The 57671-nt window shown below is 48.7% G+C and carries 54 protein-coding genes and 2 riboswitches (2 of these 56 running past the window's edge); of the genes, 42 read left to right on the top strand and 12 right to left on the bottom strand.

Features of this window, described 5'->3' with window-relative positions:
* A protein-coding gene (locus tag ADU23_RS00910) for a hypothetical protein (RefSeq protein WP_053372018.1) crosses the window boundary here: on the bottom strand, nucleotides 1-15 show its 5' portion. 225 nt of this gene lie to the left of the window's left edge; 15 of the gene's 240 nt are visible here — the first part of the coding sequence; it begins with the start codon at nucleotides 13-15; its stop codon lies off the left edge, out of view.
* A gap of 115 nt (nucleotides 16-130) precedes the next feature.
* Complete coding sequence (locus tag ADU23_RS00905; protein WP_269433051.1) at nucleotides 131-1132, bottom strand: NAD(P)/FAD-dependent oxidoreductase; 1002 nt, start codon at nucleotides 1130-1132, stop codon at nucleotides 131-133.
* Between the two features lie 332 nt (nucleotides 1133-1464).
* Here ADU23_RS00905 and ADU23_RS00900 point away from each other — a divergent pair, with 332 nt between their 5' ends.
* From ADU23_RS00900 to ADU23_RS00855, 10 genes are all read left to right on the top strand, one after another.
* Nucleotides 1465-2658: an NAD(P)/FAD-dependent oxidoreductase gene (locus ADU23_RS00900; protein ID WP_053372017.1), complete on the top strand. Its 1194-nt coding sequence runs from the start codon at nucleotides 1465-1467 to the stop codon at nucleotides 2656-2658.
* Entirely contained in the window at nucleotides 2658-2921 is a 264-nt protein-coding gene (locus ADU23_RS00895; protein ID WP_053372016.1) for a hypothetical protein, read from the top strand. The genes ADU23_RS00900 and ADU23_RS00895 overlap by 1 nt, the downstream gene beginning before the upstream one ends.
* A 93-nt stretch (nucleotides 2922-3014) precedes the next feature.
* Nucleotides 3015-5108 (top strand): BglG family transcription antiterminator, encoded by a 2094-nt coding sequence (locus tag ADU23_RS00890; RefSeq protein WP_053372015.1) that lies wholly within the window; start codon nucleotides 3015-3017, stop codon nucleotides 5106-5108.
* Nucleotides 5105-5404 carry a PTS sugar transporter subunit IIB gene (locus tag ADU23_RS00885; RefSeq protein WP_053372014.1) on the top strand — a complete coding sequence of 100 codons (300 nt, stop codon included), beginning with the start codon at nucleotides 5105-5107 and terminating at the stop codon, nucleotides 5402-5404. The genes ADU23_RS00890 and ADU23_RS00885 overlap by 4 nt, the downstream gene beginning before the upstream one ends.
* Nucleotides 5405-5415: 11 nt before the next feature.
* Nucleotides 5416-6681: a PTS ascorbate transporter subunit IIC gene (locus ADU23_RS00880; protein WP_053372013.1), complete on the top strand. Its 1266-nt coding sequence runs from the start codon at nucleotides 5416-5418 to the stop codon at nucleotides 6679-6681.
* A 148-nt stretch (nucleotides 6682-6829) separates the two neighbouring features.
* A complete protein-coding gene (locus ADU23_RS00875; RefSeq protein ID WP_053372012.1) occupies nucleotides 6830-7894 on the top strand; it encodes an ABC transporter substrate-binding protein in 1065 nt (354 codons plus the stop codon).
* A gap of 38 nt (nucleotides 7895-7932) precedes the next feature.
* Nucleotides 7933-9606: an ABC transporter permease gene (locus ADU23_RS00870; RefSeq protein ID WP_053372011.1), complete on the top strand. Its 1674-nt coding sequence runs from the start codon at nucleotides 7933-7935 to the stop codon at nucleotides 9604-9606.
* The gene (locus ADU23_RS00865; protein ID WP_053372010.1) at nucleotides 9590-10651 is read left to right on the top strand and encodes an ABC transporter ATP-binding protein; all 1062 of its coding nucleotides are present in this window, start codon (nucleotides 9590-9592) and stop codon (nucleotides 10649-10651) included. The genes ADU23_RS00870 and ADU23_RS00865 overlap by 17 nt, the downstream gene beginning before the upstream one ends.
* A 35-nt stretch (nucleotides 10652-10686) precedes the next feature.
* Nucleotides 10687-11700: an ABC transporter substrate-binding protein gene (locus ADU23_RS00860; RefSeq protein WP_063845922.1), complete on the top strand. Its 1014-nt coding sequence runs from the start codon at nucleotides 10687-10689 to the stop codon at nucleotides 11698-11700.
* A 228-nt stretch (nucleotides 11701-11928) separates the two neighbouring features.
* Complete coding sequence (locus ADU23_RS00855; protein WP_082310948.1) at nucleotides 11929-12912, top strand: phosphotransferase family protein; 984 nt, start codon at nucleotides 11929-11931, stop codon at nucleotides 12910-12912.
* Nucleotides 12913-12957: 45 nt separating this feature from the next.
* On the opposite strand, the gene hemQ is transcribed toward ADU23_RS00855, so the two are convergent.
* Nucleotides 12958-13704: a hydrogen peroxide-dependent heme synthase gene (gene hemQ, locus ADU23_RS00850; protein WP_053372009.1), complete on the bottom strand. Its 747-nt coding sequence runs from the start codon at nucleotides 13702-13704 to the stop codon at nucleotides 12958-12960.
* Nucleotides 13705-13867: 163 nt separating this feature from the next.
* Between hemQ and ADU23_RS00845 the strand changes: the two genes are divergently transcribed.
* The 7 genes from ADU23_RS00845 to ADU23_RS00815 all read left to right on the top strand — a co-directional run bounded on the left by ADU23_RS00845 (nucleotide 13868) and on the right by ADU23_RS00815 (nucleotide 20329).
* Nucleotides 13868-14158, top strand: coding sequence for a YuiB family protein (locus tag ADU23_RS00845; protein WP_053372008.1), 291 nt, complete (start codon nucleotides 13868-13870; stop codon nucleotides 14156-14158).
* Nucleotides 14159-14263: 105 nt separating this feature from the next.
* Nucleotides 14264-15799, top strand: a complete 1536-nt coding sequence (locus tag ADU23_RS00840) for a helicase DnaB (protein WP_053372007.1) — start codon at nucleotides 14264-14266, stop codon at nucleotides 15797-15799.
* A gap of 18 nt (nucleotides 15800-15817) precedes the next feature.
* On the top strand, nucleotides 15818-16774 hold the full coding sequence (dnaI, locus tag ADU23_RS00835; RefSeq protein WP_053377400.1) for a primosomal protein DnaI: 957 nt from the start codon (nucleotides 15818-15820) through the stop codon (nucleotides 16772-16774).
* 413 nt (nucleotides 16775-17187) lie between these two features.
* Entirely contained in the window at nucleotides 17188-18300 is a 1113-nt protein-coding gene (locus tag ADU23_RS00830) for a sulfate ABC transporter substrate-binding protein (protein WP_053377399.1), read from the top strand.
* 34 nt (nucleotides 18301-18334) lie between these two features.
* On the top strand, nucleotides 18335-19168 hold the full coding sequence (gene cysT, locus ADU23_RS00825; RefSeq protein ID WP_053372006.1) for a sulfate ABC transporter permease subunit CysT: 834 nt from the start codon (nucleotides 18335-18337) through the stop codon (nucleotides 19166-19168).
* Nucleotides 19169-19185: 17 nt separating this feature from the next.
* Entirely contained in the window at nucleotides 19186-20070 is an 885-nt protein-coding gene (gene cysW / locus ADU23_RS00820; protein WP_053372005.1) for a sulfate ABC transporter permease subunit CysW, read from the top strand.
* 25 nt (nucleotides 20071-20095) lie between these two features.
* Complete coding sequence (locus ADU23_RS00815) at nucleotides 20096-20329, top strand: YezD family protein (RefSeq protein ID WP_053372004.1); 234 nt, start codon at nucleotides 20096-20098, stop codon at nucleotides 20327-20329.
* Nucleotides 20330-20472: 143 nt separating this feature from the next.
* On the opposite strand, the gene ADU23_RS32585 is transcribed toward ADU23_RS00815, so the two are convergent.
* Nucleotides 20473-20619 (bottom strand): YqzM family protein, encoded by a 147-nt coding sequence (locus tag ADU23_RS32585; protein WP_141680441.1) that lies wholly within the window; start codon nucleotides 20617-20619, stop codon nucleotides 20473-20475.
* Between the two features lie 207 nt (nucleotides 20620-20826).
* Here ADU23_RS32585 and uvrC point away from each other — a divergent pair, with 207 nt between their 5' ends.
* Entirely contained in the window at nucleotides 20827-22734 is a 1908-nt protein-coding gene (gene uvrC, locus ADU23_RS00810) for an excinuclease ABC subunit UvrC (protein ID WP_053372003.1), read from the top strand.
* Here the strand turns inward: uvrC and ADU23_RS00805 are convergent.
* Complete coding sequence (locus ADU23_RS00805) at nucleotides 22703-24331, bottom strand: CPBP family intramembrane glutamic endopeptidase (protein ID WP_053372002.1); 1629 nt, start codon at nucleotides 24329-24331, stop codon at nucleotides 22703-22705. The two genes, uvrC and ADU23_RS00805, sit on opposite strands and share 32 nt — an antisense overlap.
* Before the next feature lie 246 nt (nucleotides 24332-24577).
* A riboswitch (cyclic di-AMP (ydaO/yuaA leader) is annotated at nucleotides 24578-24782 on the top strand.
* Nucleotides 24783-24868: 86 nt separating this feature from the next.
* Between ADU23_RS00805 and ADU23_RS00800 the strand changes: the two genes are divergently transcribed.
* The 3 genes from ADU23_RS00800 to ADU23_RS00790 are packed head-to-tail and all read left to right on the top strand — an operon-like array spanning nucleotide 24869 to nucleotide 28150.
* Nucleotides 24869-26209 carry a TrkH family potassium uptake protein gene (locus tag ADU23_RS00800; protein WP_053372001.1) on the top strand — a complete coding sequence of 447 codons (1341 nt, stop codon included), beginning with the start codon at nucleotides 24869-24871 and terminating at the stop codon, nucleotides 26207-26209.
* 18 nt (nucleotides 26210-26227) lie between these two features.
* A complete protein-coding gene (locus tag ADU23_RS00795) occupies nucleotides 26228-26890 on the top strand; it encodes a potassium channel family protein (RefSeq protein WP_053377398.1) in 663 nt (220 codons plus the stop codon).
* A gap of 24 nt (nucleotides 26891-26914) precedes the next feature.
* Entirely contained in the window at nucleotides 26915-28150 is a 1236-nt protein-coding gene (locus ADU23_RS00790) for a cation:proton antiporter (RefSeq protein WP_331459215.1), read from the top strand.
* Between the two features lie 31 nt (nucleotides 28151-28181).
* Here the strand turns inward: ADU23_RS00790 and ADU23_RS00785 are convergent, their stop codons facing one another.
* Nucleotides 28182-29090 (bottom strand): LysR family transcriptional regulator, encoded by a 909-nt coding sequence (locus tag ADU23_RS00785; protein ID WP_053372000.1) that lies wholly within the window; start codon nucleotides 29088-29090, stop codon nucleotides 28182-28184.
* Nucleotides 29091-29395: 305 nt separating this feature from the next.
* Between ADU23_RS00785 and ADU23_RS00780 the strand changes: the two genes are divergently transcribed.
* From ADU23_RS00780 to sdhB, 3 genes are read left to right on the top strand one after another with little or no spacing between them, the layout of a single operon-like run.
* Nucleotides 29396-30067, top strand: coding sequence for a succinate dehydrogenase cytochrome b558 subunit (locus ADU23_RS00780; protein WP_053371999.1), 672 nt, complete (start codon nucleotides 29396-29398; stop codon nucleotides 30065-30067).
* A gap of 24 nt (nucleotides 30068-30091) precedes the next feature.
* Entirely contained in the window at nucleotides 30092-31849 is a 1758-nt protein-coding gene (gene sdhA, locus ADU23_RS00775; RefSeq protein WP_053371998.1) for a succinate dehydrogenase flavoprotein subunit, read from the top strand.
* A gap of 2 nt (nucleotides 31850-31851) precedes the next feature.
* Nucleotides 31852-32616, top strand: coding sequence for a succinate dehydrogenase iron-sulfur subunit (gene sdhB, locus ADU23_RS00770; protein WP_053371997.1), 765 nt, complete (start codon nucleotides 31852-31854; stop codon nucleotides 32614-32616).
* Nucleotides 32617-32823: 207 nt separating this feature from the next.
* On the opposite strand, the gene ADU23_RS00765 is transcribed toward sdhB, so the two are convergent.
* From ADU23_RS00765 to corA, 5 genes are all read right to left on the bottom strand, one after another.
* Entirely contained in the window at nucleotides 32824-33132 is a 309-nt protein-coding gene (locus ADU23_RS00765; RefSeq protein ID WP_053371996.1) for a winged helix-turn-helix transcriptional regulator, read from the bottom strand.
* A 144-nt stretch (nucleotides 33133-33276) separates the two neighbouring features.
* Complete coding sequence (locus ADU23_RS00760; RefSeq protein WP_053371995.1) at nucleotides 33277-34122, bottom strand: DMT family transporter; 846 nt, start codon at nucleotides 34120-34122, stop codon at nucleotides 33277-33279.
* Nucleotides 34123-34278: 156 nt separating this feature from the next.
* On the bottom strand, nucleotides 34279-35088 hold the full coding sequence (locus ADU23_RS00755) for a histidinol-phosphatase (RefSeq protein ID WP_053371994.1): 810 nt from the start codon (nucleotides 35086-35088) through the stop codon (nucleotides 34279-34281).
* Between the two features lie 36 nt (nucleotides 35089-35124).
* Complete coding sequence (locus ADU23_RS00750) at nucleotides 35125-36027, bottom strand: LysR family transcriptional regulator (RefSeq protein ID WP_053371993.1); 903 nt, start codon at nucleotides 36025-36027, stop codon at nucleotides 35125-35127.
* A 151-nt stretch (nucleotides 36028-36178) separates the two neighbouring features.
* Nucleotides 36179-37114 carry a magnesium/cobalt transporter CorA gene (gene corA, locus ADU23_RS00745; protein WP_053371992.1) on the bottom strand — a complete coding sequence of 312 codons (936 nt, stop codon included), beginning with the start codon at nucleotides 37112-37114 and terminating at the stop codon, nucleotides 36179-36181.
* Between the two features lie 304 nt (nucleotides 37115-37418).
* A riboswitch (SAM riboswitch) is annotated at nucleotides 37419-37525 on the top strand.
* Nucleotides 37526-37625: 100 nt separating this feature from the next.
* Here corA and metA point away from each other — a divergent pair.
* The 10 genes from metA (at nucleotide 37626) to ADU23_RS00700 (ending at nucleotide 48572) form a co-directional block, all read left to right on the top strand.
* Nucleotides 37626-38543: a homoserine O-acetyltransferase MetA gene (gene metA / locus ADU23_RS00740; protein ID WP_053371991.1), complete on the top strand. Its 918-nt coding sequence runs from the start codon at nucleotides 37626-37628 to the stop codon at nucleotides 38541-38543.
* 26 nt (nucleotides 38544-38569) lie between these two features.
* Nucleotides 38570-39733, top strand: a complete 1164-nt coding sequence (locus tag ADU23_RS00735) for an aminotransferase class I/II-fold pyridoxal phosphate-dependent enzyme (RefSeq protein ID WP_053371990.1) — start codon at nucleotides 38570-38572, stop codon at nucleotides 39731-39733.
* Nucleotides 39734-39736: 3 nt separating this feature from the next.
* Complete coding sequence (locus tag ADU23_RS00730) at nucleotides 39737-40909, top strand: trans-sulfuration enzyme family protein (RefSeq protein WP_053371989.1); 1173 nt, start codon at nucleotides 39737-39739, stop codon at nucleotides 40907-40909.
* 166 nt (nucleotides 40910-41075) lie between these two features.
* On the top strand, nucleotides 41076-42212 hold the full coding sequence (gene mqnC / locus ADU23_RS00725) for a cyclic dehypoxanthinyl futalosine synthase (protein ID WP_053371988.1): 1137 nt from the start codon (nucleotides 41076-41078) through the stop codon (nucleotides 42210-42212).
* Between the two features lie 201 nt (nucleotides 42213-42413).
* Nucleotides 42414-43346, top strand: a complete 933-nt coding sequence (locus ADU23_RS00720) for a putative sporulation protein YtxC (RefSeq protein WP_053371987.1) — start codon at nucleotides 42414-42416, stop codon at nucleotides 43344-43346.
* A 442-nt stretch (nucleotides 43347-43788) separates the two neighbouring features.
* Nucleotides 43789-45726 (top strand): threonine--tRNA ligase, encoded by a 1938-nt coding sequence (gene thrS, locus ADU23_RS00715; protein WP_053371986.1) that lies wholly within the window; start codon nucleotides 43789-43791, stop codon nucleotides 45724-45726.
* A gap of 61 nt (nucleotides 45727-45787) precedes the next feature.
* A complete protein-coding gene (locus ADU23_RS00710; protein ID WP_053371985.1) occupies nucleotides 45788-46390 on the top strand; it encodes a 3D domain-containing protein in 603 nt (200 codons plus the stop codon).
* Nucleotides 46391-46452: 62 nt separating this feature from the next.
* Nucleotides 46453-46581, top strand: a complete 129-nt coding sequence (locus ADU23_RS33905; RefSeq protein WP_269433050.1) for a hypothetical protein — start codon at nucleotides 46453-46455, stop codon at nucleotides 46579-46581.
* Between the two features lie 209 nt (nucleotides 46582-46790).
* Nucleotides 46791-48107 (top strand): methyl-accepting chemotaxis protein, encoded by a 1317-nt coding sequence (locus ADU23_RS00705; RefSeq protein ID WP_231637281.1) that lies wholly within the window; start codon nucleotides 46791-46793, stop codon nucleotides 48105-48107.
* Nucleotides 48108-48188: 81 nt separating this feature from the next.
* Nucleotides 48189-48572, top strand: a complete 384-nt coding sequence (locus ADU23_RS00700; RefSeq protein WP_053371983.1) for a hypothetical protein — start codon at nucleotides 48189-48191, stop codon at nucleotides 48570-48572.
* Between the two features lie 69 nt (nucleotides 48573-48641).
* Here ADU23_RS00700 and ADU23_RS00695 read toward each other — a convergent pair whose 3' ends face one another.
* A complete protein-coding gene (locus tag ADU23_RS00695) occupies nucleotides 48642-49937 on the bottom strand; it encodes an ammonium transporter (RefSeq protein ID WP_053371982.1) in 1296 nt (431 codons plus the stop codon).
* A gap of 263 nt (nucleotides 49938-50200) precedes the next feature.
* Here ADU23_RS00695 and liaF point away from each other — a divergent pair, with 263 nt between their 5' ends.
* From liaF to ADU23_RS00655, 8 genes are all read left to right on the top strand, one after another.
* Nucleotides 50201-51229: a cell wall-active antibiotics response protein LiaF gene (gene liaF / locus ADU23_RS00690; RefSeq protein WP_053371981.1), complete on the top strand. Its 1029-nt coding sequence runs from the start codon at nucleotides 50201-50203 to the stop codon at nucleotides 51227-51229.
* Nucleotides 51230-51235: 6 nt separating this feature from the next.
* A complete protein-coding gene (locus ADU23_RS00685; RefSeq protein WP_053371980.1) occupies nucleotides 51236-52270 on the top strand; it encodes a sensor histidine kinase in 1035 nt (344 codons plus the stop codon).
* Nucleotides 52267-52932 (top strand): response regulator, encoded by a 666-nt coding sequence (locus ADU23_RS00680; RefSeq protein ID WP_053371979.1) that lies wholly within the window; start codon nucleotides 52267-52269, stop codon nucleotides 52930-52932. The genes ADU23_RS00685 and ADU23_RS00680 overlap by 4 nt, the downstream gene beginning before the upstream one ends.
* A 70-nt stretch (nucleotides 52933-53002) precedes the next feature.
* The gene (locus ADU23_RS00675) at nucleotides 53003-53410 is read left to right on the top strand and encodes a YugN family protein (protein ID WP_053371978.1); all 408 of its coding nucleotides are present in this window, start codon (nucleotides 53003-53005) and stop codon (nucleotides 53408-53410) included.
* A 196-nt stretch (nucleotides 53411-53606) separates the two neighbouring features.
* Entirely contained in the window at nucleotides 53607-55289 is a 1683-nt protein-coding gene (locus ADU23_RS00670) for a S1C family serine protease (RefSeq protein ID WP_053371977.1), read from the top strand.
* A gap of 83 nt (nucleotides 55290-55372) precedes the next feature.
* Nucleotides 55373-56065, top strand: a complete 693-nt coding sequence (locus ADU23_RS00665) for a response regulator transcription factor (protein ID WP_053377396.1) — start codon at nucleotides 55373-55375, stop codon at nucleotides 56063-56065.
* 4 nt (nucleotides 56066-56069) lie between these two features.
* Nucleotides 56070-57587 (top strand): sensor histidine kinase, encoded by a 1518-nt coding sequence (locus ADU23_RS00660; RefSeq protein WP_053371976.1) that lies wholly within the window; start codon nucleotides 56070-56072, stop codon nucleotides 57585-57587.
* Nucleotides 57588-57633: 46 nt separating this feature from the next.
* Nucleotides 57634-57671, top strand: the start of a protein-coding gene (locus ADU23_RS00655) for a 4-hydroxy-3-methylbut-2-enyl diphosphate reductase (RefSeq protein WP_053371975.1). The gene runs 949 nt beyond the window's last position; 38 of the gene's 987 nt are visible here — the first part of the coding sequence; the start codon lies at nucleotides 57634-57636; its stop codon lies beyond the right edge, outside the window.

Genomic DNA, 57671 nt, shown 5'->3' with positions numbered 1-57671 from the left:
AACCGGACAAAACATAAGGGTATCCTCCTTGGCACACCATGCATATGTATGCGATAGGTGTTTGAAATGAATGAGCCAAGATTAGGATACCCTTATGTTATTTTTTTAAATGCATGTTAAATGGAGGGCATTAGAGCTTCATGTTGCTGCTATGGCCAGGCGATAGCTTCGCGCTTGGATCAACATACACCTTCGCATTGTTAATGGCAGTCGGAGCCTCTCCAAAGCCTACGGCGATAAGCTTCAGCTTCCCTGGATAGGTCGTCACGTCGCCCGCTGCGAATATGCCTGAAATATTTGTTTCCATCCGAGTATCCACGACAATGGAGCCGCCTTGAATATCGATACCCCACTCAGCTATCGGCCCCAGAGACGAGATGAAGCCAAAGTTAACGATGACGGCGTCCACATCCAGCTCGGTCGTTTCTGCTGTTTTAATATCCGTTAACGTAACCTTAGTAATGCTCTCTTCACCATGAAGCGCAGTAATTTCTTTTGGCGTAACCACGTTTACACTCGATTTCATGAGGTTCTCCACGCTGTGCTCATGCGCCCTGAATTTATCGCGGCGATGGATCAGCGTAACGCTCTCAGCAATAGGCTCGAGCATAAGCGACCAATCCACAGCCGAATCGCCGCCACCGCTAATCAGCACCTTCTGCCCCTTAAACCGCTGTAAATCGCCTACAAAATAATGAAGGTTTTTTTTCTCGAAGCGAGCAGCCTCCGGCAGTTCCAAACGCCGTGGCTCAAATGCGCCCACTCCAGCCGTAATAATAATCGCTTTGGCATAATGATTGGTTTTGTCAGTTATAATTTCAAAGAGGCGCTCATCGTGCTTGATGACGCTGGTTACCTTCTCCTCCAGGCAAATCTCCGGTTTGAAATGATCGATCTGCTCCTTAAGCCGATCAACCAGCTCTTGAGCCGTAACCTTTGGAAATCCAGCAACGTCGTAAATATATTTTTCAGGGTAAAGCGCGGCGAGCTGGCCGCCGAGCTGGGGCATGCTTTCGATGAGTTTGACAGACGCTTGGCGCATGCCGCCATAGAAAGCTGCGAACATTCCGGTAGGGCCGCCTCCGATGATAATAATATCGACGGGGTTTACGGATATTAAGGGGTTAGACAATGTAGCCACCTCCACTTTTTAAGCTTTACGGTTTTTATTATAAACTTTCACAGATGAAGAAGGAAATGATTAATTTGTATAGAGTTCTAAACAATTTCGTACATTTTGCCCTTGAACTTTTACTGAAAACTATGTAAAATTTCTGATGTATGTATGCACGGAACTGGTTGCTGAAAGTAACGAAAACTGTTGCTCAATCGCAGGCGATTCATTGATAAAAACGCTTTAAATAGAACACACTGAACTTACAATTATAATTTTTCGGTTTAGCTTGTGTAATTTTTCACAAAGTACAAATACAAAGATAAATCAGGAATGGATGGGATTAAACGATGAGCAACATACCTAAAATCGTTATTCTTGGCGCAGGGTACGGCGGCGTTTTAACCGCGCTTCGTTTGCAAAAAGAATTAAACTACAATGAAGCTGACGTTACATTAGTCAATAAACATGACTACCACTATATTACGACGCATCTGCATATGCCGGCAGCAGGCACGGACAATCCGGAAAATGCCCGTGTGAGCATCTCTAAACTGATTGACGAATTTAAAATCGATTTCGTAAAATCGACAGTCGTTCAAATTCGTCCGCAAGATAAAAAAGTTATACTCGAGGACGGCACGCTGTCTTACGATTATTTGGTTATCGGCCTTGGCGGCGAGCCTGAGACTTTCGGCATTCCGGGTCTTGGCGAGCATGCCATGAATATCCGCAGCATTAACTCGGTTCGTTTGATCCGTGAACATATTGAATACCAATTTGCCCGTTACAAACGCGAGCCACACCGTACGGATTATTTGACGTTTGTAGTTGGCGGCGCAGGCTTCACAGGCATCGAGTTTGTCGGCGAGCTATCCGACCGCATCCCTGAGCTGTGCAAGCAATTCGACGTTGATCCGGGGCTAGTGAAAATTTACAACATCGAAGCGGCTCCAACGGCGCTTCCTGGCTTTGATCCCGAGCTGGTTGAATACGGCATGGACGTATTGACGAAGAAGGGCGTTACGTTCCGCATTGGCACAGCAATCAAAGAATGCTCGCCGGAGGGCGTAGTTGTAGGCGAAGGCGAAGAAATCAAATCGGCTACTGTCATTTGGACCGGCGGTATCCGCGGTAACCGCCTTATTGAAGAGGCAGGCTTCGAGACGATGCGCGGCCGCGTGAAGGTTGACGAATTCCTTCGTGTACCTGGCAACGATAACATCTACATCGTTGGCGATAACTCGCTAATGTTCAATCCAGAAGGCCGTCCATACCCGCCAACTGCCCAAATCGCCATGCAGCAAGGCGTCGTTTGCGCGCATAACCTTGTCGCTTCGATTCGCAATCAGCCGCCGAAGGGCTTCACGTTCAGCAACAAAGGAACGGTAGCATCGCTTGGCAAAGGCGAGGCAATCGGCATCGCATTCGGCAAAAAATATAAAGGACGCGTAGCCGCTTGGTTGAAGAAAGCGATCGATCTGCGTTACCTGTTCATCATTGGCGGCATTCCGCTCGTTCTGCGTAAAGGGAAATTTCTATAATGCGTCACTGCAGCGTTCAAGTTCGCGGCTTGTTGACGAGAGATGAACTAGACCGTTACAACGCCTTGATGGAGGTCGGTTCCTTCTTGGAATCGCAAACGCGGTACGACTTGGCCTACACGGTGCAGAAGGAAGTGGATTTGCTCATTCAGCCGGCCATCGAGCGGCTGAAGGACAAAGGCAGAGAGCGCGATCGCGCTACGCAAGAGTATTTGGAAGCAAAGCGCCTTGGCCTCAATGATGATGAGGAAGATGAGGATTAATGAATGAAGGCTTTCGGAGAGCAGCAAGCAATTGCTGCTTGCCGGGAGCCTTTTGTGCTATCATGATGAAATCAAAGACAAAAGGTGACGACGATGATTACAAGCAGACAGCAGCGCATACTAAAACAGCTTATGGAAGCAGACGATTATTTAGCCTTACAACAGCTCATTGACGAATACGGCATATCTGACCGTACGGTGCGTCATGATTTGCTCCAACTGGAGGATTGGCTCCGGGATCATCATGTCGTGCTGGAGAGGCATCGCACGAAGGGCGTACGGCTGAATCACGAGCCGGAGCAGCTGCAAATGCTGAAGGACAAAATCCGCCAGAGGCCGGTCTTCATGGATGCGAAGCAGCGGATCACGCTGTTGTTAAAGCTATTGCTGCAAGAAAATCAAATTACGATGAACACGATCATGGAAGATTACAGCATAAGCAAGAGCACGCTGCTCGTAGATCTGCAAGAGATTAAAGAATGGCTTATGCAGCGCAAAATCGAATTTGTCAAACAAAAGGGCAGCTTGTCTGTAGCAGGAAGCGAACAGTCGAAGCGCAGCGCTTACCTAGAGCTGCTTCGAGCGGAAATTACGGAGGACAAGCTGCTGCGTTACATGTTTGATCGCAAAGAGATGCAGGAGCAGCCAGTATCCGCTTTGAATATATGGTTTAAGGTTGATGATGTGAAAGTTATTTTCGACGCGATACAGAAGCTGGAGCAAGCGATGAACATCCAATTTGCTGATGCGGGTTATATAACGGTTACGCTTCATATTTTGATGGCCATGGAGCGCATCAAGCATCATCATTCCATTGACATTGATCAGAAATTGCTGCAGGAGCTTGAAGGGACAGATGTGTTCCGGCTAGTCGAGAAGCATGTCATTCCGCTCATCGAGCAGCATTTTCAAGTCGAGCTGCCTCATTCTGAGATTGGGTACATTACCCAGCATATGCTGGGTGCCCAGAAGCAGCAGCTGTCTACGAAGGACACGGTTTTCGTCAAGCTGGCGAAAGAAATTATCGAGAGGACGGAGAAGGAGTCCGGCTACAGGCTGCAATTAGCTGAGCAGGTCATTCAAGGGCTATCCATTCATCTGAAGCCGGCGGTTTACAGGGCGAAGTTTAATTTGCAGTCGAAAAATCCGCTTCTCGGGCAGCTGCAGCAGCAATACGGTTCTTTGATGAAAATATTGGAGCGCGTAGTGAATGAAGTCATGAGCAGCATATCCATTGCGTTTGACCAAAATGAAATCGGGTATATTATGCTGCACGTGGCGAGCGGCATCGCCCCGCATTTGACCCATTCCAACAAAAGGGTCATTATCGTTTGCGGCTCGGGCATCGGTACATCTGCTATAATAAAGCGGAGACTCTCATATATTTTTCCGCAGTTAGAGGTTGTGAGGACCTGCTCTTACAAGGATTCCGTATTGCTGACTCCCTCCGAAACGGATGCCGTTTTATCGACCATAGATATTGGACATGCGATAGCAGTCCCGTGGCTGAAGGTGTCTCCGTTGCTCGCTGCGAAGGATCAACAAACGATCGCGAATTTTTTTGGGATTACGTACCGTGCGGAAACCGTAACCGCTATGGCCATACAATCCGTTAATGATATTATGAGTATTGTAGAGCGGAATGCGGTTGTCACTAACCGCAACAAGCTGTTGGAGGAGCTGCTATTGCTGCTTCAAGGAGGGGGCATACGCGAGGATTCAGCCAACGTGGCACCCTTATTGACCGAGCTGCTGCCCAAAGCGTCCATCCATTTGCAGCTGGATACGACAAGCTGGGAAACAGCTGTCCGTTTTGGCAGCCGGTTGTTGATGGCTAGAGGGGCATCTGGTCTTCCATACGAGCAGAAGCTGATCGATATGATCCATTTGAATAAACATTCTTTTTTGATTCAACAAGGCATCTATTTTCCGCATGCCTATATGCCGGAGGATGTGTCGCAAACCGCTTTCAGTCTAGTTACGTTTAAAGAGCCTATTTTGTTTGGCCCTTCAGAGCATCCGGTATGGCTAATGATTACGCTAGCTGCGGTTGATAAAGAAAAGCATATCACGGCATTAAGCACCCTTCTGGATTTGCTCAACGATACAAGCTTTATCAGTTACTTAAAGACGGCCGGCGATTCTAGCGATTTATGGGAACGGTTACAAAACGAGGAGGCTCAATGAGACAAATTGTAGTCGCTTGTAATAGCGGGCTTGGGACAAGCTTAATGATACGATTAAATATTGAAGCAATCGTTGCCGAATTGAACGTTAACGTCTCTGTCGTGCATACCGATTTGTCATCCTTAATGACGCATCGACCGCAGCTCATCGTCTGCTCGTCGTTCATTGTTGATTCAATCGAGGATGCCGGGGATATTGAAATTATTGGGCTCGATGATATTATGAATCGTCAGTATGTGAAGCAAGAATTAATGAAGAGCACCGTTTTTCAGCATTGGCTATCTGAAACAGAATAAGGTGAGTGAACATGAACGTCTCACAATGGTTTAATAATGGCTTGTTCGGAGAGCCTGCACTCATGCTTGGATTAATTGCGTTTACCGGGCTTTTCCTGCAAAAGCAGCCGGTTCAAAAGCTGCTCAGCGGCACGATAAAAACGATGATCGGTTTTAAGCTCATGCAGATCGGAGCGAGTGAGACGGGCTCATCCTTGTCCAATCTATCCGCTGTGATCCAAAACAGCTTTCAAATTATCGGCATTATTCCGCACAATGAAACGATAACCGCAATGACGCAAATCAACTATGGCAAAGAGATGGCCGTTATTTTGCTTATCGGCATGATTGTCCATTTGGTAATTGCCAGATTTACGCCGATCAAATATATTTTTCTGTCCGGCCATCATATGTTATTTATGGCTGCGCTGCTTGCAGGCTTATTGGTGTCGAGCGCCATGGATACCTGGCAGACGATGCTTATCGGAGGAATTGTTTTGGCGGGAAGCATGTCTACCGCTCCTTTGCTGTCGCAGCGTTATGTCAGAAGGGTAATAGGCGGGGACCAGTTTGCGATCGGACATTTCAACAGCTTCGGTTATTTAATTGCCGGTTTCGTCGGTTCGCTGCTGAAACCGAAGAAGCAGCAGGAGAAGCCGCTCAAGAAAACGAAGCTGACCGTGCTGTTTCAGGATCATATGGTCGTCATCTTCGGCTTTACTTTCATCCTGTTTGCGATAGCCAGCGTTTTCTCTCCGCAGGGCAGCATTGAGAGCATGTTCGCCGGACGGCATTTCATCATCGTATCGATCATACAAGCAACATGGTTTGCGGGCGGCTGCTACATCGTGCTGGCTGGTGTTCGCATGATGCTTGCCGAGATCGTGCCTGCGTTCAAAGGGATTGCTGACCGGATCGTGCCGGGGGCGATTCCTGCACTCGATTGCCCGGTGTTATACAGCTATGCGCCTGTAGCGGCTGTTACTGGCTTCCTCCTTAGCTTTGCCGGCGGGCTCGGCGCCATGACGATGATGATGCAGCTGCAATATACCGTAATAATTCCGGGCATTATACCGAATTTTTTTTCAGGCGGGGCTGCCGGGGTTATCGCTTATCAAATGGGCGGCAAAAGAGGGCTCGTGGTCGCGTCGCTCATACATGGGTTTATTTTAACTTTGCTGCCTGTATTTCTAGTTCCGTTGCTGACCAATCTCGGTTATTTGAGAACGACGTTTGCCGACAGTGATTTCTCTATCGTGGGCGTTATCGTCAACAGCCTGCTAAAATGGTTTTTATAAGTTTAGATACCTGGCGCAAGGGCTCCGAGAGGAGTCCTTTTTTTTATTGTTTTTTTGCCGAACGAAACGGCAAAACGTTGATCTAACGCTATTGTAAGCGGAACCAATATAATCAGACTTGTACAAACAAACAGGGAGGTCGTAACAAATGAAAAAAAGTTGGATCGGCAAATTAGCAATGGTTGCGCTGGCAGCGACAATGTTCGTGGGCTGCAGCTCGAATGGGGATGCAGGCAAGGCAGCCAATAACGGCGGGGAGCCGGCAACGGCTAAGCCGCAAGGAAAGCTGACGGTTTACATCGGATTCCAAGAGGATCATGCCGTTAAAGCGATTGAGCAATTTACGAAGGATACGGGCATTCAAGCAGAGATGATCAGGATGTCGGCTGGCGAGATTCTGGCAAAGGTACGCGCCGAGAAGGATAACCCGCAAGCAAGCGTATGGTACGGCGGCCCTGCGGATACTTTTGTACAAGCTGTAACGGAGGATTTGCTAGAGCCTTACGTTTCACCGGTATCGGAGAAAATCGATGCGAAATATAAAGATGCCAACGGTTATTGGACAGGCGTATATGTGGGGGCGGTAGGCTTCGCGTCCAACAAGGAGTTTTTGGAGAAGAAAGGGCTGAAAGCACCGACAAAATGGTCCGATCTGCTGGAGCCAAAGCTCAAAGGGGAAATCGTAATGGCGTCTCCTGCGTCATCGGGAACAGCTTATACGGCGATTTACAGCATTTTAAAAGTGTTTGGCGATGAAGAGAAGGGCTTCGATTATTTAAAACAGCTTCATCCGCAGGTACAGCAGTATACGACAAGCGGAGCAGCTCCGGGCCGCATGGTCGGAATGGGCGAAGCGGGAGTCGGCATCTTGTTCGCGCATGACATTATTAAGTACCAAGAAGAAGGCTTCGACAATCTCGTATTGTCCTTCCCGGAAGACGGAACAGGCTATGAGACGGGCTCGATCGGCATTATCAAAAACTCGAAAAACCAAGATCTTGCCAAAGCCTTCGTAGACTGGGCGCTGTCGCCTGCCGCGCAAGAGATCGGCAAAACAGTGGGCAGCTTCCAAAACATTACGAACAAAGATGCGGTTGGACCTGAGCAAGCCGTCGACATGAGCAAAATCAATTTGATCGATTATGACATTGCAGAGGCTGGCTCGCAGCGTCAACGCATTATTGATAAATGGAATTCGGATGTCAGCAAATAAGAAGCGGCAATCCATCATCCTGAGAGGAGAGAGCTTGTATGAGCGCAATGTTTAAAAGATTTAAGCGCGAGCCGCTCCTGCCGATTTTAATCGTGTTGGTTTCGCTCAGTTTAATCGTTTTTATCGTATTTCCTTTATTTCAAATACTGAAATCAAGCTTTGCAGGGAACGATGGGCGATTCGGGATGGAGGGCTATGAAAGGGTGTTGTCAGGCGGGGGGCTATTCCGCTCCCTGACCAACTCTTTGTTGTTGGCCGCGATTTCGGCTACTCTGTCTACCGCAATTGCATACATGTTTGCTTATACATTTGCATATGTGAACGTTCCTTTTAAACGGTTATTTAATGCGATTGCGATACTGCCGGTCATCTCACCGCCATTTGTAATCGCGCTTTCCGCCATGCTTTTGCTGGGCAAGCAAGGATTAATAACGAAACATTTGTTAGGGCTTGAAAATGCAAATATTTATGGTCTGCATGGTCTGGTGCTTGTTCAAACGTTATCCTTTTTCCCTATCGCCTTTCTTACGTTATCTGGCTTGCTACGTTCGATCAGCCCTTCGCTTGAAGAAGCGAGTCAAAATATGGGTGCCGGCAAATGGAAAACGTTCGTTTCCGTTACGCTGCCGCTCTCCATTCCGGGTATCGCAAACGCGTTTTTGCTCGTATTCGTGCAATCGCTTGCCGATTTCGGAAACCCGATGACGATCGGAGGCAATTATTCGACGGTTGCCCGTGAAATCTATTTGCAGGCAGTCGGCAGCTATAATATGCAGGCAGGCGCAGCATTAGCGATGCTTCTGCTGACGATCACGATTATTATTTATATTTTGCAAAACTTCTGGGTCGGCAAAAAAAGCTATGTGACTGTGACCGGCAAACCAACCGGTGCGCGGCGAATGATCGATTCCGGCCCCATCAAAAATGTACTGTTTATAATCTGCATGATTATTACGGTTGTCGTCATTGCTTTCTATGCCCTTGTGCCGGTCGGATCCTTTATTAAGCTCTGGGGGATCAACAACAGCTTTACGCTTGACCATTACAAATATGTGCTGACACTCGGCGAGAAAGCGATTAAGGACACGCTTAAATTAGCTTTGATCGCGACGCCAATCGCTGGTTTGCTAGGCATGATATTCGCCTATTTAATCGTGCGCAAACGGTTCGCCGGCAAGAAGGCGCTCGAGGCGATAAGCATGTTATCGATCGCAGTTCCGGGTACCGTTATCGGTATTGGCTATATTTTAGCCTTTAACAAGGCACCGCTGGCACTAACGGGAACAGGCATCATCATCGTCGCCGCTTTCGTAGTCCGTGCCATGCCGGTAGGCATTCGATCAGGCGTTGCAGCCTTGCAGCAAATTGATCCGAGCATCGAGGAAGCGGCAACCAATTTGGGGGCAGGCCAGACGAAGGTATTTACGAGCATCGTATTGCCGTTAATCAAATCCGCTTTTTTCAGCGGCCTCGTGAACAGCTTCGTCAAAAGCATGACGGCAATGAGCGCGGTCATCTTTCTAATATCGGCAAAATACAACCTGATTACGGCGTCCATCATGGCTCAGGTGGAAGCAGGGCGTATCGGCGCTGCCAGCGCCTACTGTACGATTCTAATCATCATTATGGTAGCGGCGCTGCTTCTGTTGAACTTATTGGTAAATTGGCTCAGCGGCTCGAATAGGAGGAAACAATATGGCAAAAACAGTTAGTCTAAAGGATATTTGCAAAGCATACGGCACGGATCAAGGAAAATCGAAATATGCGGTTGAAAATGTCAATCTTGAAATCGAGGCCGGACAATTCGTTACGCTGCTTGGCCCATCCGGCTGCGGCAAAACGACGACGCTTCGCATGGTCGCAGGCTTTGAGGAAATTTCCGAGGGAGCTATTTATTTTGGCGACGAGAAAGTAAACGATATTCCTCCTAATCAGCGTGACTGCACGATGGTATTCCAATCCTATGCCTTATTCCCTCACATGAACATTTTTGATAATATTGCTTATGGCCTGCGCATCAAAAAGCTGTCCAAGGACATGATTTTATCGAAGGTGAACAGCGTACTGGATATTATGAATCTGGGCGATTATAAAGAGCGCATGCCTTCTCAGTTGTCCGGCGGCCAGCAGCAGCGCGTTGCACTCGCTCGTGCGCTTGTCATGGAGCCGGGGGTGCTCTTGTTCGATGAGCCATTGTCTAATCTGGATGCAAAGCTTAGACTAGTCATGCGAGATGAGATACGGAGAATTCAGCAGCAAATCAGCATCACCGCCATTTATGTCACCCATGACCAGAGCGAAGCGATGAGCATGAGCGATTTAATCATCGTGATGAATAAAGGAAAAATCGAGCAGTACGGCAGTCCAATGGACATTTATCAAAGGCCAAAAACGAAGTTTGTAGCCGATTTTATCGGTACGGCAAACTTTATTGAAGGAACCGTAAAAGCAGCGGAAGCGGATCATATCGTAGTTAGCACCGCTTCAGGCCAGTTAAAGGTGTACCGTACCGGCTTTAAGGAAAATGATAAAGTTACGGTCGTTATTCGTCCCGAGGCCGTATCGTTAACAAGAGGGAAAACGCATGTAGGCACCGTCCAAAAAAGCGTATTTATGGGACGTTCCCAGGAATATGAGGTTGAATACGACGGGCAGCTCATTCAAATTTCCGAACATAATCCGGTTCAAGAGGATGTGTTCCGGGAAGGCGAATCGGTGTCGCTTCAATTTGCGGAGCATTCCTTGCATGTCATTTAAATAATGGAGTCAAAAAGAAAGAGGGTGCTGGCAAAATGGTACGAATGATAAGAATCGCTCTTCTGCTTGCCGTCCTCTCCCTCTTTCTTGCTTCTTGCAGCATCAAATCGTCAGGTACGCTCGTTATTTATGCAGGATTGTACGAGGATCATGCGATAAGAGCGATTGAAACCTTCCAGAAGGAAACGGGGATAAAGGTTTCCTACATCAGGCTGTCCGCGGGAGAGGTGCTTGAGCGCATACGCAAGGAGAAGGATCATCCGGCAGCCAGCGTATGGTTCGGCGGGACAGCAGATACGTTCGTGCAAGCGAAGCAGGAAGGGCTGCTAATGCCCTATGAATCGATTAATGCGCGAATGATTGATCCCGAATACAAGGACCCGGAAGGCTACTGGACAGGCATTTATATTGGCTCGATCGCCTTTATTTCAAACAAATCATGGCTGCAGCAGACCGGGCTTAGCGCTCCCCAGTCATGGGAAGATCTGCTGAAGCCCGAATACCGCAGCATGATTGCCATGGGGTCGCCGAATTCATCGGGAACGGGCTATACGGTGCTGGCAACGATCATACAGCTGTTCGGCGAGGAGAAAGGTTTCGAGTACTTTAAGAAGCTGAACGCGTTAAGCCCCATTTACACGAATTCCGGAAGCATATCCGGGCGTGCCGCCGGGATGGGAGATGCGGGAACGGCGATCGCTTTTTCGCATGATGCCATTAAGTTTTACAAGGAAGGCTTTCAAAGCATCGTTATTTCGTTTCCGAAGGAAGGAACAGGGTACGAAATCGGCGGGGTTGGAATCATTAAGAATGGCCCGAACATGGAGGAAGCGCGTAAATTCGTAGATTGGTCGCTGACGAAGCAAGCGCAGGAGATTGGCAAGCAAGTCGGCAATTACCAATTGCTCACGAATAAGGATGCTAAACCTCCCGAGGAAGCGATTTCTCTACAGTCGATAAACGTCATCTCCTATGACATGAACTGGGCGGGAAGCAACCGGGAACGGCTAATTACGAAGTGGAAGAAAGAAGTCTTGCAGAAGAAATGACGATGGACAAGGAGCGCTCAGCCAGCTGGGTGCTCTTTGTCGTATACGATGCTAAGCCAACAAAAAAAGCACCCGGAAACACGCTCCAGCTGCTAGAATTCGTATCGCTATTTTTATAAAGAACTCATTCAACATCATAACAAACGGCAAAGAAACAGTCTATACTTTTTTTGGTTTTTTTTCTATGATTGGGTAGCCGGCAAAACAATAGAATTGGAGTGCTTACCCATGAAATACAATTGTCATTTGGATTTGTTTGATTTGCAGCAATACGTAAAGCATGCGCTTGGGGCCGGTTATGTTGTGAGTCGCGTGGAAAACAGGTTTGGCGGTGCCCAAAAGGTTGTTTATAAGGTGGCATGCACCAACCATTTTGTTTGCATGCTGTATGTTTGGGATCTGTCCAAAAACTATTTTCAACAAGAAATAGAAGCGGAACTGATCAATAAGCAGTCGTATGGCTGCGATTTATTTGAAAGCAACCAAGCGTTCCTCTCTCGGAACGGGATTCGAACGCCTCAAGTCCTTTATTTGAATAAGGAAAGAGATCGTTATCCATTTGATTTTGCGCTAGTTGAGTATATAGATGGGCTGGATGCCGCACATTACTTGGATGCGGAGACGGCTGTGCAAGAGAAGGTTTTCGGGCGATTAGGGACAATGCTGACAAAGATGCACAGCTTGGAGAGGGATGCGTTCGGAAAAATAAACGACAGCAGCAGAGCCGGGAAATGCCACACGCTGGAGCTGGAAAATGCGAAGGAGCAGCTGGCGTACGCGGTTAACCATATTAGCGCTTTGCAGGTTAATCATGGCAAGCTTATCGATAAACTAAATGAGCTTGAAGCTGCTATCGAGCCTAGAGCGCGGTATAGCTTTATTCATGGAGAGCTGGGTCCTGACCATGTAATTGTGAATGATAAGCTGGAGCCTTATTTAGTTGATATCGAAGGAAGCATGTACTACGACGTGGAGTATGAGCATAGCTTTCTGGAGTTTCGGTTTGGCGACGCCTATTCCTATTTGGATAACGCCCGCCTTGATCGCAGCCGAATGCTGTTTTACAAGTTTTATCACCATATCTCATGTGCCTCTGGCGGATTGAAGCTGCTTCATCGCGGCTTTCCCAATCGGGGGCTGGCTGAAATGATCGTCGAGCATAATTACAGGAGTGCATTAAAATTTATCGAAATAAGCGAGGGCGACCTGTAAAAAAAAGTCCAAGCCTCTTGAACTAGAGGCTTGGACTTTTTTAGCTTACAGTTGAAGCAATGCTGCGAACTTCTCGCTGCCCAGCAGGTTGCCGACATAAAATTCGCCGAAATCCGCGTAACGCGCGCTCACCTCATCAAAGCGCATTTCATAAATCAGCTTTTTAAATTGAAGCGCATCGTCTGCGAACAGCGTAACGCCCCATTCCCAATTGTCGAAGCCGACAGAGCCGGTAATGATTTGTTTCACTTTGCCCGCGTATTGACGTCCGATCATGCCGTGGCTGCGCATAAGCGTTTTGCGCTCGTCCATGCTGAGCATGTACCAGTTATCTTGGCCGTCGCGGCGTTTATTCATCGGGTAGAAGCAAATGTGATTTGCTTTCGGAAGCGTAGGCTTCAATCTAGCGATGATATCCGGGTTTTGCATCGGATCCGAGCCAGGCTGTGCCATGTAGTTGCTAAGCTCTACTATGCTTACATAGGAATGCACCGGGTAGGTGAAGCTTGCGAACGTCGTTTTGTTGAACGCCGTCTCGATTGCGTTTAGGTCCTCGAGCGTCTCGCGCAAATGCATAAATACGAAGTCAGCCTTTTGGCCAACGATTGAATATACAGCGGTGCTGCCTTGTTTATTTTCCTCTACAGAAGCCCATTGCTTCAAAAAGGATTGCAGCTCGTCGAGCGCGCGGCTGCGCTCGCTCTCGTCCGCTAGGCGCCAAGCGGTCCAATCGATGCTGCGGAAATCATGCAGCGCGTACCAGCCTTCTAATGTTTGTGCTGCTTCACTCATTGAATAATGCCCCTTTCAAGCTCCATAATGATGCTGCAATCATTGTATCGTAATGAGGGCAGGCTGAGCAAATGGCGGTCTTGTGACATTTGTCCGCAGCTAATTGACTTCCACCTAGCCATTAATTAAACTAATAAACGAGAGTCTGAGGGGGGAAGTTTGGATGCTTCAATTGTTTATAGCGACAGTGTTGTTTTTAGTTATGATGTTCGGCATTGGCTTTATTCTGAATATGTTGTTAAAAACAACGTGGTTTCCGATATATTTATTTATTCTCGTTTTGATCCCGCTTGGCATTTGGGCGCCATGGGACAAGTCAGCGACAGCGACGATAGAGAACTTTGCCCATTACACGATTTTTGACTACATACCGGTTATAGGAGCGCTGATTGGCGCTTACGTAAGCGGATGGGCGATTCAAGCGCTGCGCAAGGGCGGCTACAAAATGTTTTAATCCAAAAATCCCTCATTCGGGGGATTTTTCTATTTTTCGACACGTCCGAAGCAGTCTGTTTTATGCTAAAATGATAGGATGAAAGCAAGGGATGGAGCTGATGCTATGCGCATCAATAATATATTGCAGTACACGGAACATCATCGGTATTACATATTTCGTGATTTTTCGTTGAGCAGCTTGGACTATAAAATGCTTTCGCTTATCTATCAGCCGATGATCGGCGCGTTTGCGATTGCCTTTTACCAGCAGCTTTATCACGGAATCGCGGAAGGTACATCCGGATATTCTTCTATAGAACCGCAGCGAAAGCTATTTCTTGGGCTTGGGCTGGAAATGAACGAGCGCAGCCGCAAGCATCTGATCGAGCAGGCATCGAAGCTTGAAGCAGTTGGCCTGCTGCAGACCTCGCGGCTAGGCTTACCCGAAAATGCGGATGTTATTTATGAATACGAGCTTGCGCAGCCGCTGTCGCCGGCAGAGTTTTTTCGCAATATGCATCTAACGATGCTGCTCCGCGACAAAATCGGCAAATATGCCGTTATCTCGCTCCGCGAGTCGTTTGGCGCAAGCGAGCCGGATGAGCTGGCAGGCGCGCAATTAACGAAAGAAAACATATCGGTGCCGTTTTACGAGCTGTTTAAGCTTAATATGCAGTCGGTAGACAACGAGCTTGAGCAAGCGCTGACGGAGGTTGCGCCGTCGCGCCAAGCCGCTGCGAGAGCGCCGCAGGCGACAGCCGGCATTCCCTACGGGGAAATTATTTTGCGATTCCCTCGCAATTCGGCGAACCGCCGTTTTGTGGAACGTCTGCGCAGCGATGAGGAACAGCTGTCGCAGGTGAACTATGTCGCCTACAAATATAGCTTAGAGGTAGTAGATATATGCCGCTTGCTTGATGAGGACGGTATTTTTGGAGAGAGCGGCGAGCTGCAGGTCGATGAGCTTCAGCTGCGCGCCAATCAGCTTTACCGTCAGGACAAGAAGCGTGAGGGCGAGCGCCAGCGCACGCTGTCACGCACCCAAGTGATCGCAGCCGAGGAACCCGCTGATTCGGATGAATTAACGGAGGAATACGAAGTGCAGGAGCAGCATTATTTGCAGGTTCCGAACCAGCTGCTTGGCCGCTGCGATGTGCAGCAATACAATATGCTTATGAGAAATGAACCGCATACGCGGTTTTTGCAGCGCTTTTTTCCAGGGGCGGTGCCGGATTGGATCGAGCGGGTATTTGAGCGAATCGACCTTAATTATAAGCTGGCAGGACCGGTTATTAATGTACTCATCCATTATGTTATAGGCGCGAATGACGCCCAGCGCGTCACGAAGACGTTTTTGGACGCAGTCGCTTCGAATATGCTCGTTAAACAAATCGATACGTTCGAGAAGGCTGTATTATATGTACGTGAGCAAGCGCAGGTGGAGCAGGACAAGGAGCGGCGCAAGGAAGCGGCAGCAAGCTTTGCCGGAGGAGGCTACAGCGGCTCCAAGAGCGGCGCGCGCAGCGCAGGCAACAGTCGCGGAACTTCGCGCAAGCCATCGATTCCTATCGTGCAGGAAGGGCAGTCCGCATCGACGGTGTCGGCAGACGAGCTTGAAGAGCTGCGCAAGCTGGCGCGGAAGCTGGACGGCAAATCATAGAAACGGGGTGAGCAGATGATGGAGTCAATGGGCGAACTGCTCAAGGCATGGCCGACAGGCCAAGCCCTTACGGAGCAGGCGGAGCATAAGCTGACGGAGCTGCTCGCAGAACCGTTAGTTGAGAAGCTGCGGGCCAAATATCCGGATCTCGATGATCGGACAATTCGGCTTAACTTAAACCGGGTATATCAATATGTAACCGAATATCGCAATTGCAGCAATTGTCCGGGCTTGGACAAATGCCCGAATGATTTTGAAGGCCATTATACGCTGCTTAGCTCGGATACGATTAACGGGCTTACACAGCTGTATGACCGCAAGGTTGCGTGCAAGAAGTTTATCGCGAGGCAGACGGAAGACCAGATCCGCAGCCGTGTCCGCAGCTTCTATATCGATGAGAAGGCGCTGCAGCGCGGATATTCATCCGATGAAATTTTGACCAACGATATGGAGCGGGCGAAGGCAGTGGGCCAGGTGCTGCGTTACATCGACCGTACGAAGGAGCATGGCTTGCAGGAGGAAGGCTTATATTTGGCAGGGCGCTTTGGGACAGGCAAGACGTTTCTGATGTGTTATTTGCTGCATGAGCTGGCGAAGGCGGGATATTCCGGCGTAATCGTCTATATGCCCGATTTCGTCGAGGATTTAAAGTCGCTGATGCATGAGCCGGGCAAGCTGAAGGAAACGGTCGAGATGATGAAGGAAACCGATCTGCTGATCTTTGACGACATGGGTGCGGAAAATTTAAACCCATGGGTTCGCGATCATGTGCTTGGCGCGATTCTGAATTACCGGATGCAGCGGAAACCGACATTCTATACGTCCAATTACGAGCTAGAGGCGCTGGAGCGGCATTTCAGCTTCACGAGCAAGGACGGCGACGAGCTGCACAAGGGGCAGCGGATTATGGACCGTATCCGGCCCTATGTCGAGGTCGTAATGGTAACTGGCGAGAACAAGCGCGGACGGAAATAGATGAACATAGCTTTGGCTGGCTGGCCCTTCATGCAAAGGGACTGCCGGTCAAAGCTTTTTTTAGGTTATAGAACTAGAAAATAACGGCCGTCTTTATCCCGTGATGGTTGAAAGCGTATACAGATTAGGTGCGGACTTGATTGATTCAGCAGCGGTTTGGGTTTTGTTGCGTTTAACTGCGGTACTTATAAAGCATTTTTATAGGACTTATCAGTTTTTTGAAATTAAGTATTGACAGTAAGAGGGGCTCGCTGGTAAGATTCTTCCATAACCAACTAAACGGGTAGGAATAATGGTTTCCGACCGGACGAACCGGAGTAAACACCTATCACGGAGAAACACCAATGTCCTATTCGAATGACTTATACGTGTTTCTGCAGGCTTGTTAATTTAAAAAAGGGGTGTATGGAATGATGAAGAAATTAACTCATGTTCGTTCGGTTGTAATGCTATTGGCTTTGGCGCTGGTACTTGCTGCTTGCGGTTCTGGAGGCAACAATGCGACAAACAAAGCGTCGAATAAGCCTTCCAATGAGGCTGCGGCAACTAACACGGCTACGGAAGAACCGACAAAGGAAGAGCCGAAACCGCCTGTTGAGCTTTTAAACGTATCGTATGACCCAACTCGTGAGCTTTACGTTCAATATAACGAGGCATTTTCGAAGCACTGGAAAGCAGAAACAGGCCAAGACGTTACGATTAAACAATCGCATGGCGGTTCAGGCAAACAAGGCCGCGCGGTTATCGACGGTTTGAAAGCAGACGTCGTAACGCTAGCGCTTGGTTATGACATCGACGCAATCGTAGAGCCAGGCTTAATCAAACCGGATTGGCAATCTAAATTCGAGCACAACAGCGCTCCATATACATCCACAATCGTATTCCTTGTTCGCAAAGGAAATCCGAAAGGCATTAAAGATTGGAACGATCTAACTAAAGATAAAGTTGAAGTCATTACGCCAAACCCGAAAACATCAGGCGGCGCCCGTTGGAATTACCTTGCTGCATGGGGCTACGCTCTCAAGCAAAACGGCAATGACGAAGCAAAAGCGCAGGAGTTCGTTGCTGAGTTGTTCAAGCACGTGCCTGTACTGGATTCCGGCGCACGCGGATCAACGACAACTTTTGTAGAACGCGGAATTGGCGATGTGCTATTGGCTTGGGAGAATGAAGCATTCCTATCGATCAATGAGCTTGGTCCAGACAAATTCGAAATCGTATATCCATCGCTGAGCATTTTGGCTGAGCCACCAGTAGCTGTAGTCGACAAAGTGGTTGACGACCGCGGTACTCGTGAAGTAGCCGAAGCTTACCTGAAATATCTATATTCGGATGAAGGTCAAGAAATTGCCGCTAAAAACTACTACCGTCCGATTTCCGAATCTGTAGCTGCAAAGTACAAAGATCAGTTCAAAGATCTTGAGTTGCTTACAATCGACAAAGACTTTGGCGGCTGGAAAGAAGCACAAACGAAACACTTTGCGGATGGCGGAATTTTTGACAAAATCTACACGCCAGGCTCATAATGCTCGAATTGAACAAGACTGGAGCTGACTTCACATGAAAGGTTCTAAGCCCCGTAACGTTCTGCCGGGTTTTGGCTTATCGCTTGGTTTCACCTTGTTTTACCTAAGCATCATCGTCTTGATCCCGCTGGCTGCCGTTTTCTTCAGAACGGCAGAGCTCAGCTGGTCCGAATTTTGGAGCACGGTCACGAATGCGCGTGTCGTAGCTTCTTATCGGGTCAGCCTTCTCACCGCTTTTTTCGCTGGACTCGTTAATGCGGTGTTCGGACTGTTAATCGCCTGGGTACTCGTTCGGTACCGGTTTCCAGGCAAAAAACTGATTGATAGCTTGGTTGACTTACCCTTTGCCCTCCCAACTGCAGTAGCGGGCATTGCGTTAACGGCAATCTATGCGCCGAATGGTTGGATCGGCTCTCTCTTAGAGCCGCTAGGCGTGAAAGTCGCTTATACGCCAATCGGCATTACGATCGCACTTATATTCATTGGGCTTCCGTTTGTTGTCCGTACGGTGCAGCCCGTGCTGCAGGATATGGAGAAAGAGACGGAGGAAGCGGCCGTTATGCTTGGCGCATACCGGTTGCGGACGTTTTGGAAGGTCATTTTACCAGAGCTATTGCCTGCATTGTTAACAGGGTTCTCGCTCGCATTTGCAAGAGGCATCGGCGAATATGGCTCGGTCGTCTTCATCTCCGGCAATATGCCGCTAAAGACAGAGATCACCCCGCTGCTGATCATGACGAAGCTGGAGCAGTATGATTACGCTGGCGCGACCGCGATTGCTCTCGTTATGCTTGTTGTGTCCTTCCTTATGCTGCTGGTCATTAACCTGCTGCAGTGGCGCATGAATCGCCGCACAGTGTCGGACTAAGAAGGGGGCATATACAAATGGCTGGAGCAATTACCGTTCATACGAATGAAGAGGCTGCAAAGCGCCCGAAGCATATTACTGAGTCTGGCCCCGTCAAATGGCTGCTAATCGGAATCGCCATGCTGTTTCTCGGATTGGTTGTTTTGCTGCCGCTGGTTTCGGTGTTTGTCGAAGCGTTCAAGAAAGGCGTGGGCGTATACTTCGATGCCATAACGGAGCCGGATGCTTTGTCCGCGCTTAAGCTTACGCTGATTGTTGCGTTAATTGCCGTACCCGTCAATACGGTGTTCGGCATTGCGGCGGCGTGGGCGATAAGCAAGTTCCGTTTTCGCGGCAAAAATATTCTTATTACGTTAATCGATTTACCGTTTGCCGTATCGCCTGTTATTTCCGGTTTAATCTACGTGCTGCTGTTTGGCGCGCAGGGATTTTTTGGACCGTGGCTTGATGAGCGGGGCATCCAAATTATATTTGCGGTACCCGGCATCGTGCTTGCGACCGTGTTCGTGACGGTTCCATTTGTCGCCCGCGAGCTTATCCCGCTTATGCAGGCGCAGGGCGTTCAAGAGGAGGAAGCAGCTGCAAGCCTTGGGGCTAAAGGGTGGCAGATTTTTTGGAAGGTGACCTTGCCTAACATCAAGTGGGGCCTATTATACGGAATTATCCTATGTAATGCTCGCGCGATGGGCGAGTTTGGCGCGGTGTCCGTCGTATCCGGCCACATCCGCGGCGACACGAATACGCTGCCGCTGCATATTGAAATTTTGTACAATGAATATCAATTCTCGGCTTCGTTTGCGGTAGCATCCTTGCTTGTTATGCTCGCTGTCATTACCTTGATCGTAAAAAGCATCGTGGAATGGAAATCCGGTCAGCAAAAGCCTGCAGAAAAAACCGAGTAAATCAGTTTAAATGGAGGGGTTTTGAATGGCAAAACCGTTAGAAGTGGATCAACAATGGTTGGATCGAATCGCGGATCAGGTCAGTGGCCTGAATTATGGACATGTGACGATTACGGTTCATGACGGAAGAATCGTGCAAATTGACCGGACGGAAAGAACACGCTATGACGGCTCCTCGCAAAAGCAGCAAGCACCATCGGAGCAGCAATCGAAGCAGCGTGACAACCAGAACACAGGCGAAGTGCTTCGGATCGTCTAATAGCGGCTGGCATCAAATAAGATAACAATCAAATACCCCAATGCCGATCGGTGGCATTGGGGTATTTGATTTCGTACGAAATGCCGCAGCATCGCCTTGGCCAAAAGGGCAACAAAAAAGGAGCAGCACGCTGCTCCTTTCTGTTATGAAATGACGAATTTCACGATTACTGCTACAGCGAAAATGACGGTCATAAGACCGAGCATGCCGCCAAAGCCGAATACGACATCCATCAAGTCATGGCGAGGCTCTTCGTTAAAATGCTCCCGCGGGTCTCTTACGTTTTCCATCGTTGACGTCCTCCTTGAAAAAGACCGATTGCTTCAATCACAACCATATGCGGTCGTCTTTATGTAGTATCGGTTTATTCAACTTATATTAGTATACTCAAACTGCCAAACAGTTGTAAAGCTAATCCCGGTGACAATTGTAAAACAAAATCGACGCTACTTATGCTAAAATGTGTACAGAATCATTAGGCAGTCGGAGGCGAGAGCATGGATCATCAGCAAACGGATCGGAAGCAGGCAGAACAGCAGCTTGCGGAGTCTAAAGAGACGATACGGAACAAACTAGCTTTGCTCCCCGATCAATCAGGCTGTTACCTTATGAAGAACAGCGAAGGCGTCATTATTTATGTAGGCAAAGCGAAGGTGCTCAAAAACCGGGTACGTTCCTATTTTAACGGCAGCCACAATGGAAAGACACAGCGATTGGTATCGGAAATTCGCGATTTCGAATTTATCGTAACCTCAAGCAATATGGAAGCACTTATTTTAGAATGCAACCTAATTAAACAATACCATCCGCGTTATAACGTTCTGCTTAAGGATGACAAAACTTTTCCTTATATTAAAATAACGAATGAGAAACATCCGAAGCTAGAGGTGACCAGACGGATCGTAAAGGACAAAGGCAAATATTTTGGCCCTTACCCTAACGCCTACGCGGCTCAGCAGACGAAGAAGCTGCTGGATAGGCTTTATCCGCTTAGAAAGTGCAAGACGCTGCCGGATAAGGTGTGCTTGTACTATCATCTCGGTCAATGCATTGCGCCGTGTGAATTTGACGTGCAGCAGTCCGAGTATGACCGGATGATCCAAGAAATATCGCGGTTTCTAAACGGCGGGCAGGATGTCGTGAAGATCGAGCTGCAGCGCAAAATGGAGGAAGCGGCGGAGAAGCTCGAATTCGAGCGGGCGAAGGAGTTCCGCGATCAGCTGGTTGCCATTGATGCGGTCATGGAGAAGCAGAAGATTACGATGCAGGATGCGCTTGACCGCGATATTTTCGGCTTTGCCGTTGATAAGGGCTGGATGTGCGTTCAGATCTTGTACATGCGCCAAGGCAAGCTTATCGAGCGGCATGGGACGACTTTCCCTTATTACGGGGAAGCTTATGATGACTTTATGACGTTCGTGACGCAGTATTATAGCGATAATCCGGCGCTGCCGAAGCAAATTTTGCTGCCGCTGCCGCCGGAACAGTCGCTCGCAGAAGGCGGAGCGGCAGAAGGAATTGCCGATGTGGATGACGCAGCTTCTACGCATGCGGACGACGTTATCGCGTCGCTCCACAACTGGCTCAAGGTAAAGGTGCTGATGCCGCAGCGCGGGCGCAAGAGCGAGGTTGTAACGATGGCTACGGACAACGCCAAGGTGATGCTCGACGAGAAGTTCCGTTTGATCGAGCGGGATGAGGAGCGCAGCGTCAAAGCATCGGAATCATTGGCTGGCTGGCTTGGTCTTGAGGAAGTGCGGCGGATTGAAGCTTTCGATAACTCGAACATCCAAGGAACGAATCCTGTCTCCGCGATGGTCGTCTTCACCGATGGCAAGCCAGACCGCAAGGAATACCGCAAATACAAGGTGAAAACGGTAAAAGGTCCCGATGACTATGAAACGATGCGGGAGGTCATCCGGCGCCGTTATGAGCGTGTACTCAAGGAGGAGCTGGCGGCTCCGGATTTGATCGTAGTCGATGGCGGCAAGGGACAAATATCGGCGGCGCTTGATGTGCTGGAGAATGAGCTTGGTTTATTCATTCCGGTATGCGGCCTCGTGAAGGATGCGAAGCACAAAACGGCGCAGCTTATGACGGGTGATCCTGCCGAGATCGTACCTTTGCCGCGAGACAGCCAAGAGTTTTATTTGCTGCAGCGCATTCAAGACGAGGTGCATCGATTTGCGATAACGTTCCACCGCGAGCAGCGCGGCAAGTCTATGGTCGAATCGAAGCTTGACTCGATTCCGGGCATCGGTGAGAAGCGACGCAAGCTTCTGCTGAAACATTTTGGCTCGATCAAAAAAATAAAAGAGGCCTCAGTCGAAGACTTTCGGCCCCTATCTATTGGTGATAAACTAGCTTCGCAAATTATAGCTGCTCTAGGGGAGGAGTCGTCGTAACAGACGGCTTCTTCTCTTTTTTGTGGCTCAAATATTTGAGAACAAAGGCAATCAGCACCGGCAGCACCGAGAAGAAGATCGCCGAGATGATATTTGGCGCTGTGCCAATCGTCAGCAGCGATAATCCGACCGCTACGCTGTTGAAGATCGCATGGGTGAACATGGACGTAATCAAGCCGTATCGGACGAAAATAAAGCTGAATATGAGCCCGATAATCATCAGCTCGATCAATCTTGTCGAGGACGGATAGAACGGATACATGACGTGTCCGAGCGCCCAGAAGAAGGTTGGAAGCAGCGCTGCGGCAAACGTATTTTTGAACCATTTGCGGAATAATCCGATACCGAAGAAGCGGAAGACAGCTTCCTCCGAAATCGCAGCCGCCCAAGCAAGCACTGGCATGAGCCATAAAATGCTCATGTTGTAAGGAGACTGCGTAGCGTCCGACGTATCCCAGGTGCCAATGGTCAGCCTTAAAGCGATGAAGATGACGGATTGCAGCGCGAACAAAATAATCGCGAATAAATAGGCGAGGCCAACGCTGCGCCATACATGGTCACCATAGCCTTTTTGCCCGAAGCGCGGCCATAATGCGCGGCCCTGTGCCTTCCATAAGCCATCGCCTGCGATTAATGAAATATAAATCGCGCCGGCCATTGGAATGGTTAGCAGCACCGTTACGACAGCCGTAACCGTCGTAGTCGCTCCGGCCATATCAGCCTCGCCCATCGAGGCCCGAATGCCGTCAAGCACATTCAGATTCATGATGATATAGGTGATAAAGTAAATGATGGTCAATATGATTCCATATTTGAAGGAAGTGAATTTCCGGTACAGAACGGCATAGATGATCGCCAAGATGAACAGAACGAAACTCATGAACAAGTAACCGAAGCCGGTAAGGAAACCAGCTATTTTGTCTTGATTTTTCACATAGCTGACATAATCATCCGGGGCGGCAAAGGCGGGCTTATATTTGGTTATGACCGTGCGCCCATCAACGGTTCGCGCGTCGATATGGATCGTTAATTTTGCGTCCTTAATGGCATAATCCGTTTTTGGCTGGCCCTGCCAATCTCCGTTGTCCAATATTTGATTGCCTTGAAATTCAACCCCGCTGAAGCTTTGATTCGTTAGGAAAGCGATAGCTTCCTTCGTTTTATCTGCGTCCGACAGCTCCTCGCCATCGATTAGAAAACGCCATGCCACAATTTTTTCGCTTTGCATATGTACGTAAACGAAGCCGCTGCCGCCGCCAATAAATTTCAAATCAACTTGGAACGTATCTGTCGGGAAACTAGAGTCGTATTTGTCAGCATACGTTTTGGTCAGTTTATTTTTGGATAAATAACCGTTCATGATTTTATCGGTTTGGTGGACGGCTTTAGCCGATTTCACCGTCAGTCCTGTCTGTTTCTCCGCGAAAGCGGCCGCGCGGCTCTCAGCGGTCGACTTCTCAATTACCTTTGTGTTTAATTCGCCGGATGCGATGGATGCGAACATGGGAGCGATGTCTACGGCTGCATAAATAATAAAGCAAGCAATCGCTGCCCATAAAAAACGTTTCCATTCGTTAGGCTTGATAGAATCAATCATGGATTCACCCCTACTGTCTTTATAATGAGTAGCTTATGACAATACATTAACATATTAATCCCTGAATTATCCAATGGAGATGACCGCTTGCACACAAGAAACAGCGAAATAACGATGTCCAGCAAGCTTGGAGCTTGCTGCTTCATTCCATTGCCCTAATTTGAGCAAATATCGTCCCTTTTGTCATATCTATCACCTTTATATCGGGACTGATTTGGGATTATAATCGTTAACGTCATACTAAATTGAATAGCACAGCCGAATTTCCTAAGGAAAACGGGGGAACCATAAAGTTGTCAAATGAGTGGAACAAGCTGCAAGCAAAAGCGGTTCAAATTTGGCGGCATGGGGTGAATTTTAGCGGAGGAGCATGATCTCTTGCCGCCGAATAGGGCTGCCTGTCCAGGCCCGAATCCGACAGCTAACCTCGTAGGCGTATTGGAACAGGACTCATCGCACAGAGCACTTGAGTTTCCAGTGCTTTTTTTTATGCTTAAAAACAAGCAATTATGATAAAACAAAAGAAGAAGGTAGCGGATGAAGATAGATTGGAATGTGCTCAAGTGGTCGCCGCCGCGCATATTGGTTAGCGGATTTGCGCTTATTATTTTACTAGGTGCCGTATTATTATCCATGCCATTTGCATCGGCAAGCGGCGAGAGGCTGCCGTTCATCGATGCGCTGTTCACGGCGACGTCAGCGACATGCGTAACGGGGCTGGTTGTCGTAGATACGGGTACATATTTCTCCGTCCCCGGACAGGTCATTCTCATGTGTCTATTTCAGCTCGGCGGACTTGGCTTTATGACGATGGCCACGCTGGTTGCGCTAGTGCTGCGCAAAAAAATTTCATTGCGAGAGAGGCTGTTGCTGCAGGAAGCGATGAATCAATCGAGCATGGAAGGCATCGTTCGGCTTATTAGACGGGTCATTGTATATTCGCTTGCGATAGAATTTGTGGGGTTCACGTTATTCTCCTCCCGGTTTGCGTTCGATATGCCCTTTGGCAAAGCGTTGTTTTTTGGCGCATTCCATGCGGTTTCTATGTTCAACAATGCGGGATTCGATATTTTTGGCGGCTATAGAAGCTTAACGATGTATGTATCGGATCCCATTGTTAATATAGCGGCAATGATGCTTATTATAACCGGCGGATTGGGTTTTGTTGTCATGTCGGATCTGATGGAGTACCGCAAAAACCGCAGGCTGTCGCTGCACAGCAAGGTTGTATTGTCGATGACGGGAGCCTTGATTGCAGTAGGCACTATCGTGATTTTTATATTTGAATTTTCCAATACGAAGACGCTTGGCTCGTTGGATTGGGGAGGCAAAATTTTATCCTCCTTCTTCCAGTCGGTCACGCCGCGGACGGCAGGAGCCAATACGCTTGATTATACGGCTTTGCGGCAAGCGACGATGTTTTTTACGATCATCCTGATGTTTATCGGCGCATCGCCGGGCTCGACAGGCGGCGGCATCAAGACCACAACCTTTACGACGCTGGTCGGAGCGGTTATTGCGATGATTCGCGGTCGCGAGGATATTGTCATGTTCCGGCACCGGCTTGGCAAAGACAGAATTTTCAAGGCGCTGACGATTACATTAATCTCGTTAGGTTTAGTTATTATTGTGACGATGACCTTGTCAATGACAGAGGATCAGGCGTTCATTAAATTATTATTTGAAGCAACCTCTGCGTTCGGTACGGTAGGATTGTCGATCGGCGTCACCCCGGAACTCAGCACAGTAGGGAAAATAGTCATTGCATTAACGATGTTTGCCGGACGGCTTGGGCCATTGACATTAGCTTACGCGCTGGGGCCTCGCACAGAAAAAGAATTGTACCGGCATCCTGAAGGCAAAATTACGATTGGATAGGGGAAGCTGCAAGTGGGTATGAAGAAGAAACAATTTGTCATAATAGGTTTAGGAAGGTTTGGCTCAAGCTTAGGCAGAGAACTCATCGAGCTAGGCAATGAGGTGCTTGGCATCGATAAGGACGAGGAGGCCGTTCAGGAAATGAGCGGCGTTCTGACCTATGCGGTATCTGCGGACTGTACGGACGAGGAAACGCTTCGTTCGCTTGGCGTGCGCAACTTTGACTGCGGCGTCGTCGCCATTGGCGATGACATTCAAGCAAGCATTTTAACGACCATCCTGCTTAAGGATTTAGGGGTCAAGAAGGTTGTTGCGAAAGCGATGAGCGAGCTGCATGGCCGCGTGCTTGAGAAGATCGGCGTAGACCGTGTCGTGTATCCGGAGCGGGATATGGGTATCCGTGTTGCGCATCAGCTTGTTTCTCCCAATCTGCTTGACTATATAGAGCTATCCAAAGAATATACGATTGCCGAGCTTGCCGTCCCGCAGTGCTTAAATGGCAAATCGCTGCATGACCTGAACCCGCGCGCCAGGTTTGGCTGCAGCATCGTCGCAATCAACAAGCCATCGGGCATCATTATTGCACCAACGGCAACCGATGTGCTTGCTGAACGAGACGTTATGGTTATCATCGGGACGAATGAGCAAATTGAAGATTTTGAGGCAACCGTTATTCGTTAGGCTGCTTATAGGAATGGAAGTGATATGCAGGTGGAAACCGCTGTAACGCCAATCATTCATCACTTGCTTATTTTGCTAATACTTATTGTAACGGCTGGCATGCTTGCAGGGCGTGCGGCAGCTAAACTTCGTATACCTGATGTAGCTGCGTTTATATTAGTGGGGCTGCTGCTCGGCCAAGGCCTTCATTGGATCAATGAATCGAGCAGTTCGTTAATTAACCAGCTTATTTTAATAGTAGGATCAACGGTCATTTTATTTGATGGAGGACGCAATATTAGTCTTAGCGGGCTGAGCAAAGTCAAATGGACGGTTGCCTTGCTAAGCGTTCCTGGCGTTCTCATAACGGTGATCGTGGCGGGTACAGCTATCCATTTCGTTTTTGGCTTGGAATGGCTCTATGCGCTGCTTGCCGCGTCGGTTATCGCCTCTACGGACCCGGCTTCTATTATTCCGGTATTTCGGCAGGTTGCGATTAGAGTGAAGGTGCGGGAGACGGTAGAGAGCGAATCGGCATTCAACGACGCGACAGGCTCTATTATTACATTTGCTTTGATTGCGGCGATTACGGGCAAGTCGGCATTAGAAGCGGGGCCGTTGCTGGGTCAGTTCGCTTATACCGCGCTTGGCGGCATTGCTGTGGGCGGAATAATCGGCTTAGCTTCTGTGTATGTCGTCGCCCATTTAAAGCTAGGCATTTTGAGGGACTATACAACGATTGCGATGCTGGTTACCGCGTTATCAACCTATTTAATTGGCGATCTCTTGCATGTGAGCGGCTTTATGGCGACATTCGCAGCAGGTTTAATATGGGGAAATCCACATCTTATGAGACTTAGGCTGGAAGAGAAGCAGAACGAGATTGTACATTTCTCAGATAATGTAACCGTCATGCTTCGGATGCTGATTTTTGTTTTGCTCGGCAGCCAGGCGGATTTGGCGTTATTGCTGCAATACGGGTGGCAAAGCTTCGCTATCGTTATGGTGCTGATGTTTATTGCCCGCCCGATAACGGTGCTCGCCTGCAGCCTGCCTGATCGCAAGGCGGATTGGAAGAAGAAGGAGCTCTTATTCATGATGTGGGTAAGGGAGACAGGGGTTATTCCAGCCGTATTATCGGGAATGATCACAAGCGCCGGCATCATGCATGCCGAAAAAATTGCTTCTATTACATTAATGACCATTCTCATAACGGTACTTCTCCAAGCCAGCACGACCGCTTTTGTTGCAAAACGGTTAGGGATGGATTCGGAAGCGTAATATTGGAAATGCTGAAAGACAGCAGCTTTTTTTAGAAGCCGCTGTCTTTTTTGCTTGGAAATCGCGCAGCCAGCTCATTGATCCAAAGACGAACCGCAGGGCTAAGCGCTGCTGAATCCGCATGAATTAACGAGGTTGTGCGCTTCGTATCCTCTAACTCGCGAATAGGGATGATGATAAGCTCATTGTCCTCTAGCAGCTGCTTGCGCATATAGGATTGAGGGAGCAGCGTAGCGGCGCGGCAGGTATGGAGCAGACGCAATATCGCTTCAAAAGAATCAATTTCCATTCGCACATCCGGCTGCAGATGATATTTGTCGAATAGCTCGTCCGTAAGAATCCGGTACCAAGTCCCTTTGGAGAACAAGATCATCGGCATGCCGGTCAAATCCTGAATGCCAAGCGCGCCTTTATCCGTAATGACTTGATTGCGCGGAAGCACCAGCGACAGATGATCCTCAAACAAAGGGATGCATCTTAATGTCGAATCCTCGATGCTGGATGCCACGATGCCGATATCGGCTTTATGGTCACGAACGAGCGATACGATCTCATGCGTCTTGCCCGTAATGGCTTTAATGTCGATTTCCGGATGGGTCGACGTTAGCCGCTGAATCAAATCAGGCAATGTCGTTTGCAGCGTCGTAAGGCTTGCGCCAATCGTCAGCGTCGTATGTCCCGTAGAGGTGAACTCGGAGACGGTTTGCAAATATTTGCGGTGAAGCTGGCGCAGCTCCAGTGCATATTCGTACGTCATCTGCCCGATTCGCGTGAGCTCAAGCCGTTTGCCGATCCGGCGAAATAAGGGCGAACCTATTTCTTGCTCAAGCTTAGCGATTTTGCGAGAGATAGCGGGCTGGGATAGGTTGAGCAAAGCAGAAGCTTTATTCATGCTGGATTGCTCGACGATTACGGTGAAAACATGCATCTCTTCATTCATGAATAGAGCCCCTTATGTCATTTTGTTATAAGAAATTATAAAAAATAAGCAATTCCATTATAAGCTGAAAAGGAGTAGGATGGGAAGTGTGGCTAATATGTGTCGACTTTTGTTGACGGAGGAACATGCTGGGGTTACAATGTAGAATGATTTGCCAAGCGTAAATAGCTGATGACTGCCTTTGGCGGCTCAGCGTCTTAGTTTGCGCTGAAATATAAGCAATGTATAAGTGTGAAACGGATACATTCTTATATTTTAACAAAAAGCATGCTAGCACTCACAGTATTGAAAGGAGAAGGAATGACATGAAAGGAAACTCGTATTTCTCGCGCAAGCTTCACTCGCTTCTCGGGATCATTCCGCTCGGCGGTTTTATCGTCGTGCATGGTCTGACCAACTATCAGGCGTTTGAACGCGGACCAGAGGGCTTCGGCAAAGGCGTACATTTGATCAACAGCTTGCCAGTGCTGCCGCTGCTCGAGATTTTCGGTATTTACCTCCCGCTTTTGTTTCACGGTATTTACGGCTTGTACGTGGCATACCAATCAAACACGAACACGGGACGCTTTAAATACGGACGGAACTGGGCGTTTACCGCACAGCGCGTTACAGGGGTAATTACCTTCGTATTCGTATTCTGGCACGTATTCCAAACTCGGATTCAAGTTTATCTCGGCAACATCACGCATGAAGAGCTGGGCTCTACGATGAATCAAATCGCGAGCAGTCCTGCTTATTTCGTACTTTACGTAATCGGCGTACTTGCAGCGGTATTCCACTTCAGCAACGGTCTATGGGCGTTTCTGATCAGCTGGGGCATTACGATCGGCCCGAAAGCGCAACGCATCTCTTCGTACATTTGCATGGGCATTTTTGTAATCGTTTCGGCGTTGTTTATTCTCTCGCTTATCGCGTTTAGCGGCGATGAATTTAAGGAAGCTGCGAGTGCCGCATTGGCACTTACAAATATCGGTTAGTTTGTAGACAAGGAGCGAAGCGTTATGGCTAAAAATAAAATTATCATCGTTGGCGGCGGCCTGGCTGGCTTGATGGCTACCATTAAAGCCGCAGAGGCTGGCGTACACGTTGATCTGTTTTCACTTGTACCGGTCAAACGTTCCCACTCAGTATGCGCGCAGGGCGGCATTAACGGCGCGGTAAATACAAAAGGGGAAGGCGATTCTCCGTGGGAGCATTTTGACGACACCGTATACGGTGGAGATTTCCTAGCAAACCAGCCGCCAGTTAAAGCAATGTGCGACGCCGCACCTGGCATTATCCACCTCATGGACCGGATGGGCGTTATGTTCAGCCGGACGTCTGAGGGCTTGCTCGACTTCCGTCGCTTCGGCGGCACGAAGCATTCCCGCACAGCCTTCGCGGGCGCTACGACAGGACAACAGCTTCTATACGCACTGGACGAGCAAGTTCGCCGGTGGGAAGCAGCAGGTCTAGTCAACAAATTCGAGCACTGGGAATTCCTTGGCGCCGTTGTTGACGATGACGGCATTTGCCGCGGCGTATCGGCGCAAGACTTGCGCACGATGGAAGTGCACACGGTTCGTGCGGATGCGGTTATTCTTGCATCAGGCGGTCCCGGCATTATTTTCGGTAAAACAACGAACTCTGTTATCAACACCGGTACGGCTGCAAGCGCAGTGTATCAGCAGGGCGTTAACTATGCCAATGGCGAATTCATTCAAATTCACCCTACGGCGATTCCGGGCGACGACAAGCTTCGCTTGATGTCCGAATCAGCCCGCGGCGAAGGCGGACGGATCTGGACTTACAAAGACGGCAAGCCTTGGTACTTCCTTGAGGAAAAATATCCGGCTTACGGAAATCTTGTGCCTCGTGATATTGCGACGCGTGAAATTTTCAGCGTTTGCGTCGATCAGAAGCTTGGCATCAATCAAGAGAACATGGTTTACCTTGATCTATCTCATAAAGATCCGAAGGAGCTTGACGTTAAGCTTGGCGGTATCATCGAAATTTATGAGAAGTTCATGGGCGATGACCCGCGCAAAATTCCGATGAAAATCTTCCCTGCGGTTCACTATTCAATGGGCGGCATGTGGGTCGATTACAATCAAATGACGAACATTCCTGGTCTGTTCGCAGCCGGCGAGTGCGAGTATCAATACCATGGCGCGAACCGTCTGGGCGCGAACTCCTTGCTATCCGCTATTTATGGCGGTATGGTTGCTGGACCAAAAGCGGTCGAGTATATCAAAGGCTTGAAGAAATCGGCTGAAGATGTTGCTTCCTCCGTATTTGATCGCGAGAACAAGCGTCAAACGGATAAATACAACAGCATCGTTAACATGAACGGCAATGAGAATGCGTATGTCATTCACAAAGAGCTTGGCGAATGGATGACGAACAACATGACCGTTGTACGCTTTAACGACAAGCTTGAGCAAACGATCCACAAGATCAAAGAGCTTAAGCAGCGTTACGCCAATATCAACATCAACGATACAGCGCAATGGAACAATGCAGGCGTTGCCTTTACTCGTCAGCTTTGGAACATGCTTGAGCTTTCCGAGGCAATGACGCTGGGCGGATTGCTTCGCAACGAGAGCCGCGGCGCCCACTATAAGCCGGACTTCCCGGATCGTGACGACGACCATTTCATGAAATCGACGATTGCGAAGTGGACGAAGGAAGGTCCGCAAATTTCTTACGAGGACATCGACGTAAGCTTGATCAAGCCTCGTAAACGTGATTATTCGAGCGACAAGAAGAAAGGAGAATAATGATGGCTGGAACGACTGTAGCAACAAAAACGGTTAAGTTTATCATCACACGTCAAGATACTCCTGACTCAAAACCTTATACGGAAGAGTTTGAAATTCCTTATCGTGCTAATATGAACGTTATTAGCGGATTGATGGAAATCCAACGTAATCCGAAGAAAGCAGATGGCGCAAGCACAGCACCTGTATGCTGGGATTCCAACTGTTTGGAAGAAGTGTGCGGCGCTTGTTCAATGGTTATCAACGGCAAGCCGCGTCAAGCATGCAGCGCGCTTATCGATAAGTTGGAGCAGCCGGTTCGCCTTGAGCCCATGAGAACTTTCCCGGTTGTCCGTGACCTTGTCATTAACCGTGAGCGCATGTTCGGTGCGTTGAAGAGAGTAAAAGCATGGATTCCGATTGACGGAACCTATGATCTTGGTCCTGGTCCGCGCATGGCGGAAACGAAGCGCCAATGGGCGTATGAGCTTTCCAAATGTATGACTTGCGGCGTATGTCTTGAGGCTTGCCCGAACGTTAACGACCGGAACAGCTTTATCGGCCCTGCAGCGATCTCTCAGGTTCGTTTGTTTAATGCGCATCCAACGGGTGAGATGAACAAAGAAGAGCGTCTGGACGAGCTGATGACCGATGGCGGCATCGAAGGCTGCGGCAACTCGCAAAACTGTGTTCGCGCATGTCCGAAAGGCATTCCGCTCACGACTTCAATTGCGGCAATCAACAAGGATACAACCAAACATCTGTTCAAAAAATGGCTTGGCATGTAGAGCCGTTTGAATATCGGAAGCCCTCGATTGCATCGGGGGTTTCTTTTTTTATATGATACTGATTATTATTATCAATGATAGTGGATTGGGATTCCGTTGTCAATTACGCAGAAGAGGATTTTTGATGAAGCTGCTGAAACGAAGGGCAGGGTGATGGAAGCTGCAAGCTGCTGAAAAATAAAAAAACCGCCTCAGCGGTTTCTCGTCTTACATCCATTGTTCGCCCCATTTTTGAATGGACTCAATGACTGGTTCTAGCTCCCGTCCTTTACCGGTCAGCTCGTACTCAATGCGTACAGGCATTTCAGGGTAAACTTGACGTTTAATAATCGTTATTGTTTCAAGCTCTTTCATCCGGTCCGTTAGCATTTTGTCGCTCATTTCGGGAATTTGTTCTTTAATCTCTTTGAACCGTTTAGGTCCTCCGAGCAATACCCGAATAATTCTGCCCGTCCATTTCTTACCTAAAATGTCGGCTGCGGCTTCATACTTTGGGCACATTGTCGAATAATCCAACCGTATCACCCCGCTTTTTGTAATACTATTGTAGCATATGAACAAACTAAAAGTAAGTTCATTTGAGTGGGAATACGTGTATTTTTGAGAAATATATATTTACTATACAAAAGTTAGAATTTGTGTCCATAGGCTTTTTTGCCATTATACTCGAATAATGACTAGCCCTAGAATCATGCAGCCAAAGGCTGCCCACTGCACGATCGAAAGCTTTTCTTTGTAAAATACGATCGCTCCAGCAGCTACGACAAGGCTGTTCGTTGCAAAAATCGGCGCGGCCAGATTCGCCTGGCCTGTAGCGAGAGCCATCGCATACAGCTGCAATCCGCCATATGAGAATAGCCCGGCAACGATCCCATAATAGAGCCCGGTTCGCTTAGCTGCTCGTGCGGCGCCGGCTTTTGCGGGAATAAGGAACCAACAAAGCGAGAGGAAATAGGCGATAAACAAAATCGGCGCGCTTGGCAGCCCAAGCTCGTCCGTTACTTTCAAGCCGCCATTTCGCAGAGCGAACATTACGATTGCTGTCCCGACGAGTATGAACCATCTTTTTTCGGTAATGGTGAGCGGTTCCTTCCGTTTGTGGGCGATAAACAATACAGCGAGCAGAAGCAGCGTAATGCCCATCGCCTGAAAGGCGCTCAGAGGCTCTTTATACCACCATGTGCCCAAAGCGATGACTAAGATGATATTCATATTTGTAAGCGGGGAGGTCAAGCTTGCAGGGCCGTAATGCAAGGCATTCATAAACAGGGCGTTGCCCCATGCCGAGCCAGCTCCGATAATGAGGCCGGCAATCCATACCTTTGGATCGGCAAGAAAAGGAAAGGTCCCCTCTATCGCCGAATGTACGCCAAAGCCAACCGTTCCTGATGCATATAGCCCAAGCAGCAGCGTTCTGGTCGAACCTCCGCGCATTTGCGATACTTTCATCCACCAGCCTGCTAGTCCAAACAAGATTGCGCTGCTGATGGCTGTTATGAGCCACATTGGTGTTCAACCCCTCAAATTTGTTACATAAATGAAATAGTTCTGTTATCGTCCCATCACATTAATGGGCTATTATAATAACCAAGACCCCCTTTTTAATATATCCCTTCGGACCTGCAGCGTGCAGGTCCACTTTTTTTGTCTACATTCGCAATTTTACAGCGGTACGATAACCTGCTGGCGCTTGCGATAAAATACCCACTGCTTGAAGCCGATTTCCTTCAGCCTTTTTTGTACAAGCTCCCAATCGTCGCCGACTCTGCTTGGCACATGAGCATCCGATCCAAACGTTACGTTCACCCCAAAGTGAAGCGCACGCTCCAAAATCGCATCCGACGGATACCAGCCGCCCACATCCTTGGTGCTTCCGGACGTATTGATTTCAATGGAAACGCCGCATTCAGAAATCGTCTGAAGCGCTTCGTCAATTTCTGCATTGGCCGGAATATCTGAAAACGCAGGATAATAACCCTTCATGGCATCGATGTGTCCCAAAATATCAAACATTCCGCTGCGCGCGGACTGCTGAATCAAATCATAATAATCTTTTTTTGTTGCAACATGCTGCTCTTCGTTCAAGCCCTTCCAACGGTTTCGGTTGAAAATGCTGACGCCGCTTACTTGGTGAACGGAGCCGATTAAATAATCGAACGGAACGCCCTCGTACGCTTTCCGGTAGCTATCCGCGTATTCAGGGAAAAAGTCCGATTCCATGCCAAGCAGTACTTCTATTTTCCCCGTATATTTGTCCTTCAAACGCAGCACTTCCTCGACATAGCTTGAGAAGTCGCTTCTAGCCATTGCGATGCCGGGCAAAGGCTGATCCTCTGCATGGAAAAAATACGGCGAGTGGTCGGAGATGCCGATTGCTTGAAGTCCAGCATCTATGCCTGCAAGTATGTAATCCTCAATCGTGCCATTAGCGTGGCCGCATCTCACATGATGGGTGTGCAAGTCAAATTTCATTATAATCTCTCCTTGTTTCTCTGAAGTTGTATGTTTTTATTCGCTGCTAATGAATTGATGCTCGGGCATGCCCTTTAAGTCGCTTAAAAATTGCTGCAGCGCCGTATTAATGTAACGCCCCGATTTGTAGACGACACCGACGGGATGACTCGTTTCAAGCTCGTTCACCTTGATCATCTTGAGCGTTCCGAGCCGCACCTCATTGGCAATCGAAAGCTTGGATACGACGGCAGCGCCCAAATTGATCTCCACCATTCGTTTTACTTCTTCGCTGCTTGAGACCTCCATGACGATATTCGGCTGAATGTTGTATTTACGGAATATTTGATCGACGAATCGCCGGCCAAGCGTATCCGGTGCAAGCATGATCATCGGTATGTCCTTCAGCGTATCAACCGTAGTATGCGTCAGCTTGCTCATAGGATGCGTAGGGGACACGATGAACTCAAACGTATCGTAATACAGAACGGAGGAGGTAACGTTCGCGTTTTTTTCGGTCAGGTATGTAATCCCGATATCAACCGAGCCATTTTCGACGCTTGTCATAACTTGAGAAGAAGGCATGGAATGTATAGTGGTTTTGATTAAAGGAAATTGGTTTTGAAAATAAGACAAGACTCGCGGTAAAATTTGGATCGCGATCGAAGAGGTTGTTCCAAGGAGGATATGTCCTTGAGGCGTTAGATTCAAATCGGACAGCTTTTGTTTTAATTCTTCCACAATCGTAAGGATCTGTTCCGCATGCTGCAAAAAAACTTGTCCGTGATCGGTTAGAGTGACTGGTTGATTACGATCGATAAGGACCGTCTTGAACTCATCCTCCAAACTTTTGACTTGCGCCGATACGGCAGGCTGGGTTAAATTCAGCAATTCACCCGCTTTTCGAAAGCTCATCGTCTTGGATATCGTAAGGAGTGTTTCAAGCTGGCTCATGTTCACGTCAATCCCCCCTTTCAAAGATACATAAATGCTTAAAGGCGTATCTTACTATTATAATGGATAGATGAAATTACAGCAAAAAAGGCTGCGTTCGCCTCAGGCATCGTTTGCCAAAAGCGAGTGCAGCCCTTGCTCTTAAATCGAACAGGCGTCATAACCATTCTTTCTTGCGGAAAATGTAAAACATGCTTATGCCGAGCAGCAGCATAATGCCGAGTAAAATATACGAGCCCATTTGAAGATGGAGGCCAGGAATAAAATCAAAGTTCATCCCATAGATGCCGGTTATAAAAGTGAGAGGCATGAATATCGTCGTAATCGCCGTGAACACGCGCATAATTTCATTGGCGCGGTTCGAGACGCTGGACTGGTAAGCCTCGCGCAAGTTGCCCATGAGATCGCGGTACGTATCGAAGGACTCGGCGATTTTTAGCGCATTTTCATAAATATCGCTAAAATACTTTTGCAGTTGGTCGTCAATAAGCTTGAGATCCTTCTTATTAAGCGTTGCGATTACGTCGCGCTGAGGTCCAAGCACCTTCTTGAGCCATAATATTTCGCCGCGCAAACCGATAATCTCGTTCAAATGCGATTTTTTGGTGTGCATCAAAATATCCTCTTCCAGCGTTTCGATACGGGTATCGATACGATCGCCGACGAGGAAATAGTTGTCGACAACCATGTCGACGAGGTGGTACAAGAAATAATCGGGACGGCTGACCTCTTGCTCCCAAAGGACGGGCTTTAAGGAGCGAAGCTCATTAATTTTTTGTTTGGTTACCGTTATAATAAAGTGGCGGCCGAGAAAAATGTTCAGCGCCCTAAGGAAAATTTCTTCATCATCAAATCGAATGCTGTTAATGACGATAAAATAATGGCTTTCGTAAATTTCAATCTTTGGACGTTGCTCCTCTTCGCTGAGGCAATCCTCTACGGCCAAATCATGCATGCTGAACAGCGGCTGCAATATAGCGAGGTCCTCCACATCGGCATCGATCCAGTAAAATCCTTCTTTTGAAGGGATAAGTGTTTCATTAATATCGTCAATAGTCGTGAAAATGCCATTGCTAACGAGACGTATTTTCATCCGGAGTCACTCCTTTTTTCTTAGAGGAAACTGCCGGCTGAAATGGACCTGGCCGGCAGTAACCGTATTCGATCATTTTCAGGCTTTGGTCTGTCGCCCTCCATGTCCGTATGCACCCCTTTATTAATGGAATAAATGAAATAATTCTTGTCTAGTATACTCCCGCATAAGCTTTACATTCAAGCATTAAAACAACGAAATTTCAGCTAATTTTTCAGCTTACGGCAAGGTCCTTCTTGACGCGATTGACAATATGCATTAAAGTGAAATTGAAATGTAACCGCGAATAATTGAATAGACTACTTTCTTATCAAGAGCAGGCGGAGGGACTAGCCCGATGAAGCCCGGCAACCGGCGTTTAAATACGCACGGTGCTAATTCTTGCGGAATTTTTTTTCTGAGAGATGAGAGAGGCGGATGGCTTATTTACTGAGCATACGACCTTTTCTCACAGCAGAAAGGGTCTTTTTCATGTTCAAGCGGTCATACTGCCTAAAGAGGAGTGAACAACATGCCTATTAAAGTACCAGACAACTTACCGGCCAAAGAAATTTTAAACAACGAGAACATTTTCGTGATGGATGAGAGCGTCGCTTTCCAACAAGACATAAGACCGCTTCGCATCGCCATCCTGAACTTAATGCCGACTAAGGAAACGACAGAGACGCAGCTGCTTAGGCTTATTGGAAATACGCCGCTGCAGGTCGAGGTCGTCTTGCTTCACCCTAGGACGCATACTTCAAAAAACACGTCAGCCGAGCATTTGGAATCGTTCTATAAAACGTTCGATGAGATTTCGCATGAATATTATGATGGACTCATCATTACGGGCGCGCCGGTTGAGCAAATGCCTTTTGAGGAAGTCAATTACTGGGAAGAGCTAAAAGAAATTATGGACTGGAGCGCGACTCGCGTCACATCTACCTTCCATATCTGTTGGGCCGCGCAGGCAGGGCTGTACCACCATTTCAACGTGCCGAAATACAACTTGGACAGCAAGATGTTCGGCGTTTACCCGCACACGGTAGAGAAACGTAATGTGAATCTGCTCCGCGGCTTTGATGAAATGTTTTTTGTCCCGCAATCGCGTCATACGGAAGTGCGCCGCGAGGATATCGAGCAGCATGAGACACTCGATATTTTATCTGAATCACCGGATTCTGGCGTATATCTCGTTGCATCCAAGGATGGCAGACAAATTTTTGTAACAGGCCATTCCGAATACGATCCAACTTCCCTCAAGTTTGAATATGACCGCGATAAAGCCAAAGGGCTTACGATAGATGTGCCTAGAAACTATTTCCCGGGCGATAATCCGGCCAACTTGCCGCTGTCCACTTGGCGCGCGCATGCGAATCTGTTATTTTCGAATTGGCTTAACTATTATGTTTACCAGCAAACGCCGTTTGATTTGGGAGCAGGCATTTAACAATAGACGAGGGAGTGCTATTTACAATGAAAATTGAAAGCCATTTAGCTCAGATCGGATCCATTAAAGAGCCTGTAACCGGAGCGATAAGCTTTCCCGTGTATCAGGCGACCGCATTCCGTCACCCGAAGCTTGGCCAAAGCACGGGCTTTGATTACGCGCGCACCAAAAGCCCTACAAGGGCTGTGCTAGAGGAAGCTGCAGCGCAATTGGAAGCGGGAGATGCGGCATTTGCCTGTAGCTCCGGCATGGCAGCGCTGCAAACGATTTTTGCCTTGTTCAGCCAAGGCGATCACTTGATCGTGTCGCTTGATTTGTATGGAGGCACTTACCGCTTGCTGGAGCGGATTATGTCCAGATTCGGAGTAACGGCTTCGTATGTGGATACGAATGATATCGATGCGATGTCTACGCTTTGGACGCCAAATACGAAAGCGGTCCTTATCGAGACGCCTACTAATCCGCTTATGATGATTACCGACATCGAGCGCGTAGCTGCATGGGCGAAGTCGAAGGGCTTGCTCACCATCGTCGATAATACGCTGCTAACGCCATTCTTCCAACGTCCGATCGAGCTGGGCGCTGATATTATCATCCATAGCGCGACCAAATATTTAGGCGGCCATAACGATGTGCTTGCCGGCCTTATCGTAACGAAAGGCAAGGAGCTCTCCGCCGAAATGGCGTTCCTGCACAACTCCATCGGTGCGGTGCTTGGACCGCAGGACTCTTGGCTTCTAATGAGAGGCATGAAGACGCTGGCCCTTCGGATGGAGCGCCATCAACATAACGCGACAACAATCGCGAATTATTTGCTTGAGCACCCGGCAGTTGAGGATGTCTATTATCCGGCGCTGCCGCATCATCCTGGCCATGAAATCCAGAACAAACAATCATCTGGCAATACCGGTATTTTCTCCTTCCGCTTGAAGGATGCCCGTTACGTAGAGCCGATTTTGCGCCATATTAAGCTCATTGCATTCGCCGAAAGCCTTGGCGGAGTTGAGTCCTTGATGACCTATCCTGCGGTTCAGACGCATGCGGACATCCCGCTCGAAATTCGTCAAGCGATCGGCGTCGACGACCGTCTTCTTCGTTTCTCGGTCGGCATCGAGCATGCCGACGATTTGATCGGTGATTTGGAACAAGCGCTGGCCGCTGCAAAACGCGAAATCGAGGAGGTTCAATAACCGATGGGCAACGACAACAACAAAGTGAAACCTCAGGATCGCCGTTTTGCAACGAAGCTGCTTCATTTTGGAGCGGAAATTGATGAGCATACGGGAGCGTCGAGCGTTCCGATCTATCAGGCATCAACGTTCCATCATCATGATATCTTTAATCCGCCGGACTACGACTACAGCCGTTCCGGCAATCCTACGCGCCAAGCGTTAGAGGATTATATCGCGCTGCTAGAGGGCGGCTCGCGCGGCTTCGCATTCGCATCAGGCATGGCTGCGATCTCGACCACTTTCCTGCTGCTTTCCGCAGGCGACCATGTCATCGTGACCGAGGATGTATACGGCGGAACGTACCGATTGCTTACGACGATTTTGGATCGGCTGGGCATCGAATCTACTTTCGTGGATATGACCGATTTCGAAGCGGTAAAGGCTGCGCTTAAGCCTAATACAAAAGCGGTATTTATGGAGACGCCATCGAATCCAACGCTCAAAATTACGAACATAGCCGAGACATCGGCATGGGCGAAGGAGCATGGCTTGCTCACGATGCTTGATAATACGTTTATGACCCCTTATCATCAGCGCCCGATCGAGCTCGGCGTAGATATCGTGCTGCACAGCGCAACTAAGTTTCTGAGCGGCCACAGCGACGTGCTTGCTGGGCTTGCGGTTACCGCGGACGAAGGTCTCGGCAAACGGTTGAAGCAGCTGCAAAACGGCATGGGAACCGTACTTAGCCCACAGGAGTCATGGCTGTTGATGCGTGGCATGAAGACGCTGAAGGCTCGGATGGAGCACAGCGAGCGGAGTACGCGCAGACTGGCTGAATGGCTGTCTGAGCATAAGGAAGTAACGGCTGTTTATTATCCGGGCCTAGATCATCATCCGGGCAGAGAAATCCATGAGAAGCAGTCGCTTGGCTACGGAGCTGTCGTATCCTTTGATGTCGGCAGCGGCGAACGCGCCAAATCGCTGCTAAGCAAGGTACAGATTCCTTTGGTTGCGGTAAGCCTGGGTGCAGTAGAGAGCATTCTTTCTTACCCGGCGATGATGTCTCATGCGGCAATGCCAAGAGAAGTGCGGCATGCACGCGGCATTACGGATGGTTTGGTTCGTTATTCGGTTGGTTTAGAGGATATCGAGGATCTTATCGAGGATTTGGACCAAGCACTTCGCGCCTAAATAGGACGAAATGGAAGAAAAGCACGGTTGTTCTAACGGACACGCCGTGTTTTTCCGCATTTTAGACTGTGAGGGCATCATATGGCAAGTGACTTGGCATATAGATTTATGTTAGGATTAAGTGATCGGTTGTCTACCTAGAACGGAACTAAGGAGGTCTTGCGGAATGGGAACGTTAGACCATATATTGGATAAAGCATTGCGCGGCGAGCGAATTGAGCTCGAAGAGGGCATGGAGCTGCTTGCTTCAGATCAGATTGAGAAAATGGGACATGTTGCGAATCAGATCATGCTTAAGCATCATCCAGATCCTATAACAACATTTGTTGTAGGTCGAAATGTTAACTATACGAACGTATGCGATGTTTATTGCCGCTTTTGCGCTTTTTATCGCGCTCCAGGCTCTAAGGAAGGTTATGTGCTTCCGGATGAGACGATTTTGAAAAAAATTCAAGAGACTGTTAATGTTGGCGGTACCGAAATATTGATGCAGGGCGGCACGAATCCGGATTTGCCGTTTACGTATTATTTGGATCTGCTCCGCAAAATCAAACAGCAATTTCCGGGCATTACGATGCACTCCTTCTCGCCTGCTGAAATTCAGAAGATGAAGGTTGTATCGGATGGTCTTTCCTTGGATGAGGTCATCAGACAGCTTCATGAAGCGGGACTCGATTCCTTGCCTGGCGGCGGCGCCGAGATCTTGGATGACCGCACTCGCCGCAAAATCAGCCGCATGAAAGGCTCTTGGACGGATTGGATGGACGTTATGAAGTCCGCACACCGCCATGGGATGAACACGACTGCGACGATGGTTTATGGACTTGGCGAGACAGTAGAAGAGCGGGCGCTGCATATGCTTCGTATCCGCGACGCTCAAGATGAATGTATTGCGAACAAATATGATTCAACAGGTTTTCTCGCGTTCATATCATGGCCATTCCAGCCGGATAATACGAACCTTAAGCTGGAGAAGGCAAAGCCTGAGGAATATCTTCGCATCGTAGCGGCTAGCCGCATTATGCTCGATAATATTCCTAACTTCCAATCGTCTTGGGTGACGATGGGGCCAGAGATGGGCAAACTTTCGCTTTCTTACGGCTGCAACGATTTCGGCAGCACCATGATTGAAGAAAATGTGGTTTCGGCTGCAGGAACGACTCATAAAGTAAATATCGAACTTATTCTTCAGCTCATTCGCGAATGCGGCAAAATCCCGGCTCAGCGGGATACTAAATATAATATTTTGAAAATGTACAACGAAACAGACAAAGCTGATCTGGATTTTGTCATGCAAAATTAATTTCAGCTTATCCAAATAGCTTCAATAAAAGACGTCTGCTGAACGTTCTTCTCCACGCGAGAGGAATGGTTTGGCAGACGTTTTTTGCTATGTCTTGCTTCTAGGCCAGGCTGCGGCTTGATTCCCTTACATTCCAATGTCTTCATCGTATATCCCCGAACGCCGCACCATATACTGATAAGGAACGAAAGGGGTGAGCCTATGGAGCTATTTACGATTTCTTTGCCTACAAGCCTCCAAAAGTCGGTGGATAAACTTACGAATTTGTTGAAGGAACAAGTGCTCGACGATTTACATATTGGCTCAAAAAAGGAGCGGCAAGCCATCGTTGAATTTTTGCCGATATCCGATCAGGATGTCAGCTGCCAAGCCATATTGCCGCATTTTCAGCTTAAAACGCATGGTCCTGCTGTCTATCATGCGGCAGCGAAGGCGATTGCCGAATTTGTGGTGAGCGAGCTTGAACCAACCATGCTGTCAACTATTATTCGCAGAAAGTATCGAAATAGCCATTCGACCGATGCTGCTGCTATTGAGCGATATTGTCATGATCTTCTGCACGGCAAAGAGTGGGATAGCCTTGGCACTAAATTTCTGGATGCTGACCGATTAAGGCGCAAGGGCAAAGTGACGACTGAGGTTGAGCAATTTTTGCAGGAGAATACGCAGCTTAACGTAACTGGCTTTACAACTTTCCGGTTAAAGCCTTATCGAAAGGAACTAGCCGAGGTTGTTGAATATGCGTTAGACGAATATGTACTCGACAAACAATATCAGGAGTTTATTTCCCTGTTAAAATATTTTGTTTTTCTTCAAGATACGAAGCTGCCGATGGTTCATTTGCTTCACAAGGGCGGGCATGACTTCATGCTCTATGATGAGAGCTTTCAGCTGCTTGACCCGAATCCGCCAACCGACCGTATCGTAGCCGAAATGCTCGAGACCGAGATGAATATCGAGGATATGGTCATCAGCTCCCTGATCGCTGTATCGCCAAACCACATTACGATTCATACGAGGCAGCCGGATATGCAGGTCATTCGAACGATTGAAACGATCTTTGATCAGCGGGTAACCGTATGCGTGCAATGCGCATCCTGCAGCAGCAGCCTGGATGAGCTCATTCAGCCGTAGGAAAATATTTCAGCTGGTCCTATAGCCTTGACCAATCGCGCAAGTCAAGCTATAATGACAGTCATATACGTTCTAATCGGCAATGATAAAGACATGTATCTGCTCATGATGTTTGGCTCAGAGAGAGGAAACTTGGCTGCAATTTCCTTCCATAATGTCCGCAGATATACCCCTTTTTAGCTGTATGGCCTAACCTATGGCAGCTCTTCACGAGCTTAGCTGTAGCAGTAAGCTGTACCGGAATTCTCCGTTACCAGATCATACAAGGACTGCATGCCATGAGCTGTTGATGCTGGCACAGTTGAAGTAGGGTGGAACCACGAGCACACAAGCACTCGTCCCTTTTTTAGGGATGCGTGCTTTTTTTGTGCTCTTTTTTGCTTGGAACGGGAACTAAACAATGAAGCGATTTGCTTACAGACAAACTGGAGGATGAACGAAAATGGCCATTCAAGTTACTTTGCCGGACGGCGCGGTAAGAGAGTATGCTGCAGGCACAACAATTGAAGAAGTAGCGGGCTCTATCAGCTCGGGACTAAGAAAAAATGCGATTGCCGGAAAAATCGACGGGAAGGTAGTCGATGTGTATACGCCAATCGAGGCGGATGCGGCAATTGAGATCGTAACCGTTGAATCGGCTGACGGCCTTGAAGTATATCGCCACAGTACGGCGCATTTGCTCGCACAGGCAATCAAGCGCATTTACGGAAATACGAATGTTAAGCTTGGCATCGGTCCCGTGATCGAGGACGGCTTCTACTATGACATAGATATGGAACAGTCTTTGACGCCTGAGGATCTTGTGAAGATCGAGAAGGAAATGGAGAAGATCGTTCAGCAAAACCTTGATATTCGCCGCCGCGTTGTCAGCAGAGACGAAGCACTTGCGATCTTTACCGAGCTGGATGACAATTTGAAGCTGGAGCTCATTCGTGACCTTCCTGCTGATTCCGTCATTACGATGTATGACCAAGGCGAGTTTTTTGACCTTTGCCGCGGACCGCATCTGCCTTCGACAGGCCGTATTAAAGCCTTCAAGCTGCTTAGCGTGGCTGGCGCATACTGGCGCGGCGATTCTAAAAACAAAATGCTGCAGCGGATTTACGGTACGGCGTTCCCGAAAAAAGCGCAGCTCGATGAGCATCTCCACTTCCTTGAGGAAGCGAAGAAGCGCGATCACCGTAAGCTCGGCCGCGAGCTGAAAATGTTCACGTTCTCGCGCGAGGTTGGCCAAGGCTTGCCGCTATGGCTGCCAAACGGCGCGAAGCTTCGCAGAACGATGGAGCGTTATATCGTTGATCTTGAAGAAAGACTAGGCTATGAGCATGTCTATACGCCGGTGCTTGCGAACGTAGAGCTTTACAAAACATCCGGTCACTGGGAGCACTACAGCGAGGATATGTTCCCGAAAATGATTATGGACAACGAGGAGCTTGTTCTGCGTCCGATGAACTGTCCGCATCATATGATGGTGTTCAAAAGCGACATGCGCAGCTACCGCGATCTCCCGGTTCGGATTGCCGAGCTTGGCACGATGCACCGTTATGAGATGTCTGGCGCGCTTACTGGCTTGCACCGCGTACGGGCAATGACGCTGAACGATGCTCACATCTTCTGTCGCCCGGATCAAATTAAAGAGGAATTCGCACGCGTAGTTAATTTGATTCGCAAAGTGTATGAAGATTTTGGCATCAAGGATTACCGTTTCCGGTTGTCCTACCGTGATCCTAAGGACACGGAGAAATATTTCCAAAATGATGAAATGTGGGAAATGTCACAGCGCATGCTTCGCGAGGTAGTGGAAGAGCTTGAGCTTCCGTTCTTCGAGGCAGAAGGCGAGGCGGCATTCTACGGTCCTAAGCTTGACGTACAAATCAAAACAGCGCTAGGCAAAGAAGAAACGCTGTCGACTGCACAGCTTGATTTCTTGCTTCCTGAGCGCTTTGAGCTTGAATATACAGGCGAGGATGGCAAAAAGCATCGTCCGGTCGTTATTCACCGCGGCATCATCAGTACGATGGAGCGAATGACTGCATTCTTGCTCGAGAACTTTGCAGGCGCACTTCCGCTTTGGTTGTCGCCTGTACAAGCAAAGGTTATTCCGGTATCGACTGCTTACGAGGGTTATGCTCGCAAAGTGGCTGAGCAGCTTCAAGCAAGCGGCATACGCGTTGAAAGCGACCTGCGCAATGAGAAGCTGGGTTACAAAATCCGCGAGGCGCAGCTTGAAAAAGCGCCTTATATGCTGGTCGTTGGCGAGAATGAAATGCAAGCAGAAGCGGTTTCCGTACGGAAACGCGGCGAAGGCGATCTTGGCTCCATGCCGTTAGCAGAGCTGATTGCGCTGCTGCAGAAGCAAATCGCAGATAAAGAACAATAATAAATAACGCATAAAGCTTGTGCCATCGGGGCATTATTCTTCTGAGGAGGAAGTAACCCAGATGGTCACAAGCTTTTTTTATATCAAAAGAGGACTAACCTTACTGCTGTTTCTGTCAGTTATCGTTATCGGTTTAAATACAGCCAGATGCTCGGCGTCGGCTGAAGCAACGCCGCCAAAGCAAGCAGCCTCAGGTGATAAGCTGGCGAGCAAAAATAATGAGGGAGAAGCCGCAGGGCCCTCAAAAAAGCTGAAGCCGAATACGGTTGAAGTCGTAGCCACAGGCTATACAGCAGGCGTCGAATCGACGGGCAAACGTCCAGGGCACCCCCTATATGGCATAACGTATTCAGGCGTTAAGGTGCGCAGGGATCAGGTGTCGACGATTGCCGCGGATACGAAGCTTTTTCCAATCGGCACCTTGCTTTACATTCCGGGCTATGGCTACGGCGTAGTGGCGGATACCGGGTCGGCTATAAAGGGAAAACGCATCGATCTGTATTTCGAAACGATCAAACAGGTGTACGAGCAATGGGGCAAGCGAACGGTTCACGTAGAGGTGCTGCGGAGAGGCACAGGCAAGCTTTCACAGGCTTGGCTGAACAAAATCAATCTGGCAATCGAAGCCGGAAAACCGATCCCGCAGACGTATTTGGAATCGTGAAAAACTCGTATAATAAGCGGCAGGAATGCCATACTATCAAATGAAACGGGGAGGTGATTACAATGGCTAAAAACAAAAACAACAAAGCCCAAAACAATCAATACAATGCAGAATTCGCGGAAGAGCTTAACCAGAACAACGCTGCTGGCAAACAAGCGGCAAACACAGCTCAACAAAAAGCTGAGAAGTAATATTTTTTGCCATGCAATAACGAGCCATTACAGAGGAACCCTTGCGGTTCCTCTTTTCTTTTGCCTAAGGCTGATATATAATTTAGGGAAATTTTGTATCAGCTTGCGAGAGGAGCAAAAAACCTGACATGAGTGCCACTACAGGTTGGTTTTCACGTAGCCATAAATCGAAAACAACGGACTCATCTGGATCGGAAGAGCAGGCCCGGATGTCACGTCTTTTAAACGAATCTGTCGTTATATCGGACCAATTAAGCGCTGCTGTAGATGAGGTTGACCATTCGGCAAAACAATTGACCGAGGTCGCCGATCAATCGGCACTGCAAGAGCAGCAGCTTCGCACGAACAGCACCAATGCAATGAACCGGATCGAAGAAGCGTTCTCCGCGCTACAGGAGGTTGCCTCGGCGGCTGAACAAATTAGCGGAGCCTCTGCGCATTTGAATACAAAGAGCAAGGAAACAAAGGAAGTTGTGCTTGATGTCTGCCGTTCGTTAACGAGCACTGATGAGGTCATGAAGGAGCTAAGCAGCAATAACCGTTTGATGGAGCAGCATATTCGCCAATTGATTGAACAGACCTCATACATTAACGAAATTAATCAATTCATTCAAGAAATCGTATCGCAAACCTCGCTGCTGGCACTCAATGCCTCCATTGAAGCGGCGCATGCAGGGGAATACGGACGCGGGTTCTCCGTCGTTGCCCAGCAGATCAAGAAGCTTGCGGAGCAAAGCGGCGAAGCTGTAAAACGTTCTTCGTCGCTCGTCGAGCAGATTGAGCAGGGCGTGAAGCAGGTCGTGGAGGCTGTCGATAATGAGAAATTGTCGGTCGAGCGCGGCGTAGCGGAGATGGCGGTCAACAAGAGCCGCATGGATCTGATCTTCTCGCGCATTAATGAGGTGGACGAGCTTGCAGAGCAGACTAGCGCAGCTAGCAAGCAGCAGACCGGCCATATGTCGGAATCGACCGAGATGCTGAAGGATGTCGTAGATTCCGTTAATGAGACGCTGCAAAGCGTGGACAGCACGCTGCGAATGACGCAGCTTCAGCGCGGGCAAATCGGCAATATGAATCGGATCAGCCGTAATCTGCGCAAGTCGTCGCTCGATCTGTCGCATGCAATTGATCAGGTAGGCTTCAAGCGGGCAAAGCAAGCGATTCATGTGAACGTCGCCGCGATCCAAGAGTGGCTGAAGACGGCTGCCGCCGATCTTCAATTGTTATCGTTGGAGGAAGCAAAGCATGAGCCTAAGCTGACCTCGCTGCTGAAGGCAAAGCCTGATATTGAAGCCATTTGGTCCAACCGCCTTGATGGTTCGTTCGTATTCTCGTTGCCTGAAGCGGGACTTCTGAATGCAAAAGGGAGAGAATGGTGGAAGCGTGCGATTAGTGGGCAAATATTTCAATCGGAGGCCTACGTATCTGCGATAACGAAGCAGCACTGCATTACGGTGTCTGTTCCGATATACGGTGAGGACGGCAGCGTAGTTGGCGTAATTGGTGCAGATGTTTCCATCGCATAAAAAACAGTTTTCAAATGGCCCTGGTTTGTTGTATGATTATATATGTAAGAAATAATAACATGACAAGACAGGTGAATTCTCATGACAGATCCGATCATTCATTCAGGCTTTGTAATTGCTGCCCATCATCGTAAAGCGGGCGAGGTTTTTCCTTTTATCGATGCCTACGTAGCTAAGAAAGAGCAGGAAATAGCCGAAATTGAACAGATGGTTGAGCGTTATGAGAAGAGAAGACTGATGGAAGACCGCGCCTACCAATCGATGTCTACCTTAAGAAGAATGCTGTCAGGCAAGAAGCCTGATCATCATTTAGCCGTTGAATATATTCATTTTGTAAGAAAACCGATGGAGAAGGTTCGCGCGCTCCGCTTAGAGATCGAAAGCGCACGCTCCATTAAGAATGTGTCGGCGCCGACTGACATCGTAACCGTCTCTTATGAGCTAGCCAATGAAATGAACGAATAATCGCGCATCGTCGCCCTATATAAGAAAGAACCGTCTTGGCCCGCTTTGGGCATAGACGGTTCTTTTGGTTTATTTGCTGTTTCGCAATCGGTCATAATCGAGGAAATCATGCTCCTGGCTGTAAGCCGGAACGCCATGAATGCCGACATCAAGGCCGACGAGCTCCTCGTCCTTGGAGACGCGTACAGGCATAATCTTGCGAATAAGCCAAAGTGCTGCCCATGTCAAGAGGAAGCCCCATACGGATACGATTACTAGCCCGAGCGCTTGCACGCCCAGCAAGTTAAAGCCTCCGCCGTAAAATAAGCCGTAATAGCCTTTGCCGACGTCCTCTGTTAATTCCGGAAGCGCGAACAAACCGACTGCAAGCGTACCGATGCTGCCGCTGATGCCGTGAACCGCGAATGCGCCGACTGGATCATCAACTTGTCTGCTCTCCAGCCATTCCGTGACGAGCACCATGGCGATTCCTGATACGGCGCCGATGCCGATGGCTGCGATATCCGACACGAAGGCGCAGCCTGCCGTTATGCCTACGAGACCGGCAAGCGAGCCGTTAATGACCATCGGAGGATCGGCTTTTTTATAGCGGAACATCGTGAACAGGATACAGGTTGCGCCGCCCGCGGCTGCCGATAGCATCGTCGTAATGGCGATATGCCCGATCGAGCCGTTAGTTGCGCTGAGCGTACTGCCGGCATTAAAGCCGAACCAGCCAAACCAAAGAATAAATGCGCCGACGGATGCGAGCGGCAGATTGGAAGGCGGTACGATGTTCACCTTGCCGTCCGCGCTGAACTTGCCGATACGCGGACCAATGAAGATTGCCGCCGCAAGCGCCGAGAAGCCGCCTAAAGCATGGATGACGGCCGAACCGGCAAAGTCGATCATGCCAAGCTTGCCGAGAAAACCGCTGCCGGACCAAACCCAATGTCCCGCGAGTGGATAGATGAAGCCGGTCATTGCGATGGTTAACAAAATATACGCTCTAAAGTTAATGCGTTCCGCAACCGCGCCGGACACGATCGAGATAACGGCGATAACGAACGCGCATTGGAATAGCCAATACGTTTCATGAGTAATATTTAATACGATGTGGGAGAGGTCCCCATTTATTAGAAAGCCAGTCGTTCCGATCAACCCGCCGGCATCCTTCCCGTACATGAGAGCGAATCCAAAAAAGTAAAAAACGAGTGCGCCGAAAGCGATGTCGACAAACACCTTCATAATAATGCTGACGGCATTCTTCTGCCTGACGAATCCTGCTTCGAGCAAAGCGAATCCGCCCTCCATGAGCAAGATCATGGCTGCTGTCAAAACGACCCAGATCGTATCCAGTCCCTTTGACAGTTCGATAACGTCCATTGCTTCATCTCCTGTTCCTCATATTCATACATGGATATCTCTATTCTCCTAATCCGTTCATCATTATAAATAGAAGAAGTAAGCAATGTCAACGCTGTGCGTGATGTTTCATGACGCATGTTAGGTTTGAAATGGATAGAATCAACAAAAGCTCGGTCTAGAGACTGATTGCAATTTCAATCGGCCGTCCCTTTTTCTATTTCGTGCTGTCCGTTATACTAGGGTTATCAAACGACGATGGAATCGTAAGGAGCTGGGGCCGCTTGAACGGAAATTTCGCAAACCGGTTATTCACCGGATTAATCATTATTGCAGTTGGCGTATTGTTTTTGCTCAGGCAAACGGGTCATGTGACCTTTGATTTTGGTGATCTGTTTTCTACCTATTGGCCTGTTATCCTCATTATTGTCGGCATCAGAGGTTTGCTATCTTGCCGGACGCATGGCTCTGGCTCAAGCTGGTGGGGAGCAGTCGTGCTGCTGATTGGATTTATATTTTTAGGACGTAATCTGGAGCTGTTTTCTTGGTCGATCGGCGATATCGTTCCTTATATTTGGCCAGTCGTCGTCATTTTAGTCGGAATCAATTTAATATGGAGACCTAAATCCAGACGTAATGAGCCGCCGAAGGATGACTGGAAATCGTATCGCCCTTATCAAGACCAATCATCGGTTCCGCCGGCACCGCCTTTGCACCCAGATCCATTGCAGGCGCCGCCTGAGCCTGATGGTTTGCACGCCCAAGAAGACAAACGCGCAAGCTTGGGCGACATTCCATTTGAAAGCTATCCTGCAAGCAAGAAGGAATACAGGGAGTGGAAGCATCATCACAAGTCTGAGATGAAAAGAAACGCCCATGAGTGGAAAAGAAATCATAAAGAGCATGTAGAGTGGTGGAGCCATGGCGATTCGAATGTGCAGACGCGTTCCGGGTTTATCGGCGATATTCACATCGGCCATGATTATTGGGACTTGAAGCCGCTTAACATTTCGCATTTCATTGGCGATACGGTGCTTGATTTAACGAAGGCTCAAGTTTCAAACGGTGAAACGAAAATTCATATCTCTTCCTTTATAGGAGATGTAAAGGTATATGTGCCGAACGATTACGAGGTAGGCGTGCAGGTCGTATCCAGCGCTTTCATCGGGGACGTGAAGATTCTTGGACAGAAAGAGGGCGGCATGTTTACGAATATCAACATCCAATCGCCTTCCTATAAAGAGTCTGACAAAAAAATCAAGCTGATCGTCAGCACATTTATTGGTGATGTCCGCGTTACGAAGGTGGGGTAGCTTGTTATGATGGTTCGGTTTTTGAGGAGCGGAAAGTGGGAGCTCATCGGAATGTTCGTCATTGCAGCTGTCGTATCGCTAGTGCTTGGAGCAGTGACGTGGATAGGCTTAGTAGATGAAACGGGAAAGACGGAAGCGCGCCTTGGGGCAGCAGCCGTCTTCCTGCTTGTGAGCGCAGCCTTCGGTTATTGGGCCGCACAGCGCATCGGTCGGCGCATCGATACGCTCCATTTGTCGTTGAAGCAAGCCTCCAACGGCAACTTCGGCGTGCGGATTACGGAAGGCGGGCATAATTCCTTTATCGAAGTATATCGCGAGTTTAATGAACTGGCCGAGCAAATGGAAGACAAGATGAAATGGCTGCAAATGCGCGGTGAGGAATATGTGATGACCGAATCGGCTTCTAACGAAGCAGCGGTTCTTGAAGAGCGCAAACGGCTTGCGCGTGATTTGCACGATACGGTAAGCCAGCAGCTGTTCGCGATTCATATGTGCGCCTCGTCGCTGCCGAAGCTGCAGCAGGTCGACCGGGAACGTGCCGACTCCGTGCTGGAGCAGCTTGTGAACATGTCCAACCTCGCCCAAAAGCAAATGCGAAACTTCATCGCGCAGCTGCGGCCGATGGAGCTTGAAGGACGGACTTTATATGAAGCGTTAGACAAATGGTTTCCTGATTATTGCCGGCAAAATAATTTGCAGGGCGAGCTGGAATGGCGATTGAAGGAGCATTTATCCGAGGCTAAGGAGCTTCAATTGTTTCTTATCGCGCAGGAAGCGATGGCTAATATCGTGAAGCATGCCGGAGCAACGGGCTGTACGCTTGCGCTGTCGGATAATGAACGGCAGGTCGTCATGATTTTGCAGGATGACGGGGCAGGGTTCAAGGCAGATGAAGTGAAGCGGGGGTCCTATGGGCTATCGACGATGCAGGAGCGGGCACAAAAGCTTGGCGGAGCGGCGGAGATTTGGAGCAAGCCCGGAGGCGGTACGAGAGTTAAGGTCACGATACCTAAAATGTTGCGGGGAGAGCAGGAATCATGAGCGGAACTGAGCTAATAAAAATTATGATCGTTGATGACCATGATATGGTAAGAACGGGTCTTCGGACATACTTGATGCTGGAGCCGAAATTTCAGGTCATTGCCGAAGCGAGCAACGGACAGGCTGCTATCGATATGCTTGCAGCGAGTACGGAGGAGAAGCGGCCTCAAATTATTTTGATGGATCTAATGATGCCGGGCATGGACGGGATCGAAACAACAAGAGCGATTGTGTCCAAATTTCCGGATATGAAAATCGTGATGCTGACAAGCTTCCTTGAGGATGATAAGGTATATAGCGCGATTGAAGCCGGCGCTGTAAGCTATGTACTCAAGACGGTATCCGCAGAGGAGCTTATTTACGCAATAAGCGGTGCATTCAAAGGAATGCCGGTCATGACTGCCGATGTATCCCAAGCATTAACGAGAGGCTTGCGCCAACGCACGGCTCAATCTGGCGATGAGGGCTTAACGGAGCGGGAGAAAGAAGTGCTTCTGCTCATTGCCGACGGCCAGTCCAACAAAGAGATTGCCGAAGAGCTGCACATTAGCGTGAAAACGGTCAAAACGCATGTCAGCAACTTGCTTATGAAATGCGAGCTTGATGACCGGACGCAGCTTGCTGTGCTCGCGCATCGCAAAGGCTGGGCTAATCGCACATAAAGGAAGAAATGGACGGGTATACTACCTACTAGCCAAAATAGAAAAAAGCTAGTGTAAAGGAGCAGCCGTCATGATCCCTATTTCATCCGTGCTGGAATCACGGGAGCAACATTTTCTTGAGACGAAGGAGCTGCTGGAATCGCAGCAGTTTACGCTTGGCGGCAATTGGGAATATGACAGAGGGTCCTTTGACCGTTCGCTGGATGAAGACCATAAAGTATGGCTTCGAATCCCTTTTGAGGTGCTGGTCGGAAATATCGATAGCATAGAAGTAGATAATGAGGCGAAAATAAAGTTAGGCACTCCTTATGTGCTTAAGCATCTGTACCGGGAGGGGAATGATCCCGAAGCATCCGTACGCGTAGTAGGTGCGCTGTTTGATCAGTTCCAATCGCCGTCTAATCCCGATGCTGATGTGGAGCCGCAGTGGATCGACCGAGCCAAGCAAGCGCTCCAAGAGGTTGAGCAGCTTTTTTAGGCTAAAGATTTAAATGAGTAATGATCAAAAAAACGTTCCCAAAATCAATTTGGAGCGTTTTTTTTATTTCTGTTTAAATTCCTTTTAAGTTTGTTTTAAGGTAGAATGTGCATGATAGAACTATATCAAATGAACATGTATCCAAACGTTGAAGCTTTGGGCATGATGGAATAAAGATTCAAGGAGGAGAACGTACATGGACGATCAAAACAACAAAAAGGGCTTTGACGATTTTTTTCGCAAAAATGACGATGAGCAAGGCACAGCAGGCCATAACGAAAGCACGATAAACGCTGAGCCGGAAAGCTCGAGAGAGACGCAGGAGCAAGCCCCGAAGCCCTCTTACTACTATTCTTACGGTCCATTTAAAGCGAACTCGCAGGAGGATAGCAGCGAGCCGCGTTCTGGCTACGAGACTGACAAGCCTAAGCTGATCCAAGATCAGCCTTATGGAAATACAAGCAGCCCGGCTGCGGATTCAGCATATGCGCAGCCATCTGAGAATCAGCCGGAATCGCTAACGGAGATGGAGCAAGCTGCGCCGAGAGCGCCTCAGCAGTCGCAAATTCGTTCCTTTACGCCTTCGCCGCAGTCCTCCAAGGGACCATGGCAGGTACGGGAGCCGCGCCGCACTTCCTTTAAAGCGATATTTGCATCGTTTCTCGCCGGTGTTATTTTAGTTGGCGGATTGATGTATACGTCGGACGTAAACAATTGGTTTACGAAAGAGCAGGCTTTAGCGTCAAATATACAATCGAGCGGTTCTGGCTCCAAGGCTGCTGCGGGTACAACGAACAATGGCGGCGCATCGACAGTAGCTGCTAGACCGGACAACATTGCAAAATTGTTCGAAACGGCAAGCCCGGCTGTCGTGAAAATCGAGACATACGTAAATACGGCAAAACGCAGCAACAGCGGCAGCATGCTGGATGATTCGTTCTTCCGCCAATTTTTTGGAGATGACTATCCAGGCACAACGGCACCTGATGCCGGCAAGCAAAATGATGAAGGCCAAATGCAGCAATCCGGCATTGGAACAGGATTCTTCTTCGATTCAACCGGCTATATTTTGACCAATCAGCATGTGGTTGGCGAGTCGGATCAAATCAAGGTCATCGTTCAAGGGTATGATAAGCCGTTTACGGCTGAGCTGCTCGGTTCCAGCTATGATTTGGATTTAGCGGTGCTTAAAGTGACTGGCGACAAAGAGTTTCCAACGCTACCGCTTGGCAATTCCGACAATATTAATATTGGCGACTGGGTCGTTGCAATCGGCAACCCATACGGCTTCGATCACACGGTAACCGTTGGCGTACTTAGCGCGAAAGAGCGTCCAATCGATATCCAAGATACACAGGGCGAGCGCAAATACGAGCATTTGCTGCAAACGGACGCTTCGATCAACCCTGGTAATTCCGGCGGTCCGCTGCTGAACGTAAACGGCGAGGTTGTAGGGATCAATACCGCAGTCAGCTCGCAAGCGCAGGGCATCGGCTTTGCGATTCCGACAAGCACGATCCAGGAAGTGCTCGATAATTTGAAAAATAACAAATCGATTCCTAAGCCGGCAGCGCCTTACATTGGTGCAGAGCTTCAAGACGTGACGGCTGATATTGCAAAACAGCTTGGCATGGACAAAGTGAAAGGCTCTATCGTTCGCAATGTATACTACAATTCTCCAGCTTACCTGGCGGAGCTTCAGCAGTTCGACGTAATCGTGGGCATTGACGGCAAGGAATATGCGAATACGCAGGCTCTTATAGCTGAGATACAAAAACGAAAAGTCGGCGATAAAATCGAGCTGAACATCGTGCGCAAAGGCAGCGATATGAAGCTTCAGGTTGAGATTGGCGACAAAAATACGCTTGGCGCTCAATAAAGGTTAAGCAATGGATGGAAACAAAAGGCGCAGAGAGACAGCATGCTCTGCGTTTTTTGCTGCAAATAGAGGGGGACAAGCAGATGAGACAACATATAGTAGTAGTAGATGACGATGATAAAATTATTTCTTTGCTTCGCAGAAGTTTAGCCTTCGAAGGGTATGAGGTAACTACGGCGTCAAACGGGATGGAAGGGCTTAAGGTACTCCTTAAGACAGAGCCCGATTTGCTTATACTTGATGTCATGATGCCGCAGGTGGATGGCTGGGAGGTTTGCCGCCGCGTGCGCGAGAGCGGAAGCACGGTGCCGATTATGATGCTAACGGCGAAGGATGACGTGATCGATCGCGTGAAGGGTCTAGATCTTGGCGCTGACGACTATTTGGTCAAGCCCTTTGCGCTTGAGGAGCTGCTGGCGCGTGCGCGGGCGCTGCTGCGGCGCAAATCCGATAAGATCGAGAAATCTAGCAATCAGCTGCTCTATGAGGATTTAATTTTGGACATGGATGCTAGGGAAGCGGTCCGCTCCGGACGGCGCATTGAGCTCACGTCCAAGGAATACGATTTGCTTCTTTTGTTCATGCAGAATCCGCGCCGCGTCCTTACGCGTGATGCGATTATGGAGAAAATATGGGGTTATGACTTCAGCGGAGAATCGAATGTTCTGGAGGTGTACATCGCGATGCTGCGCCAGAAGGTAGAGGACGGAGGCAAGAACCGTCTTATTCAGACGGTTCGCGGCACCGGCTATGTGCTACGCGGAGAGGCAGGTTAAGCATATGTCTATCAGGCTTCGGCTGACGCTTTGGATTTCAGGTCTGCTCGCGGTAACGATGATCGTCATTGGCATCTGTATTTACTTCTTCGTAAACTGGAACACCTATGCGGAAATAAAGCAGCAGATCCGGGTTCAAGACAGCAAAATTGAAGTTTTAGGCTCGACGAATTTTTTGGATAAAAAGCTTGATTTGTTTGTGGGGCCGCAGTTCCAAATCGATCAGAAGGACATGTATATCCAATTAGTAAACTATAAGGAACGCGCGATTACGCAGTCTAATAACTTCCCTTATGAATTTGTTATTCCCTATGCGGATGCCAAGAGCAAACCTAAGGAAGGTTTTGTGAAGGTAAAGGTTACGATTAACGATAAAAAATATGATATGCTCACGTTTCAGCGGCCTATTTATTTGAAGAAAGACAACAGTCTAGTAGGTTTGGTGCAAACGGGCGTGTTTTCCTATAATGAGGAAAGGTTTTTGAGCGGCCTTCGTACGATATTAATTTTCTCCTCATTAGTTGTTGTATTTATCGCCTTCACGGTCGGTTTATTTATAGCTCGCCAAGCGCTTCGTCCGATCGAACGTGTCATTCGCGCGACGGAGCAAATTGAGAACGGCTCCGATCTTAGCGTGCGAATTCCGGCACTCGGGCCAAATGATGAGATCGGAAGGCTGGTAAGCACGCTGAACGTGATGCTTGCCCGTCTGGAAATGGCCTATAATGAGCTTGACGAAGCCTATATGGCGCAGCGCAGATTCGTATCGGATGCTTCGCATGAGCTGCGAACGCCGCTTACGACGATTCGCGGAAATATTGAGCTCTTGGAGCGGATGTGGACGAAGGTGAAGGAGACGAACCGGGATGGCGATACGGGCGAGTGGCTGCCGCTAGATTCCGATCGTTATGAGCTTTCCAAGGAAGCGATGAGCGACATTTCGGCTGAGGCGATCCGCATGAGCACGCTCGTAAATGATCTGCTCGCGTTAGCTAGAGCCGATGCGGGCTATACGATGGAGAAAACGCCGCTTGACCTGCTGCCGCTTACGGAGGAGGTTGTGCGAAGAGCGCAGCTGCTTCCGCGTTCAGCTGAATGGCGAGTGGGAGATCTGTCCGCATTAGAAGGCGTGCGAGTCAATGCGAATCATAACTATTTGCAGCAGCTGCTGTTTATTTTTATCGAGAATGCGTTCAAATACACGCCGGAGGGCTCCATCGAGCTTAGCGCGATACGGAATGATCAACAAATCGGTTTTGTTGTACAAGACACAGGCATCGGCATGAATCCGGAGGAAATCCCAAATATTTTCAATCGGTTCTATCGGGCGGATGAATCAAGGGGCGTTACGGTCGGAACGGGGCTTGGCTTATCGATCGCAAAATGGATTATTGACGAGCACCAAGGGTCTGTGGAAGTGACGACTAGGGAGGGAGATGGGACGAAGTTTACAATCTGGCTTCCTATAACCTTTTCTGACACGTCTCATTCGTCTATAATAGTAGCAACGGATGAAATATAGGAAATATGATAATGACGCATATCCGGTCAGAAAGCAGGTGCAAGGAATGGAAATCGTAAGAATATCACCGCGTGGCTATTGCTA

Source organism: Paenibacillus sp. FJAT-27812 (genome assembly GCF_001273905.1).
Classification (GTDB): Bacteria; Bacillota; Bacilli; order Paenibacillales; family Paenibacillaceae; genus Pristimantibacillus.
This window is presented reverse-complemented; position numbering and strand designations above follow the sequence as displayed.

Bases quoted from the DNA above. Each gene is read 5' to 3' on its own strand.
- ADU23_RS00900 (WP_053372017.1), top strand. From the start codon at position 1,465: ATGAGCAACATACCTAAAATCGTTATTCTTGGCGCAGGGTACGGCGGC.
- ADU23_RS00895 (WP_053372016.1), top strand. From the start codon at position 2,658: ATGCGTCACTGCAGCGTTCAAGTTCGCGGCTTGTTGACGAGAGATGAA.
- ADU23_RS00890 (WP_053372015.1), top strand. From the start codon at position 3,015: ATGATTACAAGCAGACAGCAGCGCATACTAAAACAGCTTATGGAAGCA.
- ADU23_RS00885 (WP_053372014.1), top strand. From the start codon at position 5,105: ATGAGACAAATTGTAGTCGCTTGTAATAGCGGGCTTGGGACAAGCTTA.
- ADU23_RS00880 (WP_053372013.1), top strand. From the start codon at position 5,416: ATGAACGTCTCACAATGGTTTAATAATGGCTTGTTCGGAGAGCCTGCA.
- ADU23_RS00875 (WP_053372012.1), top strand. From the start codon at position 6,830: ATGAAAAAAAGTTGGATCGGCAAATTAGCAATGGTTGCGCTGGCAGCG.
- ADU23_RS00870 (WP_053372011.1), top strand. From the start codon at position 7,933: ATGAGCGCAATGTTTAAAAGATTTAAGCGCGAGCCGCTCCTGCCGATT.
- ADU23_RS00865 (WP_053372010.1), top strand. From the start codon at position 9,590: ATGGCAAAAACAGTTAGTCTAAAGGATATTTGCAAAGCATACGGCACG.
- ADU23_RS00860 (WP_063845922.1), top strand. From the start codon at position 10,687: ATGGTACGAATGATAAGAATCGCTCTTCTGCTTGCCGTCCTCTCCCTC.
- ADU23_RS00855 (WP_082310948.1), top strand. From the start codon at position 11,929: ATGAAATACAATTGTCATTTGGATTTGTTTGATTTGCAGCAATACGTA.
- hemQ (WP_053372009.1), bottom strand. From the start codon at position 13,704: ATGAGTGAAGCAGCACAAACATTAGAAGGCTGGTACGCGCTGCATGAT.
- ADU23_RS00845 (WP_053372008.1), top strand. From the start codon at position 13,868: ATGCTTCAATTGTTTATAGCGACAGTGTTGTTTTTAGTTATGATGTTC.
- ADU23_RS00840 (WP_053372007.1), top strand. From the start codon at position 14,264: ATGCGCATCAATAATATATTGCAGTACACGGAACATCATCGGTATTAC.
- dnaI (WP_053377400.1), top strand. From the start codon at position 15,818: ATGGAGTCAATGGGCGAACTGCTCAAGGCATGGCCGACAGGCCAAGCC.
- ADU23_RS00830 (WP_053377399.1), top strand. From the start codon at position 17,188: ATGAAGAAATTAACTCATGTTCGTTCGGTTGTAATGCTATTGGCTTTG.
- cysT (WP_053372006.1), top strand. From the start codon at position 18,335: ATGAAAGGTTCTAAGCCCCGTAACGTTCTGCCGGGTTTTGGCTTATCG.
- cysW (WP_053372005.1), top strand. From the start codon at position 19,186: ATGGCTGGAGCAATTACCGTTCATACGAATGAAGAGGCTGCAAAGCGC.
- ADU23_RS00815 (WP_053372004.1), top strand. From the start codon at position 20,096: ATGGCAAAACCGTTAGAAGTGGATCAACAATGGTTGGATCGAATCGCG.
- ADU23_RS32585 (WP_141680441.1), bottom strand. From the start codon at position 20,619: ATGGAAAACGTAAGAGACCCGCGGGAGCATTTTAACGAAGAGCCTCGC.
- uvrC (WP_053372003.1), top strand. From the start codon at position 20,827: ATGGATCATCAGCAAACGGATCGGAAGCAGGCAGAACAGCAGCTTGCG.
- ADU23_RS00805 (WP_053372002.1), bottom strand. From the start codon at position 24,331: ATGATTGATTCTATCAAGCCTAACGAATGGAAACGTTTTTTATGGGCA.
- ADU23_RS00800 (WP_053372001.1), top strand. From the start codon at position 24,869: ATGAAGATAGATTGGAATGTGCTCAAGTGGTCGCCGCCGCGCATATTG.
- ADU23_RS00795 (WP_053377398.1), top strand. From the start codon at position 26,228: ATGAAGAAGAAACAATTTGTCATAATAGGTTTAGGAAGGTTTGGCTCA.
- ADU23_RS00790 (WP_331459215.1), top strand. From the start codon at position 26,915: ATGCAGGTGGAAACCGCTGTAACGCCAATCATTCATCACTTGCTTATT.
- ADU23_RS00785 (WP_053372000.1), bottom strand. From the start codon at position 29,090: ATGAATGAAGAGATGCATGTTTTCACCGTAATCGTCGAGCAATCCAGC.
- ADU23_RS00780 (WP_053371999.1), top strand. From the start codon at position 29,396: ATGAAAGGAAACTCGTATTTCTCGCGCAAGCTTCACTCGCTTCTCGGG.
- sdhA (WP_053371998.1), top strand. From the start codon at position 30,092: ATGGCTAAAAATAAAATTATCATCGTTGGCGGCGGCCTGGCTGGCTTG.
- sdhB (WP_053371997.1), top strand. From the start codon at position 31,852: ATGGCTGGAACGACTGTAGCAACAAAAACGGTTAAGTTTATCATCACA.
- ADU23_RS00760 (WP_053371995.1), bottom strand. From the start codon at position 34,122: ATGTGGCTCATAACAGCCATCAGCAGCGCAATCTTGTTTGGACTAGCA.
- ADU23_RS00755 (WP_053371994.1), bottom strand. From the start codon at position 35,088: ATGAAATTTGACTTGCACACCCATCATGTGAGATGCGGCCACGCTAAT.
- corA (WP_053371992.1), bottom strand. From the start codon at position 37,114: ATGAAAATACGTCTCGTTAGCAATGGCATTTTCACGACTATTGACGAT.
- metA (WP_053371991.1), top strand. From the start codon at position 37,626: ATGCCTATTAAAGTACCAGACAACTTACCGGCCAAAGAAATTTTAAAC.
- ADU23_RS00735 (WP_053371990.1), top strand. From the start codon at position 38,570: ATGAAAATTGAAAGCCATTTAGCTCAGATCGGATCCATTAAAGAGCCT.
- ADU23_RS00730 (WP_053371989.1), top strand. From the start codon at position 39,737: ATGGGCAACGACAACAACAAAGTGAAACCTCAGGATCGCCGTTTTGCA.
- mqnC (WP_053371988.1), top strand. From the start codon at position 41,076: ATGGGAACGTTAGACCATATATTGGATAAAGCATTGCGCGGCGAGCGA.
- ADU23_RS00720 (WP_053371987.1), top strand. From the start codon at position 42,414: ATGGAGCTATTTACGATTTCTTTGCCTACAAGCCTCCAAAAGTCGGTG.
- thrS (WP_053371986.1), top strand. From the start codon at position 43,789: ATGGCCATTCAAGTTACTTTGCCGGACGGCGCGGTAAGAGAGTATGCT.
- ADU23_RS00710 (WP_053371985.1), top strand. From the start codon at position 45,788: ATGGTCACAAGCTTTTTTTATATCAAAAGAGGACTAACCTTACTGCTG.
- ADU23_RS33905 (WP_269433050.1), top strand. From the start codon at position 46,453: ATGGCTAAAAACAAAAACAACAAAGCCCAAAACAATCAATACAATGCA.
- ADU23_RS00705 (WP_231637281.1), top strand. From the start codon at position 46,791: ATGTCACGTCTTTTAAACGAATCTGTCGTTATATCGGACCAATTAAGC.
- ADU23_RS00700 (WP_053371983.1), top strand. From the start codon at position 48,189: ATGACAGATCCGATCATTCATTCAGGCTTTGTAATTGCTGCCCATCAT.
- ADU23_RS00695 (WP_053371982.1), bottom strand. From the start codon at position 49,937: ATGGACGTTATCGAACTGTCAAAGGGACTGGATACGATCTGGGTCGTT.
- ADU23_RS00685 (WP_053371980.1), top strand. From the start codon at position 51,236: ATGATGGTTCGGTTTTTGAGGAGCGGAAAGTGGGAGCTCATCGGAATG.
- ADU23_RS00680 (WP_053371979.1), top strand. From the start codon at position 52,267: ATGAGCGGAACTGAGCTAATAAAAATTATGATCGTTGATGACCATGAT.
- ADU23_RS00675 (WP_053371978.1), top strand. From the start codon at position 53,003: ATGATCCCTATTTCATCCGTGCTGGAATCACGGGAGCAACATTTTCTT.
- ADU23_RS00670 (WP_053371977.1), top strand. From the start codon at position 53,607: ATGGACGATCAAAACAACAAAAAGGGCTTTGACGATTTTTTTCGCAAA.
- ADU23_RS00665 (WP_053377396.1), top strand. From the start codon at position 55,373: ATGAGACAACATATAGTAGTAGTAGATGACGATGATAAAATTATTTCT.
- ADU23_RS00660 (WP_053371976.1), top strand. From the start codon at position 56,070: ATGTCTATCAGGCTTCGGCTGACGCTTTGGATTTCAGGTCTGCTCGCG.